Here is a 41,718-nt window from a genome sequence, read left to right on the forward strand (position 1 = left end):
TCGACCCCAGATACGAAACAGAACCTGGCCGCCCGGTGGCGCGGGTCATGGCAGTGCGGCGTGGCGCGAGCAACAATTGCCCCGCACAGCCATATCGATCCGATCAGATTCCCGGGGAGACTCAACGTGTCACTGCCCCCGCTCGTCGAGCCCGCCGCCGAGCTCACCGTCGACGAGATCCGCCGCTACTCGCGCCACCTGATCATCCCGGACGTCGGGGTGACGGGGCAGAAGCGGCTCAAGAACGCCCGGGTGCTCTGTGTCGGCGCGGGCGGCCTCGGCTCGCCCGCCCTGATGTATCTGGCCGCGGCCGGCGTCGGCACCCTCGGCATCGTCGAGTTCGACACCGTCGACGAGAGCAACCTGCAGCGCCAGATCATCCACGGCCAGTCCGACATCGGTAAGCCGAAGGCGGAGTCCGCCGCGGCCACGGTCCGCGAGATCAACCCGCTCGTCAACGTGGTCATCCACAACACGGCGCTGGACCGCGACAACGTCAAGGAGATCTTCTCCCAGTACGACCTGATCGTCGACGGCACCGACAACTTCGCCACCCGCTACATGGTCAACGACGCGGCGGTGCTGCTCGGCAAGCCGTACGTGTGGGGTTCGATCTACCGGTTCGACGGTCAGGCGTCGGTGTTCTGGGCCGAGCACGGCCCCTGCTACCGCTGCCTCTACCCGGAGCCCCCGCCGCCCGGCATGGTCCCGTCCTGCGCCGAGGGTGGCGTGCTCGGCGTGCTCTGCGCGTCGATCGGCTCCATCCAGGTGACCGAGGCGATCAAGCTGCTCACCGGCGTCGGCGAGCCGCTGGTCGGCGGCCTGACGGTCTACGACGCGCTGGAGATGTCGTACCGCAAGATCAAGGTTCGGAAGGACCCGGACTGCGTGCTCTGCGGCCCCAACGCGACGCTGACCGACCTGATGGAGGACTACGACGACTTCTGCGGCGCGGTCTCGGTCGAGGCCCAGGAGGCGACCGTCGACGCGACGATCACCGCGCGGGAGCTCAAGGAGTGGCAGGACGCAGGCAAGGACTTCTACCTGGTCGACGTGCGTGAGCCCGCCGAGTACGAGATCGTCCGGATCCCCGGCTCGACGCTCATCCCCAAGGGCGACATCCTGAACGGCGAGGCGCTGGCCGGCCTGCCGCAGGACCGCCAGATCGTGCTGCACTGCAAGTCGGGCGTCCGCTCCGCGGAGGCGCTGGCGGCGGTCAAGGCGGCCGGCTTCAAGGACGCCGTGCACCTCCAGGGCGGCGTGCTCTCGTGGATCAAGCAGATCGACCCGAGCCTCCCCGCGTACTGAGCGACCTAACAAAAACCGGACGCCGCCTGAACGGGCAGCGTCCGGTTTTTGTCTTTTCACCGTTCTAAACCAGGCCGACGGACCGTTGACCTTGGCCAACCGCTTGAAGCGGAATCGCCTTTCCGGCGGTACCGTTTCGGCCGTGGTGGATCTGGACGCGGCGATCGGATTCGTGGTCGCCCATGGCGACGCGGTCGACCGCGCCCGGCTTTCCTGGTTGCGGGTCGGCGCGCCCCCGCAGGAGTCGATCCTCGCGGACGCCGAGGTCGGGCAGGCGCCCGACGGCGGCTGGCCCGCGATCTGGGGCGGCGAGGTGGCCTCCGTCGACGCGACCTGCTTCCGGCTCGCGGAGCTCGACGACCTGGGCGCCCTCGGCCGCCCGGCGGCCCGGCGCGCGCTCGACTGGCTGGCCAACGCCCAGCGCGGCAACGGCACCTGGGAAGAGGACCAGTCGCTGTCCGGCTGGGCACCGCCCTGGGCCACGCCCGGCGACCCGGAGGCCACCCTCTACCTGACCGCCAACGCGGGCTTCTGGCTGACCGTCGCCGGCCACGACGCCCGCTCGGCCGGGCCGTTCGACCACCGGGTGGGCGGGGCGTACGCCGGCGTGGTGCAGGGTGCGGCCCACGCGTTCGCGGCGGCGCTGCAGGACGACGGGAGTTGGCCGTCGTTCCTGGCCGCCGGCTGGCTGGGCGCCGCGGTGCTCTACCGCCAGGAGATGTACTACGAGTCGGCGCGCATCCAGGTCGTGCTGACCGAGCGCGTCCGCGACATGACCCCGTCGGACGTCACCGCGATGGCCAGCGCGCTGCGCCGGGTCGGCCTGTCGGTCGACGACACGCTGCTCGCCGCCGCCCGCCGCCGGCTGGCCCAGACCCAGCGCAGCGACGGCGGGTGGGCCAGCGACGACGGCGAGGCGTTCAACGTGCACACGACCCTGGCGGCGATCCGCGCTTTCAGGTGAGGCCGGGCACCCGCCCGTTGCGGAACAGGTCGACGAAGAGCTGGTGGTCCTCGCGCGCCCGTACCCCATAGGCGTGTGCGAACTCGACCAGGTGCCCGACGAACCCGCGCTCGTCCTTGTCGACCGCGGCGACGATCGCCTCCTCGGTCGAGAAGTCGACCAGGTCGTGGCTCGACTCGTCGTCGGCGACCGAGTGCATGCGGGCGACCGCGCGGCCGAGGTCGGAGACCACGCCGGCCAGCTCGTCGGCCTCGTTGACGTCGGACCAGTCGAGGTCGGCCGCGTACGGCGAGACCTCCGCGACGAGCTGCCCGACGCCGTCGAGCTCCGTGAAGCCCAACCACGGGTCGGCGTGCGCCTGCAGGGCCCGCTGGGACTCGGCGGTGCGGTGACCCTGGTGCTGGAAGTAGCCGGCCACCCGGCCGTCGGTGATGTGCCGCGCCACCGCCGGCACCTGCGCCTGCTTCATGTAGATGACGACGTCGTTCTCCAGCGCCTGGGTGTGCCCCTCCAGCAGCAGGTTGTAGGAGGGCAGCCCGGCCGAGCCGATCCCGACGCCCTTGCGCAGCACCACGTCCTTGATCCGGGTGGCGACCGGCCGGTGCGCGGCGAGCTGCGTCGGCAGCGTCTCCAGGTAGCGGTCGAACGCCGCGACCACCGACTCGCGGCGGGCGTCGTCGATCTCGTAGACGCCGTCGCCGAGCGCGAACCGCCGCTCGTAGTTGTCGATCGTCGTCTGCGCGTCGAGCATCGAGACCCGAGTGCTGAGCCGCGCCTGCTGCAGAACCGTGCGCAGCACGCCGTCGGCGTTGGCCAGGGTGATCGAGCCGATCGCGTCGTCGCCGCCGGCCGCGATCGCGCGCAGCTCGGTCAGGTAGGCGCCGGCGAACCGGCCGACCAGGTCGCTGATCACGTCGTCGGAGAGCGCCTTCGCGTAGCCGATCAGCGCCACGCTCGCCGCGAACCGCTTGAGATCCCAGGAGAACGGCCCGACGTACGCCTCGTCGAAGTCGTTGACGTTGAAGACCAGCTCGCCCGAGCCGTTCATGTAGGTGCCGAAGTTCTCGGCGTGCAGGTCGCCGTGGATCCACACCCGGCTGGTCTGCTCGTCGAGGAACCGGTCGTCGGCGAAGTCGCCGGTCAGGTCGGCGTAGAAGACCGCCGCGCTGCCGCGGTAGAAGGCGAACGGCGAGGCCGCCATCTTGCGGAACTTGCGCCGGAAGGCGGCCGGATCGAGGGCCATCAGCTGGCCGAACTCGGTGGTCAACACGTCCAGCAGGTGGCTGGAACGCCGTTCGTCGTTCATGAGCCGAACGCTAGACCTCCGGCGCCACCATGGTCATGTCAGGAATCCGTCAACGCGGCGGCGCGGGCGGCCAGGGCGGCCCGGAAGGCCGGGTCGTAGGCCTGCGCGCGGACCCGCTCCTCGCGCTCGCCGTCGAAGTAGGCGCCGGTCACGCCGTCGAGCGCCGGGTCCACGACGAGCCGCAGCGTGGCGCGCAGGCCCTGCTCGAGGGTGGAGACGGGGGCGAACTGGGCGACCTTGACGAGGGTGGTCGGCATCAGCGTCGCCGGGTGGAGGCAGTTGACCGTGACGCCGGTGCCGGCGAGTTGTGCGGCGAGATCGAAGGTGTCGCAGATCATGGCGAGCTTGGCGCGGCGGTAGGCGCGGATTCCGTCGTACCCGTGGGCCATCATGAGGTCGTCGAGGTCGATGTCGGCCTGGCCGATCGACGCGACGTTGACGATGCGGGCCCGCGCGGGCTTGCGCAGCATGGGCAGGAGCAACCGCGAGAGGAGGTACGGCGCGAGATAGTTGACAGCCAGCCGCAGCTCGATGCCGTCGCCGGTCAGCTCGCGCGGCGCGCCGGGCGCCCCGAAGCCGACCGCGGCGTTGTTGACCAGCACGTCCAGCGTGTCGTAGCGGTCCGCGACCTCGGCCGCGAGGCGGCGCGTCGCCGCCTGGTCGGCGAGGTCCGCCTGCAGGGCGACGGCGCCGGTCGCCTGGGCGACCTCGGCCAGCCGCTCGGGGTGCCGGCCGTGCAGCACGAGCTCATGCCCTTGCGCGGCCAGGGCGAGCGCGAGCGCGCGCCCGAGCCCGTCGGACGCACCGGTGACAAGAACGCGCGCCATCAGCGGCGCCCGACCCTGGCGCCGACAACGCCGCGCGCCCTAAGCCCGGAGCCGCGCCCGGCGCCGACAACGCTGCGCGCCGTCACCCCGGAGCCGGTGGTGAGGCTGTGGGGCATCAGCGGCGGTCGCCGTTGGGGGGTGTGACCAGCGGAGCCGTCAGCGCCAGCGGATCCGGCCGCGAAACCCCGCCGGGGCCCGCCTGCTCGCCTGCGATCTTGTCCTGCAACCGCAGGATGCCGTGCATCAGTGCCTCGGGCCGCGGCGGGCAGCCCGGCACATAAACGTCCACCGGGATGATCTGGTCGACGCCCTTCGTCACCGAGTAGGAGTCCCAGTACGGGCCGCCGCAGTTCGAGCAGGCGCCGAACGAGATGACGTATTTCGGCTCCGGCATCTGGTCGTACAGCCGCTTGATCGCCGGCGCCATCTTGTCGGTCACCGTGCCGGAGACGACCATCAGGTCGGCCTGGCGCGGGCCGTGCGCGAACGGGATCACACCCAGCCGCATGAAGTCGTGGCGGCCCATGCTGCTCGCGATGAACTCGATCGCGCAGCAGGCCAACCCGAAGTTGAAGACCCACAGCGAGTAGCGCCGACCCCAGTTGAGCACGAACCGGATCGGTTCTCCGAGCACGGCGGGCAGTTCCACGTTCCCCAGGCTAGTCGAACGTCGGGCGCTGCAGCAGACCCAGGAACTCCACCAGCAACCGCTCGCGGACCGGGACCGGTGCCGCGTCCAGCAGGGTGTTGACCGCGGCCACCCGCTCGGGCAGCGGCCGCCCCGTGCCGTCGCCGCCCAGGCCCAGACCGGCCGCCAGCCCGGCTACGACCTCGCTGGTGAGCGCCGCCGGGTCGAGCGCCGTGACCAGGGCGAGCACCTCCGGCGGGAGCTGCGCCGGGCCGGCCGCACGGGCCGCCGCCACGGCCGCGGCCAGCGCGGTGCCGAACTCGGCCACGTGCGGCGCCACCGCTGCCGTCACGGTCAGGTGGATGCTCGCCGGCAGATCCCCGTACCGCAGCTGGGGTTGGGTGTGAAAGCCGCGGGCGGTGAGCTCGTCGGCCAGCACGAAGAGGTCCGGGCCACCAGGGGAGGACGTGAAGCAGACGACCGTCGTCAGCGCCGGCGCCATCAGCCGCAACCCGTCGACAGCCTCGACGGCCGCCGCGAGGCCCCGGACCGCGTCCCGGGTGGTCGACGCCAGCCGCAGGTAGCCGTCGTCGCCGATCCGGCGCAGTGTGGCGTACGCCGCGGCGATCGGCCCGCCCGACCGCGTCGACGAGACACCCGCGTTGATCATCGTGTAACCCGGCCAGTCGCCGAACGCGAAGTACTGCGGCGCCCGCAGGCTCGGGTCGCGGTGCAGCAGGACCGACGTGCCCTTCGGGGCGTACGCGTACTTGTGCAGGTCGACCGAGATCGAGGTGACACCCCGCACCGCGAAGTCGAAGTCCGGCAGGTCGACGCCGAGCCGGCGCAGGTACGGCAGCGTCCAACCGCCGAAGCACGCGTCGACGTGGCACCGCACCCCGGCCGCCGCGGCCACCGCCGCGATCTCCGCGACAGGATCGACCACGCCGTGCGCGTAGGAGGGCGCCGAACAGGCCACCAGCACCGTGTCGGGCGTGATCGCCGCGGCGATGTCAGCGGGGTCCGGACGCAGGGAAACCGGCGAGACCGGCACCGCGTCGAGGTGGACGCCCAGATAGTGTGCCGCCTTCGCGAACGCCGCGTGCCCGGTCACCGGCACCACGATCCGCGGCTCGGCGACCTCCGGCCGGGCGTCCCGGGCCGCCTTCACCGCCAGGATCAGCGACTCCGTGCCGCCACTGGTCACGCTGCCGACCACACCGGGCGCGGCCGAACCAGGCCCACCGCCCAGCAACCGCGCGGCCGCCCCGACGAGCGCGTTCTCCAGCGCCAGCAGCGAGGGAAACGCGGTCGGGTCGAGGCCGTTGACCGACGCGGCGATCCCGTGCGCCGCCAGGGCGAGCTCGTCGAGCCCGTCGAGGCCCGGGTCGTAGACGTAGGCGAACAGCCGCCCACCCTTGGTCGGCTGGTCGGCGGCGCGCAGCCCGCGCAGCTCGTCGAGGATCTGCGCAGGGGGCAATCCGTGCAGCGGCAACGCCATGGCGGAGACGCTAGTTGATCGCCGCGCCCGCCGGTGCACCGACGGCCGCCCGCAGCTTCTCCTCGGTCAGGTCGTACCCGCGCATCAGCAGCACCGCCAGCCCCACGATCAGCCCGGGCAGCACGGTGAAGCCGAGCAGCACGCCGAGCCGGGCGGTGCTGTCCTGCGCCGAGGCCGCGCCGGACGTCGACGACACGTAGCCGAAACCCTGCAGGACCAGCAGGTAGATGCCGGGGCCCAGCGCCAGCCCGAAGGTCTCGCCCGCGGTCCACAGGCCGGTGAACACGCCGGCCTGCCGCTTGCCGGTGCGCGCCGTGTCGTACGCGATGCAGTCCGGCAGCATGGCCATGCCGAACACCTGCTGACCGGCGTACGCGACGCCCAGCACCCCGACGATCGCGTAGACGGCGGCCGCCGGCAGCACCGGTGCCAGCACCAGCAGCAGCGCGCCGGCGGCGAACAGCAACGACGCCATGACGTACGCCCGGGCCTTGCCGACCCGCGCCCCCACCCGGCTCCACAGTGGCATGACGAGCAGCGCCGGCCCGACGAAGCAGGCGAACAGCACCGTCGGCCCGGTGTCGGGGGAGTAGAGCACGTGGTCGGCGAAGTACTGCACGCCGGCCAGGATCATCGCGATGCCGACCGCCTGGATGACGAAGCAGATCAGCAGCAGCCGGAACGGCCGGTTGCGGGACGCCACCGCGAGTTGGGCCCGCAGCGTCGGCTCGCTCTCCCGGACGGTGCCGGTCGGCGCGCCCGAGGTGCCGGCGAAGACGGCGATCGTGCCGATCACGATCAGGCCGGCGACGAACACGCCCATCCAGCGGTGCCCCGGGATCCCGTCGCCGCCGGCGTTGACCACCAGGGGCGCGATCGCGCCGGAGACCAGGATCGCGATGGCCAGCACCGCGACCCGCCAGGTCAGCAGCCGGGTCCGCTCGCTGTAGTCGTCGGTCAGCTCGGCCGGCATCGCCACATAGGGCACCTGGAAGAAGGCGTACGCGGTCGCCGCCAGCAGGAAGGCCAGCGCGACGTAGGCACCGCGGCCGGACCCGAACGGCGCCGCGAAGATCGCCGCGAAGAGCAGAGCCAGGACCAGACCGCCGACCAGGAGGTACGGGCGGCGCGCGCCCCACCGGCTGCGGGTGCGGTCGGATATCCGCCCCGCCACGGGGTTGACGAGCACGTCCCAGGCCTTCGGCGCCCACACCAGCACGCCCGCGAGCCAGGCGGCCACGCCGAGCGTGTCGGTCAGGTACGGCGCCAGCAGCAGGCCCGGAACCGTCCCGAAGGCGCCGGTGACCAGCGAACCGAGAGCATATCCCGCGTGCACCCGGCGGGGTAGCTGGGTACCCGAACGGGTGATCGCCGGTTGGCCCGGCCGCGCGTCCATGAGGCGGGATGTTAGCCATCCGAGCGCACCAGCGACAGATTTACCTCTACGCTCGCGGCGCGAGCGGGATTATCGGCCATATAAGGGGTGATGCCGGTGAAAGCCGGTGTGGCAGCCGGGCACCCGGCGACGACCGAGGTCGGTCTGCGGATTCTGGCCTCCGGCGGCACGGCCGCCGACGCGGCGGTCGCCGCCGTGCTGGCCTGCTCGGCGTCCGAAAGCGTGCTGACCGGGATCGGCGGTGGTGGCTTCGCCACCTACTACGACGCCGCCAACCGGACGGTCACCTGCCTCGACTTCTTCTGCTCCGTCCCCGGGCTGGACGGCGACGTCACCCCGAAGCCGATGCTGCCGATCGAGGTGACCTTCGGCGGCGTGCCGATGCCGTACTCGATCGGCGGCCCGAGCGTCGGGATCCCCGGCGTGCCAGCCGGCTGCGGCGAGGTGCACGCGCGCTGGGGCCGGCTGCCCTGGCACGAGGTGGTCGAGCCGGCGGTGCTGCTGGCCCGGGCCGGCGTGGCGCTGCCCGAGGCGCAGGCCCGCACGCTGGTCAGCGTCGCGCCGGCGCTGACGCCGAGTGACGGCGGCGAGATCTACGCGCCCGGCGGGCGGCTGCTCCGCGGCGGCGAGACGCTGCACCACCCGGGCCTCGACAAGGCGCTGGACAGCCTGGCGGACGAGGGCCCGTCGATCTTCTACACCGGCCGTTACGGCGACCTGTTGGTCGAGGCCGTGCGGGCCAGCGGCGGGGCGATCGGCCCGGCCGACCTCGCCGCCTACGCGGTGCTCGAGCTTCCGGTGGCGCACGCCCGGTTGGCGGGGCAGCACGTGTACGCGCGGACGGACCTGAACGGGACGATCGCGACGATCAGCGCGCTGCCGGAGCCGATCCAGGAGCTGTCCCGACCCGACCGGGCGGTGGCGGTGGCCGACGCGCTGCGGGAGTACGGTCGGCCCCGGATCGGCGACACCACCAACGTCTCGGTGGTCGACGCGGAGGGCAACGCCTGCGTGATCACCACGACGCTCGGCATCGGCGCGGGCGTCTGGCTGCCGGGCCTGGGCATCAACCTCAACTCGATGCTCGGCGAGGGCGAGCTGATCACCGAGGACATGGCTCCGGGCCAGCGGATGCAGTCGATGATGTGCCCGCTCGTGGTGATCGACGAGGACGGCGATCTGGTGCTGGCCGCGGGCTCGGCCGGCGCGTCGCGGATCCGGACCGCCCTGGTCGACACCCTGCTCGGCGTGCTGGTCGACGGCCTCGACACGGAGACCGCCGTGGCGCGCCCGCGGTTCCACGTGGTCGACAACGCGGTGCACGCCGAGTTGGGCTATCCCGAGGACGAACTGTCCGCGCTGGCGAGCGCCGGCTACACGATCGTGCAGTGGGAGGAGCTCAACCACTTCTTCGGCGGCGTCAGCGCGGTCGGCCTGGCCGGCGCGGGCGGCGACCCCCGCCGCGGCGGCACGGGCCAACTCCTCTGAAGCAACGGTCCGTTGTTAACGCTTTCCGCATAGGAACGGTCCGTTGTTAACAGCGGTCACTCGGGCCACCAGGCCGCGCGGGAGAGGTCGACGCGGCCGTTCTTCATCGGAGTCGCCTCTGCGACATGGCGGGCCAGGGCTTCCTTCTCGTGGCCCGGGACGACGCGGCCGTTGGCGGCCACCACCCGGTGCCAGGGGACGCCGCCGCCGTGCTTGGCCATGATCGAGCCGATCAGGCGGGACGACGACCGGCCCGAGCGGTCGGCCAGGTAGTCCGCGATCGCACCGTACGACATCGCCCGTCCCGGTGGGATGCGTTCGACGACGGCGAGCACCTCCTCCACGTACTCCTCCGGCTCCACACCGGCCACACTATGGGATCTAAAGGTGATCTTGAGTGACCGACCGCGCAGAATGGACCCCGTGCGCGAAGCAGTAACGACGGCACGCCGGATCGTCGTCAAGATCGGCTCGTCGTCGCTGACCACGGCCGACGGCGGGCTCGACGCCGCGCGGGTCGACGCCCTCGCCGACGTGGTGGCGCAGGCCTCCCGGGCCGGCCGCGAGGTGGTGCTGGTCTCGTCCGGCGCCATCGCCGCCGGCCTCGCCCCGCTGGGCATTCCAAGGCGTCCGCGCGACCTGGCCACCCAGCAGGCCGCCGCGTCCGTGGGCCAGGGCCTCCTGATCGGGCGGTACGCGGCCGCGTTCGCCCGCCACGGCCTCACCGTCGGCCAGGTGCTGCTCACCGCCGACGACGTGACCCGCCGGGCGCACTACCGCAACGCTTTCCGCACGCTCCGGAAGCTGCTCGACTTCAAGACCGTGCCGATCGTCAACGAGAACGACACCGTGGCCACCGACGAGATCCGGTTCGGCGACAACGACCGGCTGGCCGCGCTGGTCGCCGCGCTCGTCGACGCCGACCTGCTGGTGCTGCTCTCCGACGTCGACGCCCTCTACACGGGCGACCCCCGCAAGCCCGGCACCCGCAAGATCGACGAGGTACGCGACGAGACGGACCTGGCCGGCGTGACCGTCGGCGGCGCCGGCCGGGCCGGGGTCGGCACCGGCGGCATGGTGACCAAGGTCGAGGCCGCCCGGATCGCGACCGGCTTCGGCATCCCGGTGGTGCTGACCGCCGCCCCGCACGCCGCCGCCGCGCTGGCCGGTGAGCCGGTCGGCACGCTGTTCCACCGGGTCGGCCAGCGGCCCGCGGCCCGGCTGTTCTGGCTGGCCCACGCGACCTCGCCGCGCGGCCGGCTGCACCTCGACCCCGGCGCCGTGCAGGCCGTCGTGGCCCGGCGCAAGTCGCTGCTGCCCGCCGGCATCACCGCGGTCGACGGCGTGTTCACGGCCGGCGACCCGGTCGACCTCGTCGACAGCGAGGGCGCGCCGGTCGCCCGCGGCCTGGTCAACTACGACGCGGTCGAGCTACCCGCCCTGCTGGGGCGTTCGACGGGCGACCTGGCCGCGGAGTTGGGGCCGGGCTACGAGCGAGAGGTCGTCCACCGCGACGACCTGGTACTGCTGTAAGAGCGCACTGTTAACAACGGACCGTTCCTGTGCGGAAAGCGTGAGCAACGGACCGTTCCTTTCACAGGAGGTAGCGATGAGCGTGCGGGAGCAGGCCGAGCGGGCCCGGGTGGCGGCGGTCACCCTCGCGGCGACGCCGCGGGCGGTCAAGGACCGCGCCCTGCTGGTGATGGCCGACGCGCTGGTCGCCCGCACCCCGGAGATCCTCGAGGCCAACGCCGCCGACGTCGCCGCCGGCCGCGCGGCCGGGCTCTCCGACGCGATCATCGACCGGCTCGCGCTGACCCAGCCGCGGGTCGCCGCCATCGCCGGCGCCCTGCGCGAGATGGCCGCCCTGCCCGACCCGGTCGGCGAGGTGGTCCGCGGCTCGACCCTGCCCAACGGGCTCGAGCTGCGGCAGATCCGGGTGCCGTTCGGCGTGGTCGGCATGATCTACGAGGGCCGGCCCAACGTGACCGTCGACGCCGCGGGCATCTGCCTCAAGTCCGGCAACGCGGCCCTGCTGCGGGGCTCGTCGTCGGCCGCCACCTCCAACGCCGCCCTCGTCGAGATCCTCCGCGACGCGCTCGAGGTCGCCGGCCTGCCGGCCGACGCGGTGCAGCTCCTCGACTCGTCCACCCGCGACTCCGTCAAGGAGCTCATGCGCGCCCGGGGCCTGGTCGACGTGCTGATCCCGCGCGGCGGTGCCTCGCTGATCCGCGCCGTGGTCGAGGAGTCGACGGTGCCGGTGATCGAGACCGGCGTCGGCAACTGCCACGTCTACGTCGACGCCGCGGCCGACCTCGACAAGGCGCTGGCCATCGTGCTCAACTCCAAGACCCAGCGACTGTCCACCTGCAACACCGCCGAGTCGCTGCTGGTCCATGCCGATGTCGCCGAGGCGTTCCTGCCGCGCGTGCTGGCCGCGTTCGCCGACGCGGGAGTGACCGTGCACGGTGACGCCGCGGTGGCCGCCCACTCGGCCGCCGTCGTGCCCGCGACCGACGAGGACTTCGCCGCCGAATACCTCTCGGCCGACATCTCGGCCGCGGTGGTGCCGTCGCTCTCGGCGGCGGTCGACCACATTCGCCGGTACGGCACCCAGCACACCGAGGCGATCGTGACCGAGTCGCTGGCCGCGTCCCGCGCGTTTGTGGCGGCGGTCGACGCGGCCGCGGTGATGGTCAACGCGTCGACCCGGTTCACCGACGGCGGCGAGTTCGGCTTCGGCGCGGAGATCGGCATCTCGACGCAGAAGCTGCACGCCCGCGGCCCGATGGGCCTGCCGGAGCTGACCTCCACCAAATATGTCGTGACCGGGGACGGCCAGCTTCGGTCCTAGTGGTCGGTGAACTCCACGACCACCTTGATGTCGTCGGCGTCCGGCGGGCCGTACGCCTGAGCGAACTCGGCGACCGGCACCCGGCGGGTGATCAGCCGGGCCAGCCACTTGCGGTCGGCGGAGGCCAGCGCGTCGGCGCCCGCCTTCCAGTGGCGGGCGTTGGCGTTGACCGAGCCGAACACCACGTTGTTCTCCAGCACGAGCGCCCGGTTGAGCGCGCCCGCGTCCACCGGGATCTGGTGCCCGCCCGAGGACACGCCGGTCAGGCAGACGATGCCGCACGGGCCGACCGCGTCCATGACGCTGAACACGACCGGTGCCGCGCCGGTGCACTCCAGCACGAGGTCGGGCGCGAAGCCGATCTCGTGCACCGGCACGCTGTGGTACGTCGCACCCAGGTCGTGGGTGAGCTGCGGCTTCGGGCCGTCGGTGGCCAGGTCGAGCACGTGCACGTCGAGGCCGCGCTGCGTGCCCAGCAGGGCGGCCAGCAGGCCGATCGGCCCGGCGCCGGTGACCAGCACGTTCTCGGGCTGCCAGGGGTCGCGCTCGACGAACCGGTCGATCAGCTCCCAGGCCTTGGCGACCACACTGGTCGGTTCCAGCAGCACGCCGAGCAGGCCGAGCGACTGGTCGAGCTTGACCGCGTGCTCGGGCTCGATCCGCCACCGGTCCCGGGCGAAGCCGTCGAGACCCTTGATGCCGTGCTCCGTGTACTGGCCGTTGCGGCACATGTCCCACTGGCCGGCCGCGCAGTTCGGGCACGGCACCGGGTCGGGGTGCCGGACGATGCCCGCCACCAGGTCGCCCCACTTCAGCCGGCCCGTCGGGTCCTCGACCACCCGCCCGAGCGACTCGTGACCGAGCACCAGCCGGTCGCCGCCGGGCGGGGCCTCGCCGTAGTCGGCGGCGATGATCTCGCGGTCGGTGCCGCACACACCGACGGCCACCGCCTCGACCAGCAGCGCGCCCTCCCGCGGGTCGGGCTCGGGAAAGTCCTGATCGAGCCGGAGTGAGTCGGTCGTCCCGGGTGTGACGGTCAGTGCCCGCATAGAACCATCTTGCGGGCCGCACCCGCCGTCCGCGCGGAAACTCCGGCCCTCAGCTCAGGCAGATCTCGCCGTCCTGGCTCGCCACCACGGTGCCGCCGGGGAAGGGCTCGACGTCCTCGGCCCCGATCGTGGCGGGGATCGACGGGTCGCCCCGCAGCACGTACCAGGCGCCGACGCAGGTCGGCGACTCGCGCAGGGTGGTCGTGATCCGGTGCCGCGCCGCGGTCAGCGTCAGCCGCTCGTGCGCGAACAGCCGCTGCGACCCGTCGGCCCGCGCCTCGTAGGTCACCCAGGACACCGCGATCGTCTCGCCCGCGCAGACCGGGTCGGCGATGATGACGAGGTTGCCGGCGCTCCTGCTGACGTGCACCGCCGACGCGCAGGCCGGCGGTCGGGCGGTCGGCGCCACCGACGCCTGGCCGCCGGGAGCCCGGGCCGGGGTCGAGGTGGCGGTCGCGACCGGACCGTCGGCCGCGTCGGTGCCGTTGCCGGCCGACACCGGTGCCCGGGTGGGCGGGGCCAGCGGCGGCTGCGGGGCACTCGGCGGCGACGTGCGCACCGGGGCCGGCCGCTCCGCCGCGACCGGTGCGGGTTGCTCCATCGCGGGCAGTTGGGCCAGGCCCACCACGGTGGCGACCGCGACCGCGGCGGCGGCCACACCGATCAGCCGGCGCTGCCGCCGGCGGTGCACGGTGTCGCGGACCGACCCGACCCCCGGCGGCCGCAGGTGCGGGTCGATCGAGCCGGTCAGCGCGGCGAAGGCGTCCCTGACCTGGTCGGTGCGCGGCTCCTCACGCACTGTGCACCTCCGAGGTGGCCGCCACGTCGTCGTCGGCCAGCCGCAGCGCCAGCGCGGCCCGGCCGCGGTGCAGCCAGGACTTCACCGTGCCCTCGGCCGCGCCGGTCAGCTCGGCGATCTCGGCGATCGGCACGTCGGCCAGGTAGAACAGCACCACCGCCTGGCGCTGGCGGGCCGGCAGGGCGGCCAGCGCGGCGCGCAGCGCGACCGCGTCCGGGCCCGGCCCCGGTGTGTGCTCCTCGCGCGCGCCCCGGGTCAGGTGCAGCAACCGGCGGGCCCGCCGCCAGCGGCTGGTGGCGAGGTTCCAGGCGACCCGCCGCACCCAGGCGCCGGGGTCATCCAAAGTGGACCAGCGCGGCCAGGCCCGGCAGAAGGCCTCCTGCACGACGTCCTGCGCCTCGGCCAGATCGCCCGTGTGGGCGAACAGCTGATGCGTCAGGGGGCGGAACCACGCGGCGTAGAACTCCGCGAAGTCGAGCTTGTCGGGCGGCACAGCTCTCCCGGGGTCGACGGCCCCCTCACAGTAGTCCGTCTATGCAGGAGTGCTCATTGTCGTAATTCTGCCGACACCGGGGGGTTGTTGGGGTGAAACTGAGAGCCATGACGCGATCGCGGCAAATCAACGGCTCGCAATCCCGTCGACTGGTCCAGGACCCGTGCGACGACGAAGGCTGCCCGAGCTGCTACGGCGACCGGGCCCAAGCGGAGGCGGTGCGCCGTGCCGGCCGGCTGCCGGACCGCAGCCACCGCCTCGACGAACGCCCGGAGACCGACTAGCGGGTCGCCGCGAACAGCTCCGGGAAGACCTTGGCCACCTTGGCGGTCAGATAGTCGCCGTAGGTGCCGGTGAACGCGACCGGGTCCGCGCCGTCCCAGCGCGGCTCGCCGCTCGCCGTCGTGCGCGCCCGGCCGGGCAGTGGCGGCACCTCGGCGCCGAAATCCGGATCGAAGAAGAACGGGTACGAGAGTCGCTCGTTGCCGCTCACGTTGCGGACCCGGTGCAGCGTCGACCGGTACCAGCCGCCGGTCAGCCGTTCGAGCATGTCGCCGATGTTGCAGACGAACGTGTCCGGCAGGGGCGGCGCGTCGATCCAGCCGCCGGGCGTGCGTACCGCCAGACCGCCGTTCTCGTCCTGGGCGAGCAGCGTGAGCAGCCCGTAGTCGGTGTGCTCGCCGACACCCCAGTCGTCGTCGCCGGGCGGCTGCGGCGGGTAGTGGAAGATCCGGAACAGCACCGTGGGCACCCGGGTGTAACCGGCCGCGAAGTAGTCGGCGGGCAGGTCGAGGCTGCGGGCGACGCCGCGCAGCACGTCCTGCGCCAGGTCCGTCAGAGCGGCCTGGTAGTCGAGCACCGCCGCCCGCAACTCGGGCACCGCCGCCGGGAACAGGTTGCCGCCGTGCAGCGGCAGGCCCGCCCGCGGGTCGCCGGCCGGCAGCTCCTCGCCGAAGTAGATGCCCTCCTTGCGGTCGGGCCGCCCCGCGGTCAGCTCACCGCCGAGCGGGAAGTAGCCCCGCCAGGCCGGACCCGCGTGCCGCATCGCGATCGCCAGCTTCTCGGCCTCGGGCAGGGCGAAGAACGACCGCGCCGCGGCGTCCAGGCGCTCGAGCAGCGCGGCCGGCACGCCGTGGCCCATGACGTAGAAGAACCCGGTGTCCCGGCACGCTGATTCGATCTGCCGGGCGACCGCGTCCGGGTCGGCGCCCGAGCGCAGCGGACCCACATCGATCACCGGGAGCCTCGTGTCCGTCATGCCGAAAGCCTAGGATCTCCGCATGACCCCGGAGGAGATCGGAGCGCGGCTCGTCGAGCTGGTCGCCGGTGAGCCCTCCGTGTCCGGCGGCAACGACCACGCCCGGGCGACCGTCGACGTCGCGCCCGTGCGGTGGGCCGAGGCGGTCCGGGTCGCCCGCGACGACGCCGCGCTGGCCTGCGACTTCTTCGACTGGCTGTCGGCCGTCGACGAGCTCGACGAGGGTTTCGCGGTGGTCGCGCACCTCTGGTCGACGAGCCACCACCACGGCCTGCTGCTGCGCACCCGGGTGCCGCGGGCCGAGCCCGTGCTCGACACGGTCGTGCCGATCTTCCCGGGCGCCGCCTGGCACGAGCGCGAGACCCACGAGATGTTCGGCGTCGACTTCGCGGGCCACGCCGACCTCCAGCCGCTGCTGCTGCCGCCCGAGTTCGAGGGCCACCCGCTGCGCAAGGAGTTCGTCCTCGCCTCCCGGGTCGCCAAGGCCTGGCCGGGTGCCAAGGAGCCGGGCGAGAGCGAGGCCGGCACCGCCAAGCGGGCACCGATGCGGCCTCCCGGCGTCCCCGCCCCGGGTGAATGGGGGCCGGCCTGATGCCACTCTGGCTCGAGATCCTCGTCCGCGTGGTCGGCGTCGTCGCCGCGTTCCTGGTTCTCCCGCTGGTGGTCGGCCAGACCGAGCACAAGGTGATGGCGCACATGCAGGGCCGGCTCGGCCCGATGTACGCCGGCGCGTTCCACGGCTGGGCCCAGCTCATCGCCGACGGCGTCAAGTTCGTGCAGAAGGAGGACGTGACGCCGGCCGCCGCCGACCGGTCGGTGTTCCGGCTCGCGCCGATCGTGGCCCTGGTGCCCTACCTGCTCGTGCTGCTGGTCATCCCGCTCGGCCCGGGTGACCTGGTCGGGCAGAACCTCGACGTCGGCCTGTTCTTCGTGCTCGCCGTTCTCGGCGTCGGCGTGGTCGCGGTGCTGATGTCGGCCTGGGCCTCGGCCAACAAATACAGCCTGCTCGGCGGCCTGCGCGGGGCCGCGCAGCTGCTCGGCTACGAGCTGCCGATGGTGCTCGCCGCGGCCAGCGTCGCGATGGCGGCCGGCACGCTGAGCCTGACCGGCATCGTCGAGGCCTGGCGGCCGTGGTGGTTGCTCTGGCAGCTCCCGGCGCTGCTGGTGTTCTTCGTCGCCGGGCTCGCCGAGATCCGCCGGCCGCCGTTCGACATGCCGATCGCCGACTCGGAGCTCGTCTTCGGCTACATGACCGAATACACGGGCCTGCGCTTCGCGTTCTTCCTGCTGGCCGAATACGTGGGCATCGTGGTGATCGCCGCGCTGACCACGGTGCTGTTCCTCGGCGGCTGGAAGGGCCCCTTCGACGACCAGGTCGGCTGGCTCTGGACGCTGGTGAAGATCTTCGCGGTGGCGTTCGTGGTGATCTGGTTCCGGGTCGCCTATCCGCGGCTGCGCGAGGACCAGCTCCAGCGCCTGTGCTGGCTGGTGCTCGTGCCGGTGTCGCTGGGCCAGCTCGTGTTGACCGCGGCCGTCCGGGTGGCGCTGTGACAGCCGACCGCGAGGCGGCCGTGCGGCGCCTGGTCGCCGACGTGTGGAACGGCGCCAACGAGGCCACGGCCTACGAGCTGGTCGGGCCCGACTGCCCGGGCCTCGGCGCGAGCGGGCCGGTCGGCGTGCTCGCCTGGCACCAGGAGCGCCGGGCGTCCTTTCCGGACCTGCGCTACAAGATCGTCGACCTGATCGTCAGCGGCGATCGGGCGGCCGTGCACTGGCGCGCGGCCGGCACCCAGCTCGGCCAGTTCGGCCCGGTGCCCCCGACCGGCAACGTCGTCAGCTATTCCGGGGCGACCTTCCTGCGCTTCGACGCCGACGGCCTGATCGCCGACGTGTGGAGCGTCAACGAGCTGTTCCAGCTTCTTCAGCAGCTCGGTGTCGAAATGTTGCCCCCCGCTTGATACCACGGTGACCACGCGCGTGCGATGCGTGGTTAAATGCCCGCATCGACACGCGTCTGGGTGCGTCGGTGCCCACTCACAGCCCCTGGCGGCCGCATTCCGGGCCGCCGGACCGGCCGTGGTCGAGACCCGAGCCCATCGCGCTCGCGCCGGTGCCCGAGCCGCCCGAGGCGGAGCCGACCGTCAACCCGGCCGGCGTCGCGCTGGCGAAGGTCTACGCGCTGTTCCCGGCGGTGATCCGGCTCAGTTGCGGCATCGCCGTGGCGCTGGTCGCCCTCGCGGTGCGCACGCCACCGGTGCAGGCGGTGCCGCTGGCGCTGGCCGTCGTCGTGCTGACGATCTGGTCGGTCGTGTTCTACCGGCAGACCGTCGGCAACGGCATCCGGGCCCGGATCGTGCTGATCGACGGCGTCCTGACGGCCACCGCCTGCCTCGCGATGCGGGTGCTCGTCTCGCCCGACGTGATGCCCGGCGGCGTGAGTTGGGTCGCGGTGCTGGCCAGCACCTCGATCATCACCGCGCAGTTCGCGCTGCGGGTGGCGCACGGCGTGGTGTTCGGGTTCCTGCTGGCGACCGCCTACTGCGTCGGCGGTTTCCTCGCCGGCCAGCCGGGCGAGGCGGTCAGCCACGCGATCGTGCTGGTCGCGCAGACCTTCCTCGCGGTCGGCCTGGTCTACCTGACCCGGCGCAGCGCCCGGGCCGCCGACGGCGTGTTCGCCGACTACCAGCGCACCCACCGCGAGTCGGTGATCGCCCGGCTGGCCCGTGAGGCCGAGCGGAAGCAGAACCGCGACCTGCACGACACGGTGCTGTCCACATTGACCATGGTCGGCCTCGGCGGTGTGGCGACGCAGTCACCGATGCTGCGTGCCCGGGCCTCGTCCGACCTGCGTACGCTGCTCGACCCGGCGCTGCGGCCCGTGCTCGACCCGGCCGCGAAGGTCTCCCTCGACGAGCGGCTCCGGGTGATCGTCGAGCGGTTCGAGGGCTACCCGCTGACCGCCGCGCTCGAGCCGTGCCTGGTGCCGGCGCGGGTCGCCGACGCGATCGCCGAGAGCGCCGACGCCGCGCTGTCCAATGTGGTGCGGCACGCCGAGGGCTCGGTCGCCTGGCTGCGGCTGCACCACAACCGCGGCGTCGTCGTGGTCGAGGTCATCGACGTCGGGCCGGGCTTCGACATGGCCGCGATCCCGCCTTACCGCTACGGCATCCGTGAGTCGATCATGGCGCGGATGAGCGCGGTCAAGGGCACCGCGCGGATCGACACGGCACCCGGCAACGGCACCCGCATCCACCTGGAGTGGTCCGATGTCGTCTGAGCGGCTGCGCATCGCCGGGGCCACGGTGGCGACCACGGCCGACCGCGGTGGCCGGATCGCCGCCGTCTTCATCGCGTTCGGTTGGCACTTCGCGGTCAACGTGCCGGGCATCGCCACCGGCTGGACCGACTACCGGGTGCCGTGGGCCGCCGCGGCCGGCTGGGTGCTGTTCACCTTCGTCGGCGTGCTGGCCGGCGCCCGCCTGTTCTACGGCTTCGCCGTGCCTGTCTTCCCGTTGCTCGCGGTGCTGCTGATCGTCGACGTGCTCGTCATCGCGATCACCCCCGACGCCATCTTCTTCCACTCGGCCAACTGGGCCTGGGGCACGATCGGCTGGTTCGCGCTGCTGCTGCTCTACGACCGGGGCATCGGGCCGCTGGTCATGGTGCTCGCCGCCAACGCCGCGCTCGGCCTGGTCGGCGTGCTCGCCGCCACCCCCGACGGCAACGGCGCGATCAATCTCAGCCGGTTCGTCATGTACATCTACGGCACCGGCGTCCTGCCGATCGCGCTCGTCGCGGCGATGGACGTGCTGCGCGCCACGGCCGCCACCGCGGCGGCCAGCGAGTCGGCCCGGGCCGCACTGGAGTCCGAGCGGCTCGGCGCGGCGCACGCCCAGCGCGAGCGGCAGGAACGGCTCGGCATCGTCTCCGAGGCGGCCGGTGCCCTGCTGCACGACCTCGCCAGCGGCCGGGCCGACCCGGCCGACCTCGACGTGCAGCGGTCCTGCGCGCTGGCCGCGGCCCGGCTGCGCCGGCTCATCGCCGAGTCCGACGACGTGCCCGATCCGCTGCTGCACGAGCTGCGGGCCTGCGTCGACGTGGCCGAGCGGCAGGGCGTCCCGGTCGACCTGATCTCGGTGGGCGACCTGCCCGAGCTCGACGTCGCTATCCGTCGCCGGCTCGCGGAGCCGCTCGCCGCCACGCTCGCCACCGCGCGCGACTGGGCCCGCGTCACGGTGGTGGCACAACCCGACGAGGTGGTGGTCAGCCTGACGACCCCGGCGACGGCCGGGCCGGCCAAAGAGGCGCACAGCTGGGCGATGAACGGCGTAGTGGATTACTGGTACGAGCGGGACGAGGAACTCCTATGGGCACAGACACGGTGGCGAGCGGCATGACGTACGGGTCGGGGGGCGCGCGGGTGGCGGTCGCGATCGTCGACGACCATCCCGTGGTGCTCGAGGGCGTACGCTCCTGGCTCGCCGCCGACCCGCGGCTCGAGGTGGTGGCGACCGGCGACAACGTCGACGCGGTGCTCTCCGCCGGCCCGGCCGACGTGATCCTGCTCGACCTGCGGCTGCACGGCCGGATGGTGGTCGACAAGGTGAGCGAGCTGAGCGCGGCGGGGCAGCGGGTGGTGGTCTACTCCGAGCACCACGAGTCCTCGACGATCCTCGCCGTGCTCGACGCGGGCGCGGTGGCGTTCCTGGCCAAGCACGAGGGCCGCGACCACTGTGTCGAGACCGTGCTCGCCGCGGCGGCCGACCGGCCCTACGTGCCGCCGTCGCTGGCCGGCGCGATGGTCGGTGACCGGCGCAGCACCCGGCCCGCGCTGTCCGACAAGGAGCGGGAGGCGCTGCTGCTCTGGTTCCAGTCGATGTCGAAGGCGTCGGTGGCCAAGCGGATGCAGATCAGCGAGCACACGGTCAAGCAGTACGTGGACCGCGCGCGGATCAAGTACGCCCGGGCGGGGCGCCCCGCGGCGACCAAGTCCGCGCTGCTCGCCCGGGCGATCGAGGACGGTCTGATCCGCCCGGAGGAGATCGGGACCTACCGGTCGCACGCGTCGCCCGATCGGCCCGCGTAGCGACCCGCCGATCGACCGACCCCCGGTTGACTGTCATGACACAGCGTGGCGGCGGAGCCAACATGGTGACAGGTTCCTCACCCTGGAGGCCCCGTCCCGATGAGCGCCGCACCCTTCTTCATCCAGCCGTACCGGTTCGACGACCCGACCGCCGACGAGACCGGCCCGCTGCTCGACCGCCAGCGCGCGGTCGTGCTCGAGCCCGGCGAACAGGTGTCGTGGCGTGGCCAGGTCAACGTCACCGGCTATCTGATCGGCACCCCCGGCGGGGCCGCCGAACGGCGCTGGACGCTGCCCCGGTACGCCGACGTGCTGATCACCGATCGCCGGCTCGCGTACGTCTGTGACGACTGGGACCTGGCCCGGGTCGGCGCGCCGCGGCACCGTTCCGTGGCGACGTTCGGCCCGCCCCGGCCGCCCCGCCGGCCCGCCCTCGGTGGCGGCACGCGGGTGGCCACCGGCCAGGTCCTCTGGCAGTGGCCTTGGCGGCTGCACCTGCTGCCCGCACCGGGCCCGCAGGGCGTCCTGGTCGTCTGCGACTCGATGCGCTCCAACCGGCGCCCGGCGCTGATGCTCTCCGGCGGCGTCGCCGGCGACGGGCGCGACCTGGCGCTCACCATCCGGCGGTCGATCGCGAAGTTCCGGCTCAACAACCCCGACATCGTCGAACTGTCGCCGCGCGACCGCGACGCGCTGCAGCTACGGGCCGACTCGGCCCTGCTGCTCGACGAGCTGACCGACCCACAGCGCGGCGTCGCCCTGCCGGGCGGCCTGCCGGTCGAGTTCGTCAACCGCGACGACTACTACCACCCGGCCCCGGTCCAAGAACAGTGGGGCCTGACTGGCGGCGGCCCTGCCTAGGCCGTCGGCTCCACTCCCTCCCCGGCAAACAGGGCACCCCGAAACGTGGGGTGCCCTGTTTGCGATCCACCGCACGGATTGAATCAAGGGGACCAGTCACGGCAGGATGGGCCTATGGGTGTACCCGGCGAAGGGTTGGCCAAGGGGCTGGCCGTCACGTTGAAGACGATGACGCGCCGTTCGCACACTCATCAATATCCCGACCAGGCGCCCGACCTGCCGCCGCGTTCGCGCGGGGTGATCGCGCTGCTGGCCGAGAACTGCACGGTGTGCATGCTCTGCGCGCGCGAGTGCCCCGACTGGTGCATCTACATCGACTCCCACAAGGAAGAGGTCGTCGTCCCCGGCGCGGCCCGGGCGCGGCAGCGCAACGTGCTCGACCGCTTCGACATCGACTTCTCGTTGTGCATGTACTGCGGCATCTGCATCGAGGCGTGCCCGTTCGACGCCCTCTACTGGTCGCCCGAGTTCGAATACGCCGAATACGACATCAAGAACCTGCTGCACGACAAGGACCAGCTCGGCGAGTGGATGGCCACCGTGCCGCCGCCGCCCGCGCACGACCCCAACGGCGAGCCGGCCAAGGAGGAGACCGCCGCGGCCAAGCGCGCCGGCGGTGAGTCACCGGGCCGCGCACCCCGGGCACCCAGGTGACGGGGGCCGACGTCCTGCTGCTGGCCCTCGGGGCGGTGGCGGTGGGCGCGGGCGTCCTCGTGGTGACCACCGACCAGCTCGTCCGGGCGGGCCTCTACCTCGTGGTCTGCCTCGGCGCGGTCGCCGGCCTCTACCTCGTGCTCACCGCCGAGCTCGTCGCCTGGGTGCAGGTGCTGATCTACGTCGGCGCCGTCGTCGTGCTGCTGCTCTTCGCGGTCATGCTGACCCGGGCGCCGATCGGCCGTTCGCCCGACCTCAACCGCCCCGGCCTGCCGGCCGCCCTGATCGGCGGCGGCGCCGGGCTCGGCCTCGCCGCCCTGTTCGCCGACGCGTTCCGCTGGTCAGCCGTCGACCTGCCGGCGCCCGGCACCGCCGAGAGCCTCGGCACCGAGCTGTTCCGCTCCTGGGTGCTGCCGTTCGAGGTGCTCTCCGTGCTGCTGCTCGCGGCGCTGGTCGGCGCGATCATCGTGTCCCGCCCCGACATCGGGAGCCGGCCATGAGACCGGTCATCCCGTACGTGATCGGGGCGCTGCTCTTCGGCGCGGGCGTCTACGGTGTGCTCCGCCGGCGCAACGCGGTGCTCGTGCTGATGGCGGTCGAGCTGATGCTCAACGCGGTCAACCTGATCCTGGTCACCGCCGACACCACGGTCCGGGCGGCGCTGCCGCACGGCGGGCAGGTGTTCGCCTTGTTCGTGATCGTGCTGGCCGCGGCGGAGGTCGGGGTGGGCCTGGCCATCGTGCTCCAGCTCTACCGGTTGCGGGCCAGCGTCGCCGTCGACACCGTGCGCCTCGACGCGGCGCCGGCCAGCGAGCTCGACGAGCCTCGGGTGACCACCTCATGAGCCTCGACGTGCTCGGGCCGCTGCTGCCCGCCGTACCGCTGGTGGCGGCTCTTTCGGGGTTCGTCCTGCCCTTGCGGTCGCGGACGGCGGCCGCCGGCCTCGGCATCGCGGGCGCGACCGGCGCGCTCGTGGTCGCCGTCCTGCTCGCCGTGCGGGTCGACGAGCCGTTCGAGACCTACGTCGACTGGGTACGCTTCGGCGACTTCTCGGTCACCGCCGGGGTGCGGATCGACCAGGCGGCGGCGCTCGTGGCGGTCGCGGTCGGCGTGGTCGCGCTGGCCGTCCAGGTCTACTCGACCAGCTACCTGCGCGACGACGACCGCTACCCGCCGTACGCCGCCCAGATCAGCCTCTTCACCGCGGCGATGCTGCTGGTCGTGGTCGCCGGTGACCTGATCCTGCTGCTGGTCGGCTGGGAGGTCATGGGCATCTGCTCCTACCTGCTGATCGGCCACGACCGCCGGCTGCCCGGTGCGCCCGCGGCGGCGGTGAAGGCGTTCCTGGTGACCCGGGTCGGCGACATCGGCTTCCTGCTCGGCATCGTCCTGCTGGGCGTCAACGCCGGCAGCTTCTGGATCACGCAGGTGCTGTCAGCGCTGCCCGGTCTGCCGGCGGCGACGGTGACCGCGGCCGCGCTGCTGCTGCTCGCCGGGTTCGCGGGCAAGAGCGCGCAGTTCCCCCTGCACACCTGGTTGCCCGACGCGATGGCCGGCCCGACGCCCATCTCCGCGCTCATTCACGCGGCCACGATGGTCGCCGCCGGCATCTACGTGGTGACCCGGCTCTACCCGGTCTTCGTGCTCGGCGACCCGGCGCTGACCGTGCTCGGGGTCATGGCCGTCGTCACCGTGCTGATCGGCGCGTTCGCGGCCACCGCGCAGGACGACATCAAGCGGGTGCTGGCCTGGTCCACGGTCTCGCAGATCGGCTACATGGCGGCCGCGCTGGCCGTCGGCGCCCCCGCCGTCGCGCTGTTCCACCTGCTCACCCACGCCGCGTTCAAGGCGCTGCTGTTCCTCGGGGCCGGCTCCGTCATCCACGCGGTGGGCAGCAACTCGATGTCGGCCATGGGCGGGCTGCGCAGGCGGATGCCCGGCACCTTCTGGTCGATGACGATCGGGCTCGGCGCGCTGATCGGGTTGCCGCCGCTCGCGGGCTTCTGGAGCAAGGACGCCGTGCTGCACGCCGCCTCGTCCGCCGACGCGGGCTGGCTGCCCGGGCTGGTCTACGGCGTCGGCCTCGCCGGCGTGCTGGTCACCGCCTGGTACGCGGGCCGCCTGTGGCTGCGCACCTTCTTCGGCGCACCCCGCTCGCCCGGTGCGGAGTCGGCGCACGAGCCGCCCTGGCCGATGGCCGTCCCGGTGCTGGTGCTCGCCGTGCCGAGCGCGCTGCTCGGCCTGCTCGCCTTCGCCGACGGCTTCGGTGCCCGGCTGACCCCGTTCGTGGTCGACCTGCCCGAGATCGAGCTGGCCCACCTCGGCGCCGAGACCGCCGCGCCGCTGGCCGCCCTCGGGCTCGGCCTGCTGCTGGTCTGGGTGCTCTGGCGGCGCGACACCACCCGCGACCCGGCCCGGTTCCTCGGCCCGGCGCGGTCCACGTTCGACAACGCGTTCTGGCTCGACGCCGTGCAGGACCGGCTCGTCGTACGCCCCGTCGTGGCCCTGGCCCGCGGCGCCGCGGTGACCGACCAGCGCGTGGTCGACGGGGCGGTCGAGGGCGCCGGGCTGGGCACGACCGACGTCGGCAACCAGCTCGCGGCCTGGCACCGGGCCGGGCTGCCCCGGGCGGCCACCGCGCTGCTGGCCGGCGTGCTGCTGCTGGGGCTCGCGGCCGCGCTCTACGGGAGTGCGACATGAACGAGGTGTGGCTGGTCGCGGTGCTGGCGCTGCCCGCCGCGGGCGCGATCGGGGCCTTCGCGCTCTCCGATCGCGCCGGCCGGTGGTGCGGCACCGCGTTCGCCCTGCTGGCCTTCGTCGCCAGCCTGCTGCTCGGCACGGCCCACCCGGACGGCTGGTTCTCCTACGGGCCCGCCGGCGCGGGCGCCCCGCCGATCGTCCCGTGGACCTCGGTCGACACGTCCTGGGTGCCGGCCCTCGACCTGCGCCTGCATTTCGGGGTCGACGGCGTCTCGTACCCGCTGGTGGTCCTGACCACGCTGTTGACCCTGCTCTGCTGCCTCTACACGCTCTGGCACGTGCCGCCCGGCGGCCGGGGCTCGACGTTGGTCGCGCTGCTGCTGGTGATCGAGGTCGGCATGCTCGGCACGTTCCTGGCCCTCGACCTCGTGCTGTTCTTCGTGTTCTTCGAGGTCGTGCTGCTGCCGATGTACGCGATCATCGCGGGCTGGGGTGGCGACCGGCGCCGGCACGCGGCCCGCAAGTTCGCCCTCTACACGCTCTTCGGCTCGGTGCTGCTGCTGGTCGGCGTGTTCACCGTCGTCGCCGCGGCCGGCACCGCCGACCTGGTCACGCTCACCTCCGGCGCGGTCCCGCTGACCCGCACGACCCAGCTCGCGGCGTTCGCGCTGCTGGCGATCGCGTTCGCGGTCAAGAGTCCACTATGGCCGCTGCACACCTGGCTGCCCGACGCGCACACCCAGGCACCGACCGTGGGCAGCGTGCTGCTCGCCGGGGTGCTGCTGAAGATGGGGACCTACGGCCTCATCCGGGTCGCGGTCGGCGTCGCGCCCGAGGGTGCGCGCTGGGCGGCCCCGCTGCTGGGCGCGCTCGCGGTCGCGGCGATCCTGGTCGGCTGCCTCGTCTGCCTGGCGCAGACCGAGCTCAAGCGGCTGATCGCCTACTCGAGCGTCGGGCACATGGGCTTCGTGCTGCTCGGCGTCGCGACGCTGACCACGACCGGCATCCAGGCGGCGCTGATCGGCAACGTCGCGCACGGCATCATCACCGGCTTGCTGTTCTTCCTGGCGGGCGCGGTCAAGGACCGTTTCCACACCGGTGACCTGGCCGTGCTCGGCGGGCTCCGGGAGCGCGCGCCGTGGTTGTCCGGGCTGCTGGCGTTCGCGGCCATCGCGTCGCTCGGGCTGCCGGGCCTCGCCGGCTTCTGGGGTGAGGCGTTCGCCGTGGTCGCCGCGTTCGAGCGGGGCGGGGCCGGCTGGGTGACGCTCGGCGTCCTCGCCGCGATCGGCGGGGCACTGACCGCGGCCTACTTCCTGCGCATGCTGCGCAAGGTGACCCATGGCGCCGCGTCGCCTCTTGTCGCCGCAACGCCCGCTGTGCGGATCACCGGGCCGGAGTTGGCGGCCTGGTCGCCGCTCGTGGTGCTCGCGCTGCTGGTCGGGCTGGTGCCGGTGCTGGTCCTCGGCTTCTCCGAGGTGCCGGTGCAGTCCCTGGTCGAGGCGGTGACGCGGTGACCCAGGCGGTCGACAATGTCGCGCTGCTGCCCGGCTATCTCGCCGCCGGCACCGCGGTGCTGGTGCTGCTGGCCGACCTGTTCGTCGCGCGCCGGTCGGTGACGCTGGCCGTCGCGGTGCTCGGCGCGCTGGCGACCGCCGCCGTCGCGATCCTCGTCGGCACGGGCGCCGACCGCGCGACGTTCTGCGTCGCGGACGGCTGCTCCTACCTCTTCGGCGGGCGATCGGCGCTGGTGGGCGCGGTGTTCGGGCTGCTGACGGCCGGCGTGCTCGGGCTGTCGGCACCGCTGCTGCGGGCCGGCGTCGCCCCAGCGGGCGAATACTGCTTCCTGCTCGCGTGCTCGATGACCGGCGGCGTGGTGCTGGGCGCGGCGGGCGACCTGATCACGCTGATCGTCGCGCTGGAAACCCTGACCCTGCCCTTGTACGTGCTGGTCGGCATGCGCCGGCAGACCATGGAGAGTGCGGCGGCCGCGGTCACCTTCTTCGTGGTCAGCGTGGTGGCGACGGCGGTCTCGCTGCTCGGCGCCGCCCTGCTCTACGCGGTCACCGGGCGGCTGCACCTGACGGCGCTGGGGCCGGCGCTGACCGGCGACGTCTCGCTGGCGGGGGAGGCGCCCGTGCGGGCGCTGGACCTGCCGCTCACCTCGGTCGGCATCGCGCTGCTGGTGCTCGGGCTCGCGTTCAAGGTCGCGGCGGTGCCGTTCCACGCGTGGGCGCCGGCGACGTACGACGGCGCGCCGCTACCGGTCGCCGCGTACCTGTCGACGGCGTCGAAGCTGGGCGGCGTGGTGGCCATCCTGGCGGTGGTCACGGTGGCGCTGCCGCCGACGGTGACGGGTCCGCTGCTGGCGACGCTGGCGGTGCTGACGATGACGGTCGGCAACCTGGTGGCGCTGCGGCAGATCCGGATGACCCGGTTGCTGGCCTGGTCGTCCGTGGCGCAGGCCGGCTACATCCTGGCGCCGCTGGGCGCGCTGGCGCTTGCCTCGGGTCGCACGGGCCCGGCGTTCTCGACGGCGGTGACGGCGGCGGTCGCGTACACGGTTTTCTTCGTGGTCCTCGAACTGGCCGCCTTCGCGGCGGTGGTCGCGCTCCGCGAGCCGACGGCCGACGGCGGCCGCATCGACTCGTACCGCGGCGCGGCCCGCCGCCATCGGTGGACCGGCGCGGCGCTGGCCCTGGCCCTGATCGGCCTGGCCGGCCTGCCGCCGGGGTTGGCGGGGCTGTTCGCGAAGGTCGCGGTGGTCCGCTCGCTGCTGACTGGTTCGTCCGGGTGGTTGGCGGTGCTGGTCGCGTTGAACGCGGTGATCGGTTTGGCTTACTACGTCCGCGTCGCGGCGCTGCTCTACGCGCCGGACCCCCTGGACCGGCCAGCCCGGGCGGTGCCCTGGCCGGTTGCGGGCGTTCTTCTTCTGGCGACGGGCTTCGCGATAGCGATCGGCTTCCTGCCCCAACTGGTCCTGGACTGGGCCTCCGGCTAGCCGAAACCGACGGGCGCACCGGCGATCGCGCGACGCGCCCGCTGATCTCGAACGTCGCCGCCGCCCTACAGCGCCCCGCGTAGCCGACCAGCTGCGGCAGTCCGGAATGTCGTGGTGTGCCGGTTCTGGTTGTGACGGTGACCCGGGGCGGGCCTGGCAGCGGAGCGAAGCGGAGCGGTGTCCGGCGGGAGCGACGGTCCGGACCACCGCGAACCCGGGAAATTTGTCAGTCTTTATCGCTCTTTGAAGGCTTTCTCGCGTTGATCTTCAGCTTATTCACAGCGCACCCGGGCATGGTCGGTGGACAGGGGACGTTGCACTGGTCAGCGGGTTCCCCACCCGCGTTCTGAAGGAGGGACGCGTTGCACAGGCATTACAACGGCCTCAAGACGGCCGCGCTACTTGGCCTGCTCACAGCGCTCATTCTTGGCATCGGCTTCGCGGTTGCCGGCACGTCCGGCCTGATCATCGCGCTGATCATCTCGCTGCTGATGAACGGTGCCAGTTACTTCTGGTCCGACAAGATCGCTTTGCGGTCGATGCGGGCCCGGCCGGTCAGCGAGGCCGAGTTCCCCGCGCTCTACCAGATGGTGCGGGAACTGGCCGCCGACGCCCGGCAGCCCATGCCCCAGCTCTACGTGAGCCCCACCATGCAGCCCAACGCGTTCGCGACGGGGCGTAGCCCCAAGCACGCCGCGGTGGCTGTCACGACCGGCATCACGCAGATCCTCGACTACCGCGAGTTGCGGGCGGTGATCGGCCACGAGCTGTCGCACGTCTACAACCGCGACATCCTGATCTCCAGCGTGGCGGCGGCGATCAGCGGCATGATCACCTTCATCGCCTACCTCGCGTGGTTCCTGCCGATCGGTGGCGGTGACGACGACGACGCCCCGAACCCGGCGGTGTTCCTGGCCATGCTGATCCTCGGCCCGTTCGCGGCGTCGATCATCCAGCTCGCGATCAGCCGCAACCGGGAGTACCAGGCCGACGCCTCCGGCGCCGCGCTCAGCCGCGACCCGCTGGCCCTGGCCAGTGCGCTCCGGAAGATCGACGCCGGCGCCAGGCAGATGCCGCTGCCGGCCGACAACCAGTACACCCGGACCGCGCACCTCATGATCGCCAACCCGCTGAGCGGTGCGGGCCTGGCCAAGCTGTTCTCCACCCACCCGCCGATGGCCGACCGGGTCCGCCGGCTGGAGGAGATGGCCCGCAACCCGCGTGAGGTCGGGCCGGTGCAGTTCCAGTAACCCTGTAATCAATTAGGCCGGAAGACCAGTCGACCGTTAGGTTCGGCTGGTCTTCCGGTCGTTACAGGGGGTTGACGGGTGGCCGCGCTCCGGCAATATCTGGTGGTCTGGCGGATCCCGGGCGCGCCAGCGCTGTTCGTCTTCGGCATCATCGGCCGGCTGGGCATCGGCATGACCCCGCTGGCCCTGCTGCTCCTGGTCGAGGACGTGACCGGCCGCTACTCGCTGGCCGGCGTCGCGGGCGGCATCTACGCGGTCGCCGGCGCGGTGCTCAGCCCGTTGGCCGGGCGCATCGCCGACCGGATCGGCCCGACACCCGTGCTGCTGGTCACCGGCGTTGCGCATCCGCTGGCCCTGCTCGCCCTCGTGCTCGCGCACTCCCGCGGGCTCGCGGTGATCTACGCGGCCACCGCGGTGGCCGGCGCGACCTTCCCACCGCTGACGGCCGCACTGCGCGGCGCGTGGCACGACGTGACGGCGCCGTCGACCGGCCGGTACGCGCTGCGCAACCTCGCGCTCGCCGCCGAGACCGCGCTGTTCGAGCTCGTCTTCGTGTTGGGCCCCCTGCTCGTCTCTGGTTTCCTGCTGTTCGGCGACCCGACCTCGGCCCTGCTCGGCGCCGGCGGCGTCACCCTGGTCGGCACGCTCGCGGTGGCGCTGGGCAAGGTCATGCGCGGCTGGCAGCCCCACCCGCCGTCGGCGCACGCCAAGGGCTTCGGCCCGCTCGGCGTCGCCGGCTTCCTGCCGCTGCTGGTCTGCGTCTTCGGCCTGGGCACGGCGTTCGGCGCGACGGGCGTGACGGTCCCGGCTTTCGCCACGGCGGAGGGCGTCGCGGACCCGGACGGCCTGGCCGGCGTACTCCTCGCGGTCTGGGCGGTAGGCAGCGCCGTCGGCGGCTTCTGGTTCGGCACACGGCGCCTGGCGGACAACATGACCCGCCAGTTCGCGGTCCTGCTGGCGCTGCTGTCGGGCACGTTCGCGGTCTTCGCCCTGATGCCGTCCCCGCTGTGGCTGGGCATCGCCCTGGTCTTCGGCGGCGTGGTGATCGCCCCGGGTTTGACGGTCGAGAACACGATGGTCGGCCGGATCGCGCCGGCGTCGATGCTCAACGAGGCTTATACGTGGATCGTCACCGTGTCGGTGGCGGCGTCGGCGGTCGGGGGCGCGGTCGCGGGCTGGCTCGTCGACAGGGCGGGCGTGCCGTGGGCCTTCATCTTCGCGGGGGTGGCGGTGGCGGTGGGGGCGCTGGTGGCGGCTCCTGCGCGAGGGCCGATCGCACGAGCGGAAAAGACGGCGGCGGTACGGCTGGAAGGTGCACTGGAACCCGAGGCGGTCTGAGGTGGCCCGGGCTTCCGGTCTTCGGTGAGCACCTTCGACCCGGTCGATTCACGGGTGGGTGCCGCGCGTCGAACGGGTTCGCGGTTCGGTGGGTCGGAGGTTGTTCGGTCCGGGGTGGGTGTGCCGCGCCGCGAGAAGCGGCGGGCGGCGGCCGGGTTACCGGTTGCGGGTCCTGCTTCGAGTGTGCCGGCGGGCGGCGGTCGGGTTCCGCGCAGGGTGCGTCGGACGGCGGTTGGCTTAGCGCGGGCGAACGGCTCCTCGAAGGCCAGGTCGATCGTCACGTCGGACGGCTCCTGGGCAGAGACGAGTGCTGGCGGGTGCGTAGATCGCGGCGGGGTCCGCGGTGGTATGCCGCGCTGACGGAAGCCTCGGACGGCGGCAGGGTCCGCGACCGGGTACGTCGGTCGGCGGCTGGATCCGGGGCGGCATGCGGCGCTGAGGGGATCGGCGGACGGGGGCGGGGTCCGCGGGGGGTGTACTGCTCGAGGGAAGCGGTGGACGGCGGCCGCTTTAGCGCGGCGTGCGTGGGACGACGGCCGAGGCTCGCAGCGGCTGCGCCGCGCCGAGGGAAGCGGCAGACGGAGGCCGAGTTCGCGGTGGGTGCGGCGGCGGCCCGTTGGCGGTGGGTGTTGCTTCGACGGCGCGCCAGCGGCCGCTTTCGGGGTTAGGAAACCGGCGAAGGGGCGCGTGGGACGGCGGCCAGCTCCGCAGTGGCTGCGCCGCGCAGAGAGAGGCGGCGGACGGCGGCCGGGTCCGCGGTGGCTGCGCCGCGCCGAAAAAAGCGGCGGCCGGGTCCGTGGTCGGTGCGCCGCGCCGGAAGGTCTCGGTCAGTGGGCGGGCCGGATGGCCCGCCCGTGCTGGCCGCGACCGTTCAGCGGTAGTTCGTGAACTGCAGCGCCACCCCGAAGTCCCCAGACTTCAGCAACGTGATGACCGCCTGCAGGTCGTCCTTCTTCTTGCCCGTCACCCGTAGCTGGTCGCCCTGGATCTGCGCCTGGACCCCCTTCGGGCCCTCGTCGCGGATCTTCTTGCTGATCGCCTTCGCCTTCTCGGTGTCGATGCCCTGGATGATCTTGGCGTCGATCTTGTAGGTCTTGCCCGAGGAGCGCGGCTCGCCCGCGTCCAGCGCCTTCAGCGAGATGTTGCGCTTGACCAGCTTGTCCTTGAAGACGTCGAGCGCGGCCTTGACCCGCTCCTCGGTCTCCGCGGTCAGGTTGACGGGGCTCTCGCCACCCGACCAGCTGATCTCCGCGCCGGTGCCACGGAAGTCGAAACGGGTCGCAAGCTCCTTCTCCGTCTGGCGTACGGCGTTGTCGACCTCCTGCTGGTCGACCTTGCTGACGACGTCGAAGGACGGGTTCGCTGCCATGATCATGCTCCTGCGTCGGTGCGGTGTTCTGGCGATGTCCACGGCCGGCACGGCGGCGTGGACATGCCGACCGTACCCGGTTGCGTTCCGGACCGGTGCTACCGCTATCCTTGCTTCCGCTGCCGCATCCGATGTGGCGGCACGCCCTGGCGGGTTGCCCGAGCGGCCAATGGGAGCGGACTGTAAATCCGTCGCGAAAGCTACAGAGGTTCGAATCCTCTACCCGCCACCAGTAGTGAATGAGGCCCCTGCCGAATACGGCAGGGGCCAAATTTCATGAAGGGCAATTATCGTCGCCGAAAAAGTGCGTTGTGAAAAATTCCGTGCCAGGCTGAGCGGATGAACGCACCCGTTCCGAGTCAGGTCAATCTTCTGGTGCGCGACCTGACCGCGAGTCTCGCGTTCTATCGATTGTTGGGCTGGGCCGGCGAGCCGACCGGGCCGCACGTCGAGTTCGCGTTCCCCAACGGCCTGACGGTCGAGCTCGACGAGGCCGCCTCGGTCCGGCGCTGGAACAGCGGCTCCCCGCCACCACAGCCCGGCAGCGGGGTGATCGGCACCCGGCTCGGCAGCCGCGCCGAGGTCGACGCGCTCTGGCAGAAGATCATCGACGCCGGGTACGAGAGCCGTCAGGCGCCCTTCGACGCGTTCTGGGGTTCCCGGTACGCGATCGTCGCGGACCCCGACGGGCACCAGATCGGCCTGATGAGCCCCGCCGACGACGCGCACCGGCATTGGGCGCCCCGGGACGCGCCCAACGCCTAACCAACGCGTACCCAACGCGGCCGGCGCAGGATCGCAGACAGGTGCCAGCGGGCTGGACGACCATCACGGACAATCCGGACCAGGGCGCCTCCGGCGATGCACGATCCGCAAGAACAAGCATGTCCCCACTATCTAGATCAAAGCCCGCCGTCGGGCATCAGGCGCCCGCAGCGGTCAGTCCGACCACGGCGCGGTGCGCGGCTGCCCGTACCCGAGGCACCGGATCGGTCCGTAAAACGGTGACCGCCGCCAACGCGTCGCCGACCAGATGACGGGCGACCACCTTCGCGGCCAGTTCACGCACCCGCCACGCAGGGTCATGCAGGGCGGCCACGATCGCGGTCGTCGCCCTGGGGTCCCAGGCCCACAACAGCCCCCGCGCGGCCCACACGCGGACCCAGTACCAGCGGGAAGAGCCCGGACCACCCTCGGACGGATCGAGCGCCCACGATGCGGCCGGCCCGCCCAACACCACGATGAGTTGCACGTCGCCGTCACCGGCACCCTCGAGCAGGGCGACGCAGCCATCCACGACGGCGGTGTGCCCACGGCGGGCGCATTCCGCGAGCACCCGGGCTCGAGGCGGCGGCGCATCCACCGTCCGGCGCTGTTCGGTCACCTTGCGATTGTCTGCCGTTCCCCGGATCGGTTGGCGTTCCATTGGACAAATGCGACCGACCAAAGCCCCCGCTAAGGTGGGCCTCATACGATTGGTTGGGTTTGCACGTGCCGTTGGTTCGGGCCCGGCGTGATGCCCTGTGCGTCGCCATGCATGATGTGGCACCATCTTCTTACTCAACACGCCCCACCCCTGTGACAGGAGCAATTGGATGCGCGCACGCTTGTTCGGCCGCTGGGTCGGCCGGGCCGCCATCTTCGCCGTCCTCGGCTTCGGCGCCCTGGTCGCCGGTGGAGTGGCGTCAGCCTCTGCCTACATCGACAACCAGCAGGTCGACTCGGTGGGTTCCACGATCAGCGAGTCGTTCGGCGAGAGTGCAGTTCAAGCGTTTGGTTTCGACTGGAACTGATCAGGTTCCAGCCCGATGGCGGAGGGTGAAGGCACGGGCCAGTGGTCACACTCCGAGGCGGAATCCGTCGTAATCAGGAGCTCGCCTGGTTACTGACCGCACCGGTCGGTCTCTTCGCCGCCTTGGCGACGCTCTTCCTCGGTCTGCACGAACAGAACCCATCCGCTTCCTGGCTGCTCGGCGCGGTCTTCCTCGGCCTGTTGATCGCGGCCGACCGGGTCGTGCTCATGTTCGAGGTGCGACGGCAGGCCTTCACGGTCACGCTCGTCGAGATTCCGGTGTTGCTGGCGCTCTTCTGGCTGCCGCCGATGAACGTCGTGCTCATTCGCGTCCTGGCGTCGGTCATCGCGCAGGCGAGCCGCCGGGTTCCACCGATCAAGCTGTGGTTCAACGTCGCGAGCCACGCGGCCGCGTTGTCCCTCGCCGGCCTGATCGTGTTCGCGTTCGACCCCCGGCATCTACGCGGGGAAGGCGTGGCGGGTCCCTACGAGTGGATCGCGCTCGGATCCGGGGTCATGGCCTCGGTGCTGTTCACGCTCGCCGTCACCGTCGGTGTCATCACGCTCGTCCAGGGTCGGATCTCCACCCAGGATCTGCTTCGTATCGCGACGCCGGGCCTGATCGTCGCGGGCATCAACATCACCATCGGCCTGGTCATGCTCGCGCTGCTGCAGAACAACCCGTGGGCGGTCGTCCTGCTGGCGGCACTCGGCGCGTTCTTCGTGATCGCCTATCGGTCCTACGCGCAGTTCCTGCGCCAGCACCGCACGCTCAGTGAGATCTACGACCTCACGCGCGCGATCGCGGACACTCCGCACGACGGCACGCTGACCGACGTTCTGCTGCACCGGGTGCGCCGCCTCCTGCAAGCCGAGTACGCGACCCTCTGGTTGCCGGCTGTCGGCCGCTATCCGGAGGTGCTGCTCTCCGCGCGCGTCGACGACTCCGGCCTGGTCGACCTCGTCGGCATGGGTGAGTCGATCCGCCGCCGGGTTCTGGACACGGGCGAGACGACCGCCATCGGCGCCAAGCTCGGCGACGAGAAGTTGCGCCAGGAACTCCGCGCCACCGGGGCGAAGGACGCGATCGTCGTGGCTCTCCGCGCCGGCTCGGCGGTGATCGGCTGCATCGAGGTCACCAACCGGCTCGGCGACCTGGCGACGTTCGGGCCGACGGACGTGCGGCTGCTCGAGACGATCGCGGCGCACGCCGCGGTCGCGGTCGAGAACTCCCGGCTCGTGGAGCGGTTGCGCCACGACGCCTACCACGACGGCCTCACCGGGCTGGCCAACCGCCGCCGCATCACGGCCGCCGTCGAGGAGTCGGTCGGTGTGCGCGCGCCGGGCGAACAGGTCGCCGTGCTGCTCTTCGACGTCGACGGCCTGCGTCGGGTGAACGAGTCGCTCGGACATGGCGCCGGCGACCAGGTGCTGGCCGAGGTCGGCCGACGGCTGCGGGCGAGCGCCCCGTCGGGAGCGCTCGTGGGCAGGCTCGGCAGTGACGAGTTCGCCGTCACCCTTCGCGTGGAGGACGTCTCGGCCGCCGACGCGCTGGCCAACAGGATGCGCAATCAGATCCGCGACCAGATGATCTTCGGATCCCTCACCCTCGACATTGAGACCGCGGTCGGCGTCGTGGTGTACCCGGAACACGGCAACGACGCGGCGACGCTGCTCCAGCGTGCCGAACTGGCCGCCGCGGCGGCCAAGACCGTGCCTGGCAGCGTCCAGCTCTTCAGCGCAGGCCTGGAGTCCCGTTCCGTGCGCCGGTTGGCGCTCGCCGGTGACCTGCGCCGTGCCCTCGATCGTGACGAGATCGAGGTCTATTTCCAGCCCAAGGTCACCCTGACCGATCGCCGGCTGCTCGGGGTCGAGTGCCTCGCCCGCTGGGAGCATCCCGCGCACGGTGCCGTGCCGCCCGAGGACTTCGTCGCCGTCGCCGAGCACACCGGGCAGCTCGCCCGGTTGACCGAGGCGGTGCTCAAGGAAGGGCTCAAGCGCTGCCGCGACTGGGAGGCCACCGACCATCCATTGTCGATCTCGGTCAACCTCTCCGCCCGTACGCTGATCGACGCCGACTTCCCGACCCGGGTGCAGGAGCTCCTGGGCGAATACGGCGTCGCGCCGCACCGGCTGACCTTCGAGATCAAGGAAGAGGGCGTCCTGGACGGCACCGACCGCCCGATGCCCACCCTGCGCCGGCTGCGCGACATCGGCGTACGCCTGTCGGTCGACGATTTCGGCACCGGCTACTCGTCATTGTCCTACCTGCGCCGGCTGCCGGTGCACGAGGTGAAGGTCGACAGCTCGTTCGTGCAGGGCATGGCGACCGACCCGGCCGACCTGGCGATCGTCAACGCCGTCGTCACGCTCTCGCAGCAGTTCGGCCTCACGGTCGTCGCGGAGGGTGTCGAGAGCGAGCTGACCCTCGAGCTGTTGCAGGACATCGGCTGCGAGATCGGGCAGGGCTTCCTGTTCAGCCGTCCGCTGCCGTACGAGCGGCTGGAAGCCTGGTTCTCGGCGCAGACCGAGACGGAGTCGACCGCCGCGGGCGAGGTGCGCCGCCTGCGCGCGGTGCCCTGACGCGGCGTCGGTATCCCGATTTCGTGGCCTGACAACAGCCGTGTACTCTTACCCCTGCGCGTCAGCGAGCTAGATCGCGCGTGCCCCCTTAGCTCAGTCGGCAGAGCGTCTCCATGGTAAGGAGAAGGTCTACGGTTCGATTCCGTAAGGGGGCTCTGTTCCACCGCGGCGGTGTAGCTCAGATGGCAGAGCAAGCGGCTCATAATCGCTGTGTCGCCGGTTCAAGTCCGGCCACCGCTACTGTTGATCCGGGCGCCGCCGGCGCCCGTTTTGCTGGATGACCGTGCCACCAGGTAATCTGGTCGGCCGGTAGGTTAGCGACACACCCGTTACGAGGAAGGCACCCCGCCGTGGCCAAGGCGACCGACGTCCGTCCCAAGATCACTTTGGCGTGCACGGAGTGCAAGGAGCGCAACTACATCACGCGGAAGAACCGGCGTAACGACCCGGACCGCATCGAGCTGAAGAAGTTCTGCCCGCGCGATGGCCGGCACACCGTGCACCGCGAGACCCGCTGAGCTAGCAGCACCGAGTTTTCACGGCCGGCACCGCCCCTGAGGGCGGGGCCGGCCGTTGTGTTGCCAACGGAAGTCACACCAGCACCGGCCGCTACCATCTGTGCATGCCCTTGGACCCGTCGTACGTCGGCCGTAGCTACCCGCCGACCCCGCCCTACCTCGTCGGCCGCGAGAAGATCCGTGAGTTCGCGAAGGCGATCGGCGCCACCGACAGCGCCTACCACGATCCCGACGCGGCCCGGGCGCTCGGTTACGCCGACGTGATCGCGCCGCCGACCTTCCCGACCGTGGTCTCGTTCGCGTCCAACAACGCCGTCGTCGACGACCCGGACCTGGCGATCGACTACTCCCGGGTGGTCCACGGCGACCAGCGCTTCCAGTACACCCGCCCGATCGTGGCCGGCGACGAGCTCGTCGGCACGCAGACGATCGAAGAGATCATCTCGCGCGGTGGCCACGACTTCATCACCACGCGCACCGACATCACCGACACCGCCGGCGCGCCCGTGGCGATCGCCTGGTCGAAGCTCGTCATCCGCGGGGAGGGCTGACGCGATGGACCTGCCGAAGAAGACATACCCCGTCACCCGGGCCGATCTGGTGCGCTACGCGGGCGCCTCGGGCGACTTCAACCCGATTCACTGGAACGAGCGGTTCGCGACCAAGGTCGGCCTCCCCGGGGTGATCGCCCACGGCATGCTGACCATGGCGCTGGTCGGCCGCGCGGTCACCGACTGGGCCGGCGCGCCCGACGCGGTCGTCGACTTCTCGGTGCGGTTCAGCCGCCCGGTGCCCGTGCCGGACGACGAGACCGGCACCGAGGTCGAGGTGTCCGCCGAGGTGAAGGGCACGACTGACGAGGGTCACACCGTGCTGGCCATCACCGCCACGTGCCGCGGTGAAAAGGTGCTCTCGCAGGCGAAGGCGACCGTCCGAACCTCCCGGTTGGGAAAGTAGGGCGGGTACCCGTACACTTGGCCGCCGTGGGGTCCGTGACCCCTGCGACGCTGCTTGCGCTCGTAGGGTTGCAACCCCCGAAGGGGTGTAGCTCAATTGGCAGAGCAGCGGTCTCCAAAACCGCAGGCTGCAGGTTCAAGTCCTGTCACCCCTGCGCCTATGGCCTGACCGGCTTGACGTGGGACTGGCATCGCCGAGCAGAGTCTTGACGGCGACAGGCCAGCCCGCAAAGCCGCTAAGGTCGGCGTGACGAAGCACCACCACGACCGCGACGGAGGGCGAAGTGGCCGAGAAAAATCGGCGCGACGACGAGTTCGCCGACGACCGCCTTGATGACGAGGCGTTCGACGACGCTGTCGACGACGACGCCACCGACGAGGACGAGCCGGTTTCCCGCGGCGGCACCGCGACGCGTTCCCGCGTCGCGAAGGCCGGGGAGAGCACGACCAAGCGCACCGAGACCGGTCGCGTGGGATTCTTCGGGCGGATCGCCCGGTTCTTCCGCGAGGTCGTCGCCGAGCTGCGTAAGGTCATCTGGCCGACCCGCAAGGAACTGCTGACCTACACGGCCGTTGTCGTCGTGTTCGTCGCGTTCATGCTCGCGATCGTGGGCCTCCTGGACCTCGGGTTCGCCAAGGGCGTCCTGGCGGTCTTCGGCAACTGAGACGTCAGCCGCATCGACGGCGGCGTGACTACCAGACGGAAGTGAATGAGCGTGCCTGAGTACGACGAGACCGGCGAGATCATCGACGAGCAGTCGTCAGTGGCCACGGCGGAGACCGACGATTCGATCGAGGCCGCGACCGAGGACACCGAGGCCGGCGACGACACCGCGCTGGTCGAGCCCGACGACGACTTCGACCCGGTCGCCGAGCTTCGGCAGAAGCTGCGCTACGCGCCCGGCGACTGGTACGTCGTCCACTCGTACGCCGGTTACGAGAACAAGGTCAAGACCAACCTCGAGACCCGGATCACGAGCCTCGACATGGAGGAGTTCATCTTCCAGGTCGAGGTGCCGACCCGCGAAGAGGTCGAAGTCAAGAACGGCAAGCGGCTCCAGGTGCAGAACAAGGTCTTCCCGGGTTACATCCTGGTCCGGATGGACCTGAGCCCGGAGTCCTACTCCTGCGTGCGCAACACGCCTGGCGTGACCGGCTTCGTCGGCGCCACCGACCGGGCCGACCGGCCCGCGCCGCTGTCGCTCGACGAGGTCCTCAAGTGGCTGGCGCCCGCGGTCGAGACCGCCGAGACCAAGAAGACCAAGGTCGAGGTCAAGGTGCTCGACTTCGAGGTCGGCGACTCGGTCACGGTCACCGACGGCGCGTTCGCGTCGCTGCCCGCGACGATCAGCGAGATCAACGCAGACCAGCAGAAGCTCAAGGTGCTCGTCTCGATCTTCGGTCGGGAGACGCCGGTGGAGCTCAACTTCAACCAGGTCGCGAAGATCTAAAACCGCTGCGTTACGCTTGTACGTCGGCCCGCCGGGGCCGCGCTCGACCGTGCGCGGACTCCGGCTGATCGGCCGGTCGAATCCACCCAAGCCCAGGAAGTGACATGCCTCCGAAGAAGAAGCTCGTGAAGACCTTCACGCTGCAGCTGCCGGCGGGTCAGGCGACCCCCGCGCCGCCGGTCGGCCCGGCGCTCGGCCAGCACGGCGTGAACATCATGGAGTTCTGCAAGCAGTACAACAAGGAGACCGAGCAGCAGCGCGGCGACATCGTCCCCGCCGAGATCTCGGTCTACGAGGACCGCACGTTCACCTTCGTGCTGAAGACCCCGCCCGCCGCGCGCCTGCTGATCAAGGCCGCCGGTGTGCCCAAGGGCTCCGGCACCCCGCAGTCGGCCAAGGTCGGCTCCGTGAGCCGCGCCCAGCTCCGCGAGATCGCCGAGCGCAAGATGGCCGACCTCAACGCCAACGACGTCGACCAGGCCGAGAAGATCATCGCCGGCACCGCCCGGTCGATGGGCATCACGGTCCGCGACTGACCCACTCGTGGGAGGGCCGCCCTTGACGCGGCGGTCCGCCAACTACCACAGGAGATTCACAGACATGCAGCGCAGCAAGAGTTACCGCAAGGCGGCCGAGCAGATCGACCGGGACAAGCTCTACACCCCGGCCGAGGCCGTCAAGCTCACCAAGGGCTCCACCTCCGTCAAGTTCGACCCCACGGTCGAGGTCGCGATGCGCCTCGGGGTCGACCCGCGGAAGGCTGACCAGATGGTCCGCGGCACGGTCAACCTGCCGCACGGCACCGGCAAGACCGCCCGCGTCATCGTGTTCGCGGCCGGCGCCAAGGCCGAAGAGGCCACCGCGGCGGGCGCCGACGAGGTCGGCACCGACGAACTGGTCGCCCGCATCCAAGAGGGCTGGCTCGACTTCGACGCGGCGATCGCCACGCCGGACCAGATGGCCAAGATCGGCCGGATCGCGCGAATCCTGGGCCCGCGCGGCCTGATGCCGAACCCGAAGACCGGCACGGTCACCATGGACGTGACCAAGGCAGTCTCGGACATCAAGGGCGGCAAGATCACCTTCCGCGTCGACAAGCACTCGAACCTGCACCTGATCATCGGCAAGGCCTCGTTCTCCGAGGACCAGCTGGTCGACAACTACGCCGCGGTCCTGGACGAGGTCCTCCGGGCCAAGCCGTCCGCGGCCAAGGGCACCTACCTCAAGAAGGTCACCTTCACCACCACGATGGGCCCGGGCGTCCCGGTCGACCCGAAGGTGGTCAAGAACCTGCGCGAGACGGAAGCCTGAGTTTTCTCGAATCGCCCGTCACCCCTTGTTCGGGGTGACGGGCGATTTTCTTTTTGCTCGGGTCCGTCGTGGGCGCGACCGTTGCTCCCGCCAGACTTGGTGTCCGTCGTGGGTGCGTGGCTCTTGGCCGCTGTCCGTGGTTTCCGTCGCCCATTCGTGGGTGGTTGCGGTTCGGGCTGGGGAGGATGTCGTGCGCCTGCGCTAAACGCACACCCCGCTCAATGCTCCGGCGCACGACATCCTCCCCAGCCCTGACCTGGTCGGGCGCGTCGCTACGCCGCGGGGTCGGGGGACACAGTCCATCCCTCCCGGCCCGTCTGGGGTTTTCTTAGCCTTTGGTCGCGGTTGTGGGTATGGCACCCGCCGTCGCTTCGTCGCGGGTTCGTGGGACACGGTGGATCCGGCAGAGTGCGTCGCGATTGCGGTCGCCGTGCCTGCCGCCGTTTCGTCGCGGGATTGCGAACCCCGTTCATCCCTTCAGGCTCGTCTGGGGTGTCTTCGTCGTTGGTCGCGGTCGTGGGTGCGGCGCTCGCCGTCGCTTCGTCGCGGGTTCGTGGGACACGGTGGATGCGGCGGCGCGCGTTGCGATTGCGGAGGGCGTGCCCGGCCGTTTCGTCGCGGATTCGTCGGACCTGGTTGATCGGCGCGTCGTGGGTCTTTGGGCTCGGTCATCCGTGCCCGCCGGCGATCATGGTCCAGGTCGGTCGACCGCACGTCGCGGCCAGCGAGCAGCCCCCGTGGAGCCGCCCTTTGTTCGACGGGCCGGGTCGATGTCGCTGGAGTTCCAGGGTCGGTCGGGCGACCAGCCGCGGCAGTGGCGAGAGCTGCTCTGTCTCGGGCCAGATCACCAGGTCGGACTGGCGCCGACCGCCCCCGCCGGCCAAACGCGAGCCGCCGTGTGTAACCCGGCTGTAGGTCGAGGCACTAGCGGGGCGGCCCCTTTAACCTTCGTCGTCGCGGTCGTCGCGGTCGTCGCGGTC

The 41,718-nt window shown here is 71.7% G+C and carries 43 protein-coding genes and 4 tRNA genes; 35 read left to right on the forward strand and 12 right to left on the reverse strand.

The window, feature by feature from the left end; all coding sequences use genetic code 11:
* The first annotated feature begins 93 nt into the window (after positions 1-93).
* A complete protein-coding gene (gene moeZ, locus Asi02nite_RS31040) occupies positions 94-1,308 on the forward strand; it encodes an adenylyltransferase/sulfurtransferase MoeZ (RefSeq protein ID WP_373312357.1) in 1,215 nt (404 codons plus the stop codon).
* 142 nt (positions 1,309-1,450) lie between these two features.
* The gene (locus Asi02nite_RS31045) at positions 1,451-2,272 is read left to right on the forward strand and encodes a squalene--hopene cyclase (RefSeq protein WP_239127283.1); all 822 of its coding nucleotides are present in this window, start codon (positions 1,451-1,453) and stop codon (positions 2,270-2,272) included.
* Here the strand turns inward: Asi02nite_RS31045 and Asi02nite_RS31050 are convergent.
* From Asi02nite_RS31050 to Asi02nite_RS31070, 5 genes are all read right to left on the reverse strand, one after another.
* A complete protein-coding gene (locus tag Asi02nite_RS31050) occupies positions 2,265-3,578 on the reverse strand; it encodes a DUF2252 domain-containing protein (protein WP_203717561.1) in 1,314 nt (437 codons plus the stop codon). The two genes, Asi02nite_RS31045 and Asi02nite_RS31050, sit on opposite strands and share 8 nt — an antisense overlap.
* A 38-nt stretch (positions 3,579-3,616) precedes the next feature.
* Positions 3,617-4,405: an SDR family NAD(P)-dependent oxidoreductase gene (locus Asi02nite_RS31055; RefSeq protein ID WP_203717562.1), complete on the reverse strand. Its 789-nt coding sequence runs from the start codon at positions 4,403-4,405 to the stop codon at positions 3,617-3,619.
* Positions 4,406-4,520: 115 nt separating this feature from the next.
* Entirely contained in the window at positions 4,521-5,054 is a 534-nt protein-coding gene (locus Asi02nite_RS31060; RefSeq protein WP_203717563.1) for an NADH-quinone oxidoreductase subunit B, read from the reverse strand.
* 10 nt (positions 5,055-5,064) lie between these two features.
* Positions 5,065-6,534 carry a pyridoxal phosphate-dependent decarboxylase family protein gene (locus Asi02nite_RS31065; protein ID WP_203717564.1) on the reverse strand — a complete coding sequence of 490 codons (1,470 nt, stop codon included), beginning with the start codon at positions 6,532-6,534 and terminating at the stop codon, positions 5,065-5,067.
* A gap of 10 nt (positions 6,535-6,544) precedes the next feature.
* Positions 6,545-7,930, reverse strand: coding sequence for an MFS transporter (locus Asi02nite_RS31070; protein WP_203717565.1), 1,386 nt, complete (start codon positions 7,928-7,930; stop codon positions 6,545-6,547).
* Between the two features lie 90 nt (positions 7,931-8,020).
* Here Asi02nite_RS31070 and Asi02nite_RS31075 point away from each other — a divergent pair, with 90 nt between their 5' ends.
* On the forward strand, positions 8,021-9,418 hold the full coding sequence (locus Asi02nite_RS31075) for a gamma-glutamyltransferase (protein WP_203717566.1): 1,398 nt from the start codon (positions 8,021-8,023) through the stop codon (positions 9,416-9,418).
* Positions 9,419-9,474: 56 nt separating this feature from the next.
* On the opposite strand, the gene Asi02nite_RS31080 is transcribed toward Asi02nite_RS31075, so the two are convergent.
* Positions 9,475-9,780: an MGMT family protein gene (locus Asi02nite_RS31080; protein WP_203717567.1), complete on the reverse strand. Its 306-nt coding sequence runs from the start codon at positions 9,778-9,780 to the stop codon at positions 9,475-9,477.
* A 61-nt stretch (positions 9,781-9,841) separates the two neighbouring features.
* Between Asi02nite_RS31080 and proB the strand changes: the two genes are divergently transcribed.
* Together proB and Asi02nite_RS31090 are read left to right on the forward strand one after the other, a co-directional pair.
* The gene (gene proB / locus Asi02nite_RS31085; RefSeq protein ID WP_203717568.1) at positions 9,842-10,951 is read left to right on the forward strand and encodes a glutamate 5-kinase; all 1,110 of its coding nucleotides are present in this window, start codon (positions 9,842-9,844) and stop codon (positions 10,949-10,951) included.
* Positions 10,952-11,027: 76 nt separating this feature from the next.
* Positions 11,028-12,272, forward strand: a complete 1,245-nt coding sequence (locus tag Asi02nite_RS31090) for a glutamate-5-semialdehyde dehydrogenase (RefSeq protein WP_203717569.1) — start codon at positions 11,028-11,030, stop codon at positions 12,270-12,272.
* Here the strand turns inward: Asi02nite_RS31090 and Asi02nite_RS31095 are convergent.
* Genes Asi02nite_RS31095 through Asi02nite_RS31105 form a run of 3 tightly spaced genes read right to left on the reverse strand, consistent with a single transcriptional unit; the run spans position 12,269 to position 14,613 of the window.
* Positions 12,269-13,321: a glucose 1-dehydrogenase gene (locus Asi02nite_RS31095; RefSeq protein WP_203717570.1), complete on the reverse strand. Its 1,053-nt coding sequence runs from the start codon at positions 13,319-13,321 to the stop codon at positions 12,269-12,271. The two genes, Asi02nite_RS31090 and Asi02nite_RS31095, sit on opposite strands and share 4 nt — an antisense overlap.
* A gap of 49 nt (positions 13,322-13,370) precedes the next feature.
* Positions 13,371-14,120: a hypothetical protein gene (locus Asi02nite_RS31100; protein ID WP_203717571.1), complete on the reverse strand. Its 750-nt coding sequence runs from the start codon at positions 14,118-14,120 to the stop codon at positions 13,371-13,373.
* Positions 14,113-14,613 carry a SigE family RNA polymerase sigma factor gene (locus Asi02nite_RS31105; RefSeq protein WP_203717572.1) on the reverse strand — a complete coding sequence of 167 codons (501 nt, stop codon included), beginning with the start codon at positions 14,611-14,613 and terminating at the stop codon, positions 14,113-14,115. Before Asi02nite_RS31105 ends, Asi02nite_RS31100 begins: the two co-directional genes overlap by 8 nt.
* Before the next feature lie 107 nt (positions 14,614-14,720).
* Between Asi02nite_RS31105 and Asi02nite_RS31110 the strand changes: the two genes are divergently transcribed.
* On the forward strand, positions 14,721-14,897 hold the full coding sequence (locus Asi02nite_RS31110; protein WP_203717573.1) for a hypothetical protein: 177 nt from the start codon (positions 14,721-14,723) through the stop codon (positions 14,895-14,897).
* Here the strand turns inward: Asi02nite_RS31110 and Asi02nite_RS31115 are convergent.
* Positions 14,894-15,871, reverse strand: a complete 978-nt coding sequence (locus tag Asi02nite_RS31115; RefSeq protein ID WP_203717574.1) for an isopenicillin N synthase family dioxygenase — start codon at positions 15,869-15,871, stop codon at positions 14,894-14,896. The genes Asi02nite_RS31110 and Asi02nite_RS31115 overlap by 4 nt on opposite strands.
* Before the next feature lie 22 nt (positions 15,872-15,893).
* On the opposite strand from Asi02nite_RS31115, the gene Asi02nite_RS31120 reads away from it, so the two are divergent.
* The 15 genes from Asi02nite_RS31120 to Asi02nite_RS31190 all read left to right on the forward strand — a co-directional run bounded on the left by Asi02nite_RS31120 (position 15,894) and on the right by Asi02nite_RS31190 (position 30,758).
* Positions 15,894-16,463 carry an NADH-quinone oxidoreductase subunit C gene (locus Asi02nite_RS31120; RefSeq protein ID WP_203717575.1) on the forward strand — a complete coding sequence of 190 codons (570 nt, stop codon included), beginning with the start codon at positions 15,894-15,896 and terminating at the stop codon, positions 16,461-16,463.
* Positions 16,463-17,422, forward strand: a complete 960-nt coding sequence (locus Asi02nite_RS31125; RefSeq protein ID WP_203717576.1) for a complex I subunit 1/NuoH family protein — start codon at positions 16,463-16,465, stop codon at positions 17,420-17,422. The genes Asi02nite_RS31120 and Asi02nite_RS31125 overlap by 1 nt, the downstream gene beginning before the upstream one ends.
* Entirely contained in the window at positions 17,419-17,829 is a 411-nt protein-coding gene (locus Asi02nite_RS31130; RefSeq protein ID WP_203717577.1) for an ester cyclase, read from the forward strand. Before Asi02nite_RS31125 ends, Asi02nite_RS31130 begins: the two co-directional genes overlap by 4 nt.
* 68 nt (positions 17,830-17,897) lie before the next feature.
* On the forward strand, positions 17,898-19,148 hold the full coding sequence (locus tag Asi02nite_RS31135) for a sensor histidine kinase (protein WP_239127285.1): 1,251 nt from the start codon (positions 17,898-17,900) through the stop codon (positions 19,146-19,148).
* Positions 19,138-20,268: a hypothetical protein gene (locus Asi02nite_RS31140; RefSeq protein WP_203717578.1), complete on the forward strand. Its 1,131-nt coding sequence runs from the start codon at positions 19,138-19,140 to the stop codon at positions 20,266-20,268. The genes Asi02nite_RS31135 and Asi02nite_RS31140 overlap by 11 nt, the downstream gene beginning before the upstream one ends.
* Positions 20,238-20,957 (forward strand): response regulator, encoded by a 720-nt coding sequence (locus tag Asi02nite_RS31145; RefSeq protein ID WP_203717579.1) that lies wholly within the window; start codon positions 20,238-20,240, stop codon positions 20,955-20,957. Before Asi02nite_RS31140 ends, Asi02nite_RS31145 begins: the two co-directional genes overlap by 31 nt.
* 99 nt (positions 20,958-21,056) lie before the next feature.
* Complete coding sequence (locus Asi02nite_RS31150) at positions 21,057-21,818, forward strand: hypothetical protein (RefSeq protein WP_203717580.1); 762 nt, start codon at positions 21,057-21,059, stop codon at positions 21,816-21,818.
* A gap of 114 nt (positions 21,819-21,932) precedes the next feature.
* Positions 21,933-22,472: a NuoI/complex I 23 kDa subunit family protein gene (locus tag Asi02nite_RS31155; protein ID WP_203717581.1), complete on the forward strand. Its 540-nt coding sequence runs from the start codon at positions 21,933-21,935 to the stop codon at positions 22,470-22,472.
* Entirely contained in the window at positions 22,469-22,972 is a 504-nt protein-coding gene (locus tag Asi02nite_RS31160; RefSeq protein ID WP_203717582.1) for an NADH-quinone oxidoreductase subunit J family protein, read from the forward strand. Before Asi02nite_RS31155 ends, Asi02nite_RS31160 begins: the two co-directional genes overlap by 4 nt.
* Positions 22,969-23,316 (forward strand): NADH-quinone oxidoreductase subunit NuoK, encoded by a 348-nt coding sequence (gene nuoK, locus Asi02nite_RS31165; protein ID WP_203717583.1) that lies wholly within the window; start codon positions 22,969-22,971, stop codon positions 23,314-23,316. The genes Asi02nite_RS31160 and nuoK overlap by 4 nt, the downstream gene beginning before the upstream one ends.
* On the forward strand, positions 23,313-25,172 hold the full coding sequence (locus Asi02nite_RS31170; RefSeq protein WP_203717584.1) for an NADH-quinone oxidoreductase subunit 5 family protein: 1,860 nt from the start codon (positions 23,313-23,315) through the stop codon (positions 25,170-25,172). The genes nuoK and Asi02nite_RS31170 overlap by 4 nt, the downstream gene beginning before the upstream one ends.
* Complete coding sequence (locus tag Asi02nite_RS31175) at positions 25,169-26,686, forward strand: complex I subunit 4 family protein (RefSeq protein WP_203717585.1); 1,518 nt, start codon at positions 25,169-25,171, stop codon at positions 26,684-26,686. Before Asi02nite_RS31170 ends, Asi02nite_RS31175 begins: the two co-directional genes overlap by 4 nt.
* Entirely contained in the window at positions 26,683-28,170 is a 1,488-nt protein-coding gene (locus Asi02nite_RS31180; RefSeq protein ID WP_203717586.1) for an NADH-quinone oxidoreductase subunit N, read from the forward strand. The genes Asi02nite_RS31175 and Asi02nite_RS31180 overlap by 4 nt, the downstream gene beginning before the upstream one ends.
* 362 nt (positions 28,171-28,532) lie before the next feature.
* On the forward strand, positions 28,533-29,420 hold the full coding sequence (gene htpX, locus Asi02nite_RS31185; RefSeq protein WP_203717587.1) for a zinc metalloprotease HtpX: 888 nt from the start codon (positions 28,533-28,535) through the stop codon (positions 29,418-29,420).
* 78 nt (positions 29,421-29,498) lie between these two features.
* The gene (locus Asi02nite_RS31190; protein ID WP_203717588.1) at positions 29,499-30,758 is read left to right on the forward strand and encodes an MFS transporter; all 1,260 of its coding nucleotides are present in this window, start codon (positions 29,499-29,501) and stop codon (positions 30,756-30,758) included.
* Between the two features lie 871 nt (positions 30,759-31,629).
* Here Asi02nite_RS31190 and Asi02nite_RS31195 read toward each other — a convergent pair.
* A complete protein-coding gene (locus tag Asi02nite_RS31195; protein ID WP_203717589.1) occupies positions 31,630-32,127 on the reverse strand; it encodes a YajQ family cyclic di-GMP-binding protein in 498 nt (165 codons plus the stop codon).
* 148 nt (positions 32,128-32,275) lie between these two features.
* Here Asi02nite_RS31195 and Asi02nite_RS31200 point away from each other — a divergent pair.
* Together Asi02nite_RS31200 and Asi02nite_RS31205 are read left to right on the forward strand one after the other, a co-directional pair.
* A tRNA-Tyr gene (locus Asi02nite_RS31200) sits at positions 32,276-32,359 on the forward strand.
* Between the two features lie 107 nt (positions 32,360-32,466).
* Entirely contained in the window at positions 32,467-32,892 is a 426-nt protein-coding gene (locus Asi02nite_RS31205; protein WP_203717590.1) for a VOC family protein, read from the forward strand.
* Between the two features lie 157 nt (positions 32,893-33,049).
* Here the strand turns inward: Asi02nite_RS31205 and Asi02nite_RS31210 are convergent, their stop codons facing one another.
* Positions 33,050-33,511, reverse strand: coding sequence for a HEAT repeat domain-containing protein (locus Asi02nite_RS31210; protein ID WP_203717591.1), 462 nt, complete (start codon positions 33,509-33,511; stop codon positions 33,050-33,052).
* Between the two features lie 211 nt (positions 33,512-33,722).
* Here Asi02nite_RS31210 and Asi02nite_RS31215 point away from each other — a divergent pair, with 211 nt between their 5' ends.
* The 12 genes from Asi02nite_RS31215 (at position 33,723) to rplA (ending at position 40,738) form a co-directional block, all read left to right on the forward strand.
* On the forward strand, positions 33,723-33,920 hold the full coding sequence (locus Asi02nite_RS31215; RefSeq protein WP_203717592.1) for a hypothetical protein: 198 nt from the start codon (positions 33,723-33,725) through the stop codon (positions 33,918-33,920).
* A 62-nt stretch (positions 33,921-33,982) separates the two neighbouring features.
* Positions 33,983-36,502, forward strand: coding sequence for a bifunctional diguanylate cyclase/phosphodiesterase (locus Asi02nite_RS31220; protein WP_203717599.1), 2,520 nt, complete (start codon positions 33,983-33,985; stop codon positions 36,500-36,502).
* Between the two features lie 82 nt (positions 36,503-36,584).
* Positions 36,585-36,657: transfer RNA gene (locus tag Asi02nite_RS31225), tRNA-Thr, on the forward strand.
* Between the two features lie 12 nt (positions 36,658-36,669).
* Positions 36,670-36,742 (forward strand) — tRNA-Met (locus tag Asi02nite_RS31230).
* Between the two features lie 110 nt (positions 36,743-36,852).
* The gene (gene rpmG / locus Asi02nite_RS31235) at positions 36,853-37,020 is read left to right on the forward strand and encodes a 50S ribosomal protein L33 (protein ID WP_030436491.1); all 168 of its coding nucleotides are present in this window, start codon (positions 36,853-36,855) and stop codon (positions 37,018-37,020) included.
* Positions 37,021-37,124: 104 nt separating this feature from the next.
* Positions 37,125-37,571, forward strand: a complete 447-nt coding sequence (locus Asi02nite_RS31240) for an FAS1-like dehydratase domain-containing protein (protein WP_203717593.1) — start codon at positions 37,125-37,127, stop codon at positions 37,569-37,571.
* A gap of 4 nt (positions 37,572-37,575) precedes the next feature.
* Entirely contained in the window at positions 37,576-37,977 is a 402-nt protein-coding gene (locus tag Asi02nite_RS31245) for a MaoC family dehydratase (RefSeq protein ID WP_203717594.1), read from the forward strand.
* Positions 37,978-38,058: 81 nt separating this feature from the next.
* Positions 38,059-38,131: transfer RNA gene (locus Asi02nite_RS31250), tRNA-Trp, on the forward strand.
* 129 nt (positions 38,132-38,260) lie between these two features.
* A complete protein-coding gene (secE, locus tag Asi02nite_RS31255; protein WP_203717595.1) occupies positions 38,261-38,641 on the forward strand; it encodes a preprotein translocase subunit SecE in 381 nt (126 codons plus the stop codon).
* 51 nt (positions 38,642-38,692) lie between these two features.
* Positions 38,693-39,427, forward strand: coding sequence for a transcription termination/antitermination protein NusG (gene nusG, locus Asi02nite_RS31260; RefSeq protein WP_203717600.1), 735 nt, complete (start codon positions 38,693-38,695; stop codon positions 39,425-39,427).
* Between the two features lie 104 nt (positions 39,428-39,531).
* The gene (gene rplK, locus Asi02nite_RS31265; RefSeq protein ID WP_203717596.1) at positions 39,532-39,963 is read left to right on the forward strand and encodes a 50S ribosomal protein L11; all 432 of its coding nucleotides are present in this window, start codon (positions 39,532-39,534) and stop codon (positions 39,961-39,963) included.
* 64 nt (positions 39,964-40,027) lie between these two features.
* Complete coding sequence (rplA, locus tag Asi02nite_RS31270; RefSeq protein ID WP_203717597.1) at positions 40,028-40,738, forward strand: 50S ribosomal protein L1; 711 nt, start codon at positions 40,028-40,030, stop codon at positions 40,736-40,738.
* The last annotated feature ends 980 nt before the right edge of the window (positions 40,739-41,718 follow it).

The sequence above is a fragment of the Asanoa siamensis genome, from assembly GCF_016862555.1.
Lineage (GTDB): Bacteria > Actinomycetota > Actinomycetes > Mycobacteriales > Micromonosporaceae > Asanoa > Asanoa siamensis.

What these genes read in the sequence shown, in the direction of transcription:
- Asi02nite_RS31050 (WP_203717561.1), bottom strand. Translation starts at nt 3,578, where the DNA reads ATGAACGACGAACGGCGTTCCAGCCACCTGCTGGACGTGTTGACCACC.
- Asi02nite_RS31055 (WP_203717562.1), bottom strand. Translation starts at nt 4,405, where the DNA reads ATGGCGCGCGTTCTTGTCACCGGTGCGTCCGACGGGCTCGGGCGCGCG.
- Asi02nite_RS31065 (WP_203717564.1), bottom strand. Translation starts at nt 6,534, where the DNA reads ATGGCGTTGCCGCTGCACGGATTGCCCCCTGCGCAGATCCTCGACGAG.
- Asi02nite_RS31070 (WP_203717565.1), bottom strand. Translation starts at nt 7,930, where the DNA reads ATGGACGCGCGGCCGGGCCAACCGGCGATCACCCGTTCGGGTACCCAG.
- Asi02nite_RS31075 (WP_203717566.1), top strand. Translation starts at nt 8,021, where the DNA reads ATGCCGGTGAAAGCCGGTGTGGCAGCCGGGCACCCGGCGACGACCGAG.
- Asi02nite_RS31090 (WP_203717569.1), top strand. Translation starts at nt 11,028, where the DNA reads ATGAGCGTGCGGGAGCAGGCCGAGCGGGCCCGGGTGGCGGCGGTCACC.
- Asi02nite_RS31095 (WP_203717570.1), bottom strand. Translation starts at nt 13,321, where the DNA reads ATGCGGGCACTGACCGTCACACCCGGGACGACCGACTCACTCCGGCTC.
- Asi02nite_RS31110 (WP_203717573.1), top strand. Translation starts at nt 14,721, where the DNA reads ATGACGCGATCGCGGCAAATCAACGGCTCGCAATCCCGTCGACTGGTC.
- Asi02nite_RS31115 (WP_203717574.1), bottom strand. Translation starts at nt 15,871, where the DNA reads ATGACGGACACGAGGCTCCCGGTGATCGATGTGGGTCCGCTGCGCTCG.
- Asi02nite_RS31120 (WP_203717575.1), top strand. Translation starts at nt 15,894, where the DNA reads ATGACCCCGGAGGAGATCGGAGCGCGGCTCGTCGAGCTGGTCGCCGGT.
- Asi02nite_RS31125 (WP_203717576.1), top strand. Translation starts at nt 16,463, where the DNA reads ATGCCACTCTGGCTCGAGATCCTCGTCCGCGTGGTCGGCGTCGTCGCC.
- Asi02nite_RS31140 (WP_203717578.1), top strand. Translation starts at nt 19,138, where the DNA reads ATGTCGTCTGAGCGGCTGCGCATCGCCGGGGCCACGGTGGCGACCACG.
- Asi02nite_RS31145 (WP_203717579.1), top strand. Translation starts at nt 20,238, where the DNA reads ATGGGCACAGACACGGTGGCGAGCGGCATGACGTACGGGTCGGGGGGC.
- Asi02nite_RS31150 (WP_203717580.1), top strand. Translation starts at nt 21,057, where the DNA reads ATGAGCGCCGCACCCTTCTTCATCCAGCCGTACCGGTTCGACGACCCG.
- Asi02nite_RS31155 (WP_203717581.1), top strand. Translation starts at nt 21,933, where the DNA reads ATGGGTGTACCCGGCGAAGGGTTGGCCAAGGGGCTGGCCGTCACGTTG.
- nuoK (WP_203717583.1), top strand. Translation starts at nt 22,969, where the DNA reads ATGAGACCGGTCATCCCGTACGTGATCGGGGCGCTGCTCTTCGGCGCG.
- Asi02nite_RS31170 (WP_203717584.1), top strand. Translation starts at nt 23,313, where the DNA reads ATGAGCCTCGACGTGCTCGGGCCGCTGCTGCCCGCCGTACCGCTGGTG.
- Asi02nite_RS31175 (WP_203717585.1), top strand. Translation starts at nt 25,169, where the DNA reads ATGAACGAGGTGTGGCTGGTCGCGGTGCTGGCGCTGCCCGCCGCGGGC.
- Asi02nite_RS31195 (WP_203717589.1), bottom strand. Translation starts at nt 32,127, where the DNA reads ATGGCAGCGAACCCGTCCTTCGACGTCGTCAGCAAGGTCGACCAGCAG.
- Asi02nite_RS31205 (WP_203717590.1), top strand. Translation starts at nt 32,467, where the DNA reads ATGAACGCACCCGTTCCGAGTCAGGTCAATCTTCTGGTGCGCGACCTG.
- Asi02nite_RS31215 (WP_203717592.1), top strand. Translation starts at nt 33,723, where the DNA reads ATGCGCGCACGCTTGTTCGGCCGCTGGGTCGGCCGGGCCGCCATCTTC.
- Asi02nite_RS31240 (WP_203717593.1), top strand. Translation starts at nt 37,125, where the DNA reads ATGCCCTTGGACCCGTCGTACGTCGGCCGTAGCTACCCGCCGACCCCG.
- Asi02nite_RS31245 (WP_203717594.1), top strand. Translation starts at nt 37,576, where the DNA reads ATGGACCTGCCGAAGAAGACATACCCCGTCACCCGGGCCGATCTGGTG.
- rplK (WP_203717596.1), top strand. Translation starts at nt 39,532, where the DNA reads ATGCCTCCGAAGAAGAAGCTCGTGAAGACCTTCACGCTGCAGCTGCCG.
- rplA (WP_203717597.1), top strand. Translation starts at nt 40,028, where the DNA reads ATGCAGCGCAGCAAGAGTTACCGCAAGGCGGCCGAGCAGATCGACCGG.